Here is a 56440-nt window from a genome sequence, read left to right as displayed (position 1 = left end):
CCGCATCGTCGAACGCATTGTCGAGGCTCATCATCCGCACCTCGTGCGTCACCTTCGACAGCGGCGAGGCGGCGATCTCGTGCCCGACCTTCCTCGACGGGGAATCGTCGCGAACCAGATGCGGAAACGCCTCCTCCAGCGCCGCATTGCGCCGGACCAGCGCATCGTATTCCTGGTCAGTGATTTCGGGCGCGTCGTCGGCGTGGTAGAGCCGGTCGTGCTTGGCGATCGCGCGGGCCAAACGCATCAGTTCATTGGCTGCGTCGGCTTCGGTCATGTCCACAGGCGCTGTCGCCGAAATTTGATCCTGTCCCATTCGCCTCGCTATGCCTCAGCCACGGCACCGGGGAAAGTGCCGCAAACGAGACCAAGGGGGGAAACATGACCGACCGGATCATCAAGGCCGTGGTGGTAGCATCCATCGCGCTGTTCGCGCTGCTTTACGTCGCGCACAATATCGCCAACCTGCCGCAGGCATACGATTTCTTCGTCTACACCACGAGCCATGTCGACCAGGAAGCCTATCCGGTCACCTTGCTGCCGGTGCCGCCGGCCTTCCTGATCGTGATCGCGATCGTGGTGGTCTTCACGCTCGAGGCGATCGCCGGGATCCTCGGGTTCTACGGTGCCTGGCACCTCTGGACGCTGCGCAAGGCGGACGCCGCAACCTTCGAAGCCGGTAAGAAATGGGCCAAGATCGCGCTCGCCTGCGCGGTGTTCAACTGGTGGGGCCTGTTCCAGGGCATCGCGGTCGCGGGCTACCAATTGTGGCAGATGCCGCTCGGCGAAGGTCCGTTCTACGGCTCGTTCTTCTACGGCGCGATGGCGATGATGGCGCTGATCTATGTCAGCCTGCAAGACGTCGAAGCCTAAACCCCCTCCAGCAAGCGATCCGCCTGCGCGCGCGCCTCGGGCGTCACCTCGGCCCCGCTGAGCATGCGCGCGATCTCTTCCTGTCGACCGTTCTCGTCGAGCCGCGCGACGCTGGTCTTCGTGACGGTGCCGGTGGAGGACTTGGCGATCAAATAATGCGTGGTGCCGCGCGCGGCGACTTGGGGGCTGTGGGTCACGGCGAGCAATTGCCCGTCGCTCGCCAGCCGCGCCAATCGCTCGCCGATCGCGCTGGCGACCGCGCCGCCGACGCCGCGGTCGATTTCGTCGAAGATCACCGTCGCCGCGCCGCCCTCTTCCGCCAAGGCCACCTTCAGCGCGAGGATGAAGCGCGACAATTCGCCTCCGCTCGCGATCTTGTTGAGGGGGGCGAAATCGGCGCCCGGATTGGTCGCGATCAGGAATTCGACCGCGTCCATGCCGTGCGCACCCCAGCGCTCCTCGGGCAGCGCCTCGACCTTCGTGTGGAACCGTGCGGCATCGAGCTTCAACGGCGCGAGTTCGCCCGCCACCGCCGTGTCGAGCTTCGCCGCCGCCTTGCTGCGCGCCTCGTGCAGCGCCTGTGCCTTGGTGCGGTATGCATCGCCCGCGTCTCGTGCCGCCTTCTCCAGCGCGCCGATCTCGGCCTCGCCTCCCTCGATCGCGTCGAGCTTGCCGCGTAGCTCGGCCATCTTGGCGGGCAATTCGTCGGCCTCGCAATCGTGCTTTCGGGCCAGCGCGCGCAGTTCGAACAGGCGGGTTTCGGCGCGGTCGAGTTCGGCGGGGTCGTGGACCAGCGCCTCGGCGGCGCGCGCCAGCGCTTCCTCGGCCTCGCCCGCCTCGATCACCGCGCGGTCAAGCGCGTCGAGCGCGGCCTGCAACTGGTCGTGCTCCCCCGCGATCCGGTCGAGCCGCCGCGCCGCGCCGCGCAAGGTCGCCAGCGCGCCGTCCGAGCCTTCCCACAGCTGGCGCAATTCCTCGAGATCGCCCGACAGCCGCTCGCCCTTCTGCATGTTGGCGCGCATCGCGGCGAGCTCGGCCTCCTCGCCTTCCTCCGGGGCAAGGTTGGTCAGTTCCTCGAGCCACGACAGCAGCAGGTCGCGATCGGCACTCGCCTGCGCGATCTCGGCCCTGGCCGCGGCGAGTTTCTCTTCCGCCGCGCGCCATTCCGCCCACGCCGTGGACACTGCCGCCACATCGCTGCCCGCAAACCGATCGAGCAGCGCCCGGTGGCCACGCGGATTGACGAGCCCGCGATCGTCGTGCTGGCCGTGGATCTCGACCAGCGCGCCCGCGATCTGGCGCAGCAGCGCGACGCCGACCGGCTGGTCGTTGACGAAGGCCTTCGAGCCGCCGTCCGCCTTCAATTGCCGCCGGATGATCAGCGGTTCGCCCGGCTCCAATTCGAGATCGGCATCGTCGAGCGCCTCGGCCACCGGTGCTGGCAGCGCGTCGAACTCGAACGATCCGGTCACGCTCGCTTTCGCCTCACCGCTGCGCACCAGCCCGCTATCGGCACGGTTGCCGAGCACGAGGCCGAGCGCGTCGAGCAGGATCGACTTGCCCGCGCCGGTCTCGCCGGTGAGCACGCCGAGCCCGCGCGAAAAGTCGAGGTCGAGCGCCTCGATCAGCACGATATTGCGGATGGAAAGGCGGGTGAGCATCGCGGGATCGTTCCTAACGCGTTCCCCCTCGGCTTGGTAGCGTTGTCGGCCCGCGCACGAACAGCTTTCTCGCCCGCGCGGAATTGTCCCCAGAAAAGGGGACAGGCTTTAGTCAATATTAGAGGTTTTCTCCTAGCACCCGCCGTAATGGAACCGATCAAGTCCAGCTGGGTCGTCGAACCCACCGTGCCCAAGGAAGTGCGCGCCGACTATGCGATCGTCGCGGCGCAGCACGTGCGCGCGCAGGAGCCGCTGCTTCTGGCCGGCTTCACCTTCGGCGTTCCCTGCGCGATGCTGATGGGCGAGTCGCTCCCTGTCCTGTTGCGCTTCGGTCTCCCGACCGCGATCTTCGTGCTTTGCCTGCTCGGCGTGGTGTTCCGCCCGCGCTTGCCGACCACCGAGCGCGAAGCCACCCGCTCGCTGACCATGGCGACGGCGCGAACGGGGGGCATCATTGCGCTCGGATCGGTGTGGTCGATCCTCTCGTGGCAAGGCGCGGACGAAGCCACACGCTTCGGATTCCCGTTCTTCATGGCGTTGGGCGTGATCGTGACCGGCTATGCCTTCGCCAAGGTCCGCCGCCTGGCCGGCGCCTGCCTGATCGTCGGGATATTGCCGATCGCCACGGTCGTGCTGGTGCAAGGAAACCTGGTTGAAAAGGCCTGCGGCGCGGCGATGGTCGTGGCGGCCGTCTTCCTCTTCATCATGGCGAGCAACAATCGTCGCTTCCTCGTCGAACTGCTCGAGAAGCGCCAGGCGCTGCACCAATTGTCGCGCTGCGATTCGCTCACCGGTCTACCCAACCGCCGCGCCTTCCTCGACGACGCCTACGAACTCGGGCGGACGGCCGATCACCTCCGACTCATCCTGCTCGATCTCGACCGGTTCAAGGCGATCAACGACAGCTACGGTCACGAAATGGGCGACCGGGTGCTGTGCGCGGTGTCGCGGATCATCGAGAAATTCGCGCTGCCGGGCGTCGCGGTCGCGCGGGTCGGCGGCGAGGAATTCGCGCTGGTCGGACGGATCGACGACCTCTCGGCGGTGGCCGGGCTGCACCTGCTCACCACGCTCCGCCAGGCGGACATGCCGCACGGCACCCGCGTCACCGCGAGCATCGGCATGGCGAGCGGTCCGCTCAAGTCGGACGACGACTGGAAGCTGCTCTATTCGCTGGCCGACCAGGCGCTCTACGAAGCCAAGGCCGAGGGCCGCGACTGCGCCGTCGCCGGGGCTACCGAAGAATATCCCGACGAGCTCGGGGACATGCCGCGCCGGCAGGCGCGCGACGGCCGGGCCGCCTGAGGCGGCCGATCGGGGCGGCGGCCTTCACCGCCAGCCCCGATACGAATGGGTGCGATCGTTCGCAGGATCGTCAGGCACCTTCGGGCAGGTCGAAGAAGTCGACCTCGCCGGTTCCCAGGCTGTAATAGGCGCCGACCACCCACAGTTTGCCCGCCTCCTGCGGCTCCAGCATGATGGGATCGCTGTGCTCGCGCATCTGCCTGACCACCCGGCGCACATTGGAACGCACCGAATTCTCGAGCAGGTCGCCGGCTTCATCGCGCGCCTGCAACACCGCCGGGATGATCGGCTCGATCATCGGGCCGATCGATCCGGGGAAGGTCGCATTGTCCGTCACGACTTCGGTCGCGGCCTTCACCGCGCCGCAGCTTTCATGACCCATGACCACCACCAGCGGCGTCTGGAGCACCGCCACCGCGTATTCGACCGAGCCGAGTGCAACAGTATCGACCGTATTGCCGGCATTGCGGATGATGAACAGCTCGCCGAGGCCCCGGCCGAACAGCAATTCGGGCGGAACGCGGCTGTCGGAGCACGTGACATAGGCCGCGAACGGTTTCTGCCCACTTGCCAGCTCGAGGCGGCGCTGCGCGCTGGTCAGCACGCTGGTCCGTTCGCCGCGGAGGAAGGCGGCATTGCCCTGGCGCAGGAGGTCGAGGGCCTGGCGCGGGGTGAGATCGGCCCCGGCGGGTGCCGGCTGGAGCCCGGAGCTATCCTGCCCGGCCACTGCCGGACTGCCGGACATGACCGCTGCAGCACCGAGCGCGCCGACGCCGCCGAGAACTTGTCGTCTGGTATTCACTGCTTCTCTCCTTCTACGTGATGACTATGTGACAGGCGCGGTGACACGATCGTCGTCCGCACCCACTTCTTCTGCGGGTGGGTGATTCCCGAGCGTCGATTTCAACATCCAATAGCCAGCGATCGCCGCGATCGTGCTGCCCGAGAGGACGCCGATCTTCACCGCGTCGACCTGCGCCGCTTCGGCGAAGGCGAGGTTGCCGATGAACAGGCTCATCGTGAATCCGATCGCCGCCAGCAGCGAAACGGCATGGACCTGTTTCCACCCGACATTGGCCGGCAGCGCGGCGATACCCGCCTTCACCGCCAGCCAGGCAAACCCCAATATGCCGAGCTGCTTGCCGATCAGCAGCCCGAGTGCGATTCCCAGCGGAAGCGGCTCCAGCAGCGCGCCGGGCGACAGGCCCGCCACCGAAACGCCCGCATTGGCGAAGCCGAAGATCGGGATCACGAGAAAGGCGACCCACGGGTGCAGTCCGTGTTCCATCCGCTCTAGCGGGCCGTGGTCGCTCTTCGCGTCGAGCGGAACGCACAGCGCGGCGGCGACCCCCGCCAGCGTCGCATGGACGCCCGATTTGAGCACGAACACCCACATCAGGATCGCCAGCAGGACGTAGGGTATGGTCGAGTCGATCCTGCCCCGCCCGACCGCGGCCATCACCACCAGCACGATCGCCGCGGCACCCAGCATATGCGTGTCGAGTTCGCCCGAATAGAACAGCGCGATGATGGCGATGGCGCCGATATCGTCGATCACCGCGATCGCGAGCAGCAGCGCCTTCAGCGCCACCGGAACACGCGGCCCGAGCAGCGACAGGATCCCCAGCGCGAAGGCGATGTCGGTCGCGGCGGGGATTGCCCAGCCGCGATTATTGTCGGGGCTGTCGGCATTGAGGCCGAGGAAGACGAGCGCCGGAACGGCCATCCCGCCGATCGCCGCGGCGAGCGGCAGCGAGGCCTTGTTCCAGCTCGACAGCTGGCCTTCGAGCACTTCGCGCTTCACTTCGAGGCCGACGAGGAAGAAGAAGACTGCCATCAATCCGTCGTTGATCCACAGCAGCAGCGGCTTGTTGATCGCGAAATCGCCGATCGCGGCGACCACCGGGATCGCAAGCCAGTCGTAATAGGTCGCCGCCAGCGGCGAGTTCGCCACCGCCAGCGCAAGCGCGGCGGCAACGATCAGCACGATCCCGCCGGCGCTCTCCTTTTGCAGGAAGTCGCGCAGCATGGGTGCGATGGCGAACGTGCGTCCGTCGGGCATGGGTTATCTCTTGGGGAAAGTGGCGCGTGCGACCGTCGCCGCACGAAGGGCGACGATCGCTCGCCGAATCGCGATCAGGAGCGACGCGGCCCGGCGGCAAGCCGGGCCAGCATATCCTTGATCCGCAGCTTGGCGCGTTTCAGTCGCGACAATTCCGCCCAATCGGGCGCAGGCCGTCGCTGTGCGGCGCGCAGGCGCGCGTCGATCCGCTGATGCATTTCGGTTAGCTTGAACGTTCGGGCCGTCATCGGCAGTCTCCTTGACAAGGGTGGCTGTCGATCGGAGTGCCGAGCGCGAAGATGCGTCCTAGGGAAGGGAGGGGGATATTCGGGACCCATCTCCGGCGCATCGGCAATCCGATGCGGTCCGACATCACGAGCGCAGATACGCTCGCCAGAGGGGCCCGGCCCGCATTGATTGAATACCACCAAAGCGGTCCGGTTCCAAGCGAAACCGATAATTTGCTCGATTTGCGCCGAGTCGTCGGCGCGTCAGCTCGCGGCGCTGGCGACCGTCTCGGGGGCGTGGCGCTGCATCAGCTCGTAGGCGCGTTCGTACCATTCCGAGCCCTGGTAGTTGCGGCCGAGCACCGCGGCGGCCTTCTTCGCCTCGGCCGGGATACCGAGCGCGAGGTAGCTTTCGACCAGCCGGAACAGCGCCTCGGGCGCATGGCTGGTGGTCTGGTAGTTCTCGACCACCTGCCGGAAGCGCAGCGCGCTCGCCAGCCACTTGCCGCTGTTCTGGTAATAGCGGCCGATTTCCATTTCCTTGCCCGCGAGGTGATCGTTGACGAGGTCGATCTTGAGCCGCGCGTCGGTGGCATAGTCGGTCGCCGGGTAGCGGCGCACGATCTCGCGCAGCGCGGTCAGGGCCTGTTCGGTCACCTTCTGGTCGCGCGTCACATCGCTGATCTGCTCGTAATAGCTGAGCGCGATCAGGTAATAGGCGTAGGGTGCATCCTTGTTGCCCGGGTGGATCGAGAGGAAGCGCTGCGCGCTCTGGATCGCCTTGTTGTAGTCGCGCGCGGTGTAATAGCTGAAAGCGCTCATCAGCTGGGCGCGGCGGGCCCAGGGCGAATAGGGATGCTGCCGCTCGACCTCGTCGAACAGCACTGCGGCATCGCGCGACGCCCCGCGATCGAGCCGTTCCTTGGCCGCCATGTAGAGCGTTTCGACGTCGCGCGCGACATAGGCAGTGTCCGACGGACCGCCCCCGGCACCGCCGCCGCAAGCGGCAATCGAAAGGGTGCCCGTGGCGAGGATGGCGGCGCGCAGGGCCCGCGAAATCGGGCGGCGCGGCGAAACAGGGGTGATCGTCATGGCAGCGCGTATAACCAGCCGCGCGCTGAACGCCAAGTGAAGTCAGCGTGCCAATGCCGCGTAAATTGACGCCGGGTCAGATGGCGGGGTCGGAGGCGCCGTCGGGCAGGTCCCAGCGCAGGTGGCGCTTGACCAGCGAAACGAGGTTCTTCGAGCGCACGATCTCGCCCTTCGTCTTGTAACCGAGCAGCTGCTCGGCATCGAGATGCGGGTTGACCGCGAGCACGCGCAATTCCTCCGAGGTGAAATCGGACAGGCCGCGCGCCCGCTCGATCCCGTCCTCGTCGTAGATGTGGAGCACGTCGCCCCGCGTGAATTCGCCGTCGATCCCCTTGATGTCGGCGCGCATCACCGCGCGATCGCCGTCGATGAGTTCCTCCGCGACCTCGTTCGAAACGCGCAGGCTGCCGGCCATCTGGAGCCGGTTGGCGATCCAGCTTTCCCACCCGGACGCGGCGTCTTCATGCGCGACGAAGCGCGTACAACGTCGCTCGCCGTCGAGGATCGAGGTCAGCGGGTGGTCGACCTCGCCATGCGCGATATAGGTGGTGACCCCGGCTTCCTGCGCGATGTTCGCGGCCATCAGCTTGGTCGTCATCCCGCCGGTGCCCAGCGTGCTCTTGCCCTTGGTCGCTTCCATGAACGGGGCGACGTCGGTCACTTCCTCGATGAACTTGGCGCCCTCTTCGTCGGGGTGGCGATCGTAGAGTCCGTCGACCTCGGTGAGGATGATGAAGTCGCGCGCATCGACCATCTGCGCGACCTTGGCCGCGAGCCGGTCGTTGTCGCCGACGCGGATCTCCTCGGTGGTGATCGAATCGTTCTCGTTGACGATCGGCATCACGCCCGCTTCCATCAGGCGGAACACGGTGTTGCGGGTGTTGAGGAAGCGGCGATGGTCCTCGAAATCGCCCAGCGTCAGCAGGACCTGCGCGATCTCGATGCCGTATTCGTGTCCGATCTGCTTGTAGGCGTTGGTGAGCAGCGGCATCCCGCAGGCGGCGGCGGCCTGCTTGTCGCTGATCCCGGCGCTCTCGGGGGTTTCCCCCACGGTCTTGAGCCCGAGCGCGACCGCGCCCGAGCTGCACAGGATCACGTTGGTCCCGCGATCGCGCAGACGCGCGATATCGTCGAGCAGGCGCTGCATGAAGCCGAAGCGCGGTGTGAGGCGATCGGAGTTCGCGACGAGGGTCGAGCCGATCTTGACGACGACGGTATTGCTTCTGGACATCAGGAAATATCGGTTTTGTGCGGCATGCCCCTTCACCTAGGGGCTGGCCGCGAATTAGACAACCGCGTGCAATTCTTGCTGGAGTGTGTTATAAAGTAACCACTTCGCCGCAGTTCCGCCTGCCGGCGCACTCATTATCCGACGATCCGCGTCTTGATCGCGCCCTGCGCGAGCAGCCGGGGCCCCCGGGAACGCAATGCCCGTTCCGCTCGTCGTTAGAACAGAAACAGAGGACCCACATGACCGACCAGAAACTCGATCCGCAACTCCACGTCCACGAACTCGGCCAGCGCGCCCGCAAGGCAGCGCGCGGCCTCCTCACCGCCTCGACCGAGGCCAAGAACACCGCGCTCACCGAAGCCGCCAAGGCGCTGCGCGCCTCGATGGCCGAACTGCTCGAGGCCAACGCCAAGGACGTCGAGAGCGTCCGCGGCAAGAAGCCCGACAGCTTCATCGACCGCCTCGCGCTCGACGAGGAACGGGTCGAAGGCATGGCCAGCGCGCTCGAACAGATCGCCGAACTGCCCGATCCCGTCGGCCGTCAGCTCGCGCAGTTCGATCGCCCCAACGGCCTCAAGATCGAGCGCGTCGCGGTACCCATCGGCGTCATCGGCATGATCTACGAAAGCCGACCCAATGTCGGCGCCGATGCCAGCGCGCTATGCCTCAAATCGGGCAATGCCGTGATCCTGCGCGGGGGCAGCGAAAGCCGCCATTCGACCCGCGTGATCGTCGAGTGCATGCAGAAGGGACTCGAAGCCGCGGGCCTTCCGGCCGATGCCGTCCAGACCGTGCGCACCACCGATCGTGCCGCCGTCGCCGCGCTGTTGAAGGCCGACGAGTTCGTCGACCTCGTGATCCCGCGCGGAGGGCGCGGGCTGGTCGAACTGGTGCGCGACCAGGCCAGCGTCCCCACGCTGCTCCACCTCGACGGCAACTGCCACTCCTATGTCCACGAAGCCGCCGATCTCGACAAGGCGGCCGAGGTGATCCGCAACGCCAAGCTGCGCCGCACCGGCGTCTGCGGCGCGACCGAGAGCATCGTGATCGATCGCGCGGTGGCCGAGCAGGCGGTGCCCAAGATCGTCGACGCGATGGGGACCGATTGCGAACTGCGCGGCGACAAGGCCGCGGTCTCGATCGACAACCGCATCAAGCCCGCCGGTGACGAGGACTGGGACACCGAATATCTCGACCAGATCGCCTCGGTGAAGATCGTCGACGGGCTCGACGAGGCGATCGAGTGGGTCGACACCCATTCCTCGCACCACACCGACGCGATCATGACCGAGGACGACGAGGCGGCGCGCAAGTTCATGACCAGCATCGACAGCGCGATCCTGATGCGCAACGCCTCGACCCAGTTTGCCGATGGCGGCGAATTCGGGATGGGTGCCGAGATCGGCATCGCCACCGGCAAGATGCACGCGCGCGGACCGGTCGGGCTCGAACAGCTCACCAGCTTCAAGTACCTCGTCCACGGCAGCGGACAGACACGTCCGTGAGCCGAACGAGGCCCGGACCTTGATCGGTCCGAAGTGCATCGGGCCTCCCGTTCACGCCATGATATCGAGCGAATGAAAGGGGCCGGGATCCAACGCGATCCCGGCCCCTTTCCCTTCAGGCGAGCCCAAGAGACCCTTAATCAAGAACCTCCCGAACGCGTTGCGCGATACGTCTTAAACTGCTCAAATTGCGGAAGGAAAACGCACCTTTCGACTTTTTCCATGCGCGGCTAGGGGATTGTACCTAGCTCGCGTGTTAGACAGTCTACTTAACCATTGGCTAGAACCCGATGCTGAACACGGGGACTTCGATGAGACGGGAAACGAGCAAGATATTGGCTGCCGGAGCAGCCTTCTTCTTGATCACCAGCCTGACGATTGCCTGGTCCCGCTTCAGCGGGGGGCTGGCCCTGATCTGGCCGGGGTCCGCGATTCTCGCCGCGCTCCTGGTCGTCCTGCCCACCCAGCGCTGGTTCGGCGCAATCGCCTTCTTCGCCCTGCTGAGCACGATCGCCACCGCATTCTTCGGCTTCGGTCCGCGCGTCGCGGCCCCGCTCGCCGTGGTCAATGTCTTCGAGGGCTTCGCGATCGCCGCCTTGCTGCGCCACTTCCGCCCGGAGCGCGACTGGCTCAAGAGCGTCGCCGGGCTCGAACGGATGCTGCTGAGCGTGGTGCTGGGTACCTGCCTCGCGGCGTTCCCCGGCGGCATGCTCGCGGCATGGGCGGTGGCGGGCGACGTCCAGACCCACGTGATCGAATGGATCACCGGCCACACGCTCGGCTCGCTGCTCTGCTTCCCGATCGCGTATTTCCTCACTTCGGGCATCATGCACCGCAAGGTCGCGCAGGGAACGTCGTCCTATGTGGTCGAATGCGCGATCCATTGCGTGCTGATCGCGGGGGTCAGCTGGCTGGCCTTCTTCGAAAGCTCGCTCGCGCTGCTGTTCCTGCCCGTGGCGCCGCTGATGTATGCCTCGTTCCGCTGCGGCCGCATCGCCACGCTGCTCGGCCTCGTGATCATCGCGGGCGTCGGCGCGACCGCGCTCCAGATGCAGCAGGGCGACCTGAGCGATACCCAGTTCGCGCTCGCCAACGATGTGCAGTTCCTCCAATTCTACCTCGCGGTCCTGCTGCTGCTGTCGCTGCCCGCCTCGGTCGCGCTCAAGCAGCACAAGCTCGTCCTGCTCGAGCTCGACGAGAAACGCGCGCTCGAAGGCCTCGTTGCCGATCATTCGGACGACGCGCTGCTCAACCTCGATGTCAACGGCAACGTCCGCTACCACTCTCCCTCGAGCGAGGAGCTCTGCGGGTCGGACCAGCTGGTGGGCGCTTCGCTGATCGAGTTCTTCGATCCCGACGACGAACCGCTGGTGCGCCGCGAACTGGTGCTCGCCGCCGACAACCCCGACGTCACGCGGACGCTCGAACGCGCCGTGGTGCGCGAAGGCGAAGTGCGCTGGCTCGAGACCAAGCTGCGCGCCGTCCCCAATCCCGAGGGCCCGGGCGTGACCGGCTATGCCGTCACCATCCGCGACGTCACCGCGCGCAAGCGCGCCGAGCTGAGCGCGGTGCGCGACGCCGAGACCGATGCGCTCACCGGCCTGCCCAACCGCCGCGCCTTCCTCCGCCATGTCGAACCCCGGCTCGAGCGTGCCGGCGAGCAGTCGATGGCGCTCGCGATCATCGACCTCGACCACTTCAAGGAAGTCAACGACACGCACGGCCACACCGCGGGCGACGCCGCGCTGGCGCAGGTCGCGGGCGTGTTCCGCCAGCTCACCGGCCCGGGCCGCTATTTCGCGCGTCTCGGCGGCGAGGAATTCGTGCTCGTCGCAGAGCGGATCTCGCTCACCGGGATGATCGAACTGTGCGAGGAACTGCGCCGCACGATCGAGGACCTCGACCTCGAAAGCCATCACGGCGTCCGCTTCAACGTCACCGCCAGCGTCGGGGTCGCGCGGATCGCCGAGCCGATGACCCCGGCCGAGGCGCTGAGCACCGCCGACACCCCGCTCTACGAGGCCAAGAAGGCCGGCCGCAACCGCGTCGAGATCGCCCCCGTCACGCTGCGCGAACGCCGCAAGCTCCGCAACTTCCGCGCCGCCTGACACGACGGCAGATCAGGGCACCAGACCGACGCCGACCAGGCGGAGGCAAGCGCGACCGCGCGCCCGCAGCGGCCTCGTAGCGAAGCGGAGAGAATAGCCGCGAGGATGGACCCGCGGATGCGGGTCCGTAACCGCAAAGACTCCTCCCCCCCATTTTCCTACTCCGCGCTTTTCTGCTCCAAGCTGGCGGATGCCCGAACAGCCGCCAGAAACCGCGCCCGACACCCCGCCCGAGCTCCCCGCCACCGAGCAGCGCCCGCACTCCCCGCGCGGCACCCTCCCCGCCTTCATCAGCGTGCCGCGGCAGAAGGACCGCGCGAACGGCTGGAAGCCCGACGTGCAGCGCAGTTTCATCGAGGCGCTGGCCGATACCGGCAGCGTCAAGGCCGCCTGCCGCAAGGTCGGCCGCGCCGAGGTCGGCGCCTACATCCTGCGCCGCCACCCCGAGGCGGCGAGCTTCCGCGCCGCGTGGCAGGCCGCGCTCGATCTCGGCATGCAGCGCATCGAGGACGTCGCGATGGACCGCGCGCTGAACGGGGTCGAGGTGCCGGTCTATTCCTACGGCAAGCTCGTCGGCGCGCGCACCGTCTACAACGACCGCCTGCTGATGTTCATGCTGAGGAACCGCGCGCCCGAGCGCTTCGGCGCCCAGATCAACGGGGGCAAACCGAAAGGCCGGGGCGCCATCGGCAAGATGGAAAAGCGCCGGCTGAAAAGGAAATGGCGCGCCGAGTGGGAGGCGGAGAAGAAGAACGTCTCCCCCGGCGAGGTCTACGCCAGCATCGAGCGCAAGGTGGAGAAACTGCGCGAGCAGGTCCTCGACAACCGCCGCCGCGACTGGGCCCGCCTCTCCGACGAGGCCCGCCAGGCCTTCGTGCGCTACACCCGGCTGCGCGCCCGCGACCTGGGCGAAGAACCCGACATCCCCTTCTTCCTCCTGCCGCATGAGGGCGATCCGACCCGCGAAAACTGGTGGGACGCCCCCGAGGACTGGCTCCTCACCCGCCGCGACCGCTGGCAACGCGAGGCCGCCGAGCGCGCGGCGGAGGGAGAGGAAGGGAGTGCCGCGCTACCGCCGCCGGACTGGCGGAGAGGCGAGGAGCCGGAGGTGGAGGATCAGGACGAGCGCGCGGCAGTTGTCAGGCGGCTCAAAGACCGACGCTGGCGCTAACTTGTCGAACAGGCAGCCCCCTACGCCGCAGGCGCAGGCAAGGCCGACCGGCCGCCCGAGCTTATGCGAGGAAGCCAAGCGAGCCGGATGGCTCGCGCCCGGCGTTTGAGGGATTTAACAAATAAATCACCCCGCGAACGCGTGATGCTCTCGATGCCACGCGAGAAACTGCGGGTGCGGTCGATCAGAATCGCGCTGAGCCGACAGCAATTTGCCAGTGGGGTTGATGATTGCAGCAACCCCATCTCGGTCATTGACCTTCCGATGGATCATGATGTCCAAATCGTCGGACATTCCGATCAGGCCCCTGTCGAACATCCAATGAGCAGTGCCTGATAGGGCCAAGCCGTTGCGCACGCTGTGGGGGCCACCATGCTCGACTGACTTGATATGCGCCGCCTGCGCTTCAAGCCGCCCACCACCATTGACAAGTTTCCATCCCGTCACGGCACAGCGCCCATCATAAGCTGACATCACGGCACGCCGAAACGCACGGTCACGGAATTTCTTTGATACCAGTGACTGAATGATGGGATGCTCGATCTCGAACGGCGTTTGCACCTCGCGAACTCGGTTTTCAGCTTCCTCGCCATCCTCCCGCGGCAAGAATTCTTCGTCCGGCAAACCGAGCGAAACGATGCGACGAAAGTCGGAATTGGACAGCGGCCGTACCGCAGCTTGAGCATTAGCCAAATCGCGCTCAACTGGCTCACCGTCGATCTTATGCGGAACAGTCGGCTCAAAAGGGAGATAGCTACCTTGCTCAATAATTGCGCGAAAACGGTCGGACACATTGGGATCGGGAATGATCTGCTCGACCTTCGCCACCGCGAAAAAACCCTTTGAGTTCGGAATCTTGACCGGCTCGCGATAGACGATCCAGTCACCGACCATCCGCTTTGCGCGGCTGAGATAGCTTTTCGGGAACTGGTAATGCACCTCGGGGATGTCGTCGTAGATCGACCCATCCTTGTGCATGAAAACGCCGAAAGTCATCCTATAAACCCACCGCCAACCAAGCGCGAATGCGATCCAAATCGAGTTTGTGTCGCCGCCGTTTCAGAAATTCGTGAACCTCCCCGGACCTGATAGAATCGAACACTTTGATCCTCGCATCAAGCAGACTTTCAAAGCGTTGTTTGCCTGGAATATAATTCATTGCAATGCCGAACCCGTCGTCGTGTTCGCGAACTTCGACATGAACTCCTTTTTGCGTGATATAGTGCGTCCCGTCGGCGCTAACCTTCCAACGCTTAGAAGCGACAAAACGCTTTCTAGCGTCGATCATTCTTATGTATTTTTCGTGATGCTCGCTAGCTTCGCGCGTTTGCGTCAACTTATCGCAGCAATCGGTGCCAACGGCCATCGCACCCCACGCCGCGTTTTCGATCGCATAAACATAACGAATTTCGGTGCCGCACAACTCACAGTTGCCAGCAAGGTCGCCTAAGTCGTCAACTCCAACCCAATTCCAACCGTGGCGAGGCATGACATGGCCGTGTTCGGCAGCATGACATCCTTTGCAAAGTGCCTCGCAGTCGGTCGTTGCATATTCCCAAGGCAGATGCCCACGAATGTATCGCTTATGATGAACTTGAAGCACAACGTCGTCGCGCGCCGCCGATCGCAGGCATCGGGCACAGCAACCTCGATGCAGCTTGATAACGTCCTCTCGAAACCTAACCCAATTGGCGTGTCGATACTGTTTCAAATTGGCCGCCCCGCGTCACAGCTCTACCATGACATTCAGTCAAACCTTTGTTCTAAAGCTTGATCGCATCGATTAGCGAGCACAAGATCGAACAAATGGCTGATGCACTAGAAAACGCGCGTAAGTTCCTCGAGAGCCTTCAGCGGCTCGAGCTATCGACGCTGTTGGCCGAATGCTCGATTGCAATCCAGGAAACTGAGGGCGGATTTTCCGACAACGATTGGTACCCTACAATGCCGGTAGAATATGCCGTTGTCGTCGCGCCCAAACCGATCGACGAAGCACTTCGTAAGCTTGATGAAACCGATCGTAAGCGCGTCGCGGACGCGATCGCTAATGGATGGGGGCGTGACGGTTCGCTCGATCTGGACGTGCAAACTGTCAAACATGAAGTCGAAGGCGTGCCGGCGTTGGTCGCCGACTTACTCATTCATCGCGAAATGATGATCGACGTATCAACCGGCGGGCAACGCATTCAGGAAGTGAATGACTATTACCGGGCGCGCGAGGTCCGCATTCGCGAGAGAATGCCTGCCGACGTCCAATACGATAATCCACACGACGACTTGTGGGCATGGTATCGTCATTGGAGCAACGACCTTCCCCAGTATAAGGACCGGCGAATTTACGCTCGCCAGCTTTTTGAACCCGCTATCCAAAATTTAGCGAAGCGGTCTTCGGTCCCATTGCCGGAACGGGAAGTTTCAGGATGGGAACGCGTCGATCGGGCTTTGTCGAAGGCGCGGGCGCAACTCGGCCTAGCCTCAGCCGAAGAAGACTATCAACAAATCGGCTTACTCTGCCGCGAAGTGCTCATATCGCTAGGGCAAGCGGTCTACGACCCACTTCTTCATTCATCGCCTGATGGCGTCGAACCTAGCGAAACCGACGCCAATCGGATGATTGGCGCATACATCGCCTTCGCCTTTGGCGGTTCAAGCAATGAGGAAGTGCGCGCCCATGCTAAGGCATCGCTTCGGCTGGCACTCGCGCTACAGCATCGACGTACCGCAAGCGATAAACTTGCAGCACTTTGTCTCGAAGCGACTTCATCTACTGTCGCTGTAATCTCGATTATTGCGCGACCAGTTTAGCCACCGCCACGCGCCGTTCCGCGTTTGCTGACGCAACCGCTCCATGCGTCACGTGACGTCGAACGGGTTCCGCTGCGCGGACCCGCCGGCCCGGGTTACAGCCTCTCGTTTCTAGCTTGCCGTTTGCCGTGCAAACGCCTGCGCTAGGCGCGGGGCCTTCGCCATCGTGGCCCGGCTCCGCATTTTGCCGTAGCCAAAATGCTCCGATGGCCCACGCCGTCGATCCTCGACGCTGCGCGCCGAGGTCGGCCGATACTCCCGCTGGCCTGTCGGCCACCGGCTTCTAAGCTGCGGATTGCTTCGCACTCCTTGCTTAGGCGCCTGCGGTCGTCATTCCTCCCCCATCCGCAGCGCAGCGATGAACGCCTCCTGCGGGATCGAGACGTTGCCGTACTCCCGCATCCGCGCCTTGCCCTTCTTCTGCTTCTCCAGCAGCTTCTTCTTGCGCGTGATGTCGCCGCCATAGCACTTGGCGGTGACGTCCTTGCGCAGGGCGGCGATCGTCTCTCGGGCGATGATCTTGCCGCCGATCGCGGCCTGGATCGGGATCTTGAAGAGGTGGCGGGGGATGAGGTCCTTCAGGCGCTCGCACATGCCGCGGCCGCGTTCCTCCGCGACGGTGCGGTGGACGATCAGCGAGAGCGCGTCGACCGGCTCGGCATTGACGAGGATGTTCATCTTGACGAGGTCGCCTTCGCGCAGGCCGATCTGCTCGTAATCGAAGCTGGCATAGCCGCGCGATATGGATTTCAGGCGGTCGTAGAAGTCGAACACGACCTCGTTGAGCGGGAGCTCGTAGGTCACCTGGGCGCGACCGCCGACATAGGTGAGGTTGGTCTGGACGCCGCGGCGGTCCTGGCACAGCTTGAGGATCGGGCCGAGATACTCGTCCGGCGTGTAGATCGTCGCCTTGATCCACGGCTCCTCGATCGCGTCGATGCGGTTGACGTCGGGCCAGTCGGCGGGGTTGTGGATGTCGATCACCTTCGCGTCCTCGTTCTTCGTCTTGCCGAGGTGGACGCGGTAGACGACGCTGGGCGCGGTCGTGATGAGGTCGAGATCGTATTCGCGGGAGAGCCGCTCCTGGATGATCTCGAGGTGCAGCAGGCCCAGGAAGCCGGCGCGGAAGCCGAAGCCGAGCGCGGCGGAGCTTTCCATCTCGTAGGTGAAGCTCGCATCGTTGAGGCGCAGCTTGCCGATGCTTTCGCGCAGCTTCTCGAAATCGGCGGCGTCGACCGGGAACAGCCCGCAGAACACCACCGGTTGCGGCTCGCGATAGCCGGGCAGCGGCTTGTCCGCCCCGCCCTTGACCGTGGTGATCGTGTCGCCGACGCGGGCCTGGTCGACCTCCTTGATCTGCGCGGTGATGAAGCCGATCTCGCCGGGGCCGATCTCGGCCAGGTCGGTGCGCTTGGGCCGGAAGCAGCCGACGCGGTCGACGAGGTGCTGGGTGCCGCCTTGCATGAAGCGGACGTTGAGGCCCTTCTTGAGGACGCCGTCGATCACGCGGACGAGGATGACCACGCCGAGATAGGGATCGTACCAGCTGTCGACGAGGCTGGCCTTCAAGGGCGCGTCGCGATCGCCTTGCGGCGGGGGGATGCGCGCGACCAGCGCCTCGAGCACGTCCTCGACGCCGAGGCCGGATTTCGCGCTGGCGAGGACGGCGCCGCCCTCAGCCCAGGGCCCGGTCGCCTGGATGCCGACGATCTCCTCGATCTCCTCCGCGACCCGCTCGGGCTCGGCGGCGGGGAGGTCGATCTTGTTGATGACGGGGACGATCTCGTGGTCGTGCTCGATCGACTGGTAGACGTTGGCGAGGGTCTGGGCTTCCACGCCTTGGGCCGCGTCGACCACCAGCAGCGCGCCTTCGCAGGCGGCGAGGGAACGCGAGACCTCGTAGGCGAAGTCGACATGGCCGGGCGTGTCCATGAGGTTGAGCTCGTAGGTCTCGCCGTCCTTCGCGGTGTAGGAAAGGCGCACGGTCTGGGCCTTGATGGTGATCCCGCGCTCCTTCTCGATGTCCATGTTATCAAGCACTTGCTCGGACATCTCGCGCTCGGTCAGCCCGCCGCAGGCCTGGATCAGCCGGTCCGCCAGCGTGGACTTGCCATGGTCGATATGCGCGATGATGCTGAAATTGCGGATCTTGGAAAGGTCGGTCATTGAACGCTTCTAATGGGCAGATGCGCGGGGGTGCGCGTGTGCTGCGCCCTTTAGCGGGGGAGTTGCGGCAAGGCCAGCGCTCCCGGCACCGGCGCGCACCGAGCGTCGATCAGTCGGACCCGCGCCTCGTCGCCGTGTCGGCGAAGGTGCGGGTTTCGAAGCTCGGGCGGGACTCGGTCGTCGCCGGGACGTTTTCGGCGAGCGGATAGGCACCGGGCGGGAGCGCCTGGAGCGGCATGCCCGCGGCAGCGAGCGCATAGGGGCTGATCCGGAAGCGGGTGCACAACCCGTCGGCGCCGTCATTGACGAGGCCGGTCTCGAACTCGACCCCCTGCACGTCCCCCTCCGATCGGCGCACGGTCGCCACGGCGAGCTGGCCTTCGCCGAGGTCGAGAACCAGCTCCGTGCCCACCGGAACGTCGGAGACCCCCTCGATCATCGCCCCGGTTCGCGAGAGGTTCCTCATGCGCACCTCATAGCGGTAATCGCCGTGGATCACGCCGATCTTACGGAGCACGCTCAAGCGCTGGGCGCGATTGCGTGAGGGCCCCTTGGCCTCGAGCACCCATTCCCCCAATCCCTGCTTTTCGAGGATCTTGTCCTGCGTCAGCGGCTTGGAGAAGAGATAGCCCTGAATGTAGTCGACGCCCTTCTCGCGCACCAACGCCAGCTCGTCGAGCGCCTCGACGCCTTCGACCGTGGTGCGCATGCCAAGCGCTCCAGCGACGCTCACGATCGCGGAAATGATCGCTGGATTGCGCGACCCCTCTTCGGTCGAGCCGACCACGAAACTGCGGTCGATCTTGACCTTGTCGAACGGAGCGCGACCGAGATAGCTGAGCGAGGAGAAGCCGGTCCCGAAATCATCGAGCGACAGCCGCACCCCGAGCTTTTTCAGGTCACGGAACAGCTTGTCGGTACGCTCCATGTCGCTGATGAAGACGCTTTCGGTGATTTCCATCTCGAGTCTTGCCGGATCGATTGCGGAGGCGGCGAGCGCGCCGCCAATGATCGCGGCGAGTCCCTCCTGCTGAAACTGTGCCGCCGACACATTGATCGCGACCGAAACGTCGTTCGGCCACTTCGCCGCGTCCCTGCAGGCCTGGCGGATCGCCCACTCTCCCAGCGAGGTGATCAGATTGGTCTCTTCGGCGATCGGGATAAACTTCGACGGCTCGATCCAGCCCATCTTCGGATGCTGCCACCGCATCAGCGCCTCGTAGCCCGCCACCTTGCCGTTCTCCTGGTGGACGAAGGGCTGGTAATGCAGCGACAATTCCTCGTTCTGGAGCGCATCGCGCAGCGCTTCCTCGATATCGTTGCGTTCGCGAGCCTTGTCGTGGAGCTCGGACGAATAGAAGCGGAATTGCCCGCGCCCGCTGCCCTTGGCGGCGTAGAGTGCGAGGTCGGCACCGCGCACCAGTTCCTCACTGGTTATGCCGTCATAGGGCGCCACCGCGATCCCCACCGATGCACCGATGACGCAGCGATTGCCGTCGACCGAATAGGGTTGCGAGAGGTGGGTGACAATCGAATGCCCGAGATCGGCGAGGCGACCGCGATCGTCGATATCGGGCAGGATGATCTGGAACTCGTCACCCCCGAGCCGGCCGAGCTCGAACTCGTCCTTTATCAGATTGCGCAATCGCTGCGCGACCTGTTTGAGCAGTTCGTCGCCGGCCTGGTGGCCGAGCGTATCGTTGACCGCCTTGAACCGGTCGAGATCGAGCATCATCACCGCGCAAGATCGTTTGGCTGCGACACAGACCTTCATTTCGCGATCGAGCTGGCTGGTCAGGCGATGGCGGTTGGAAAGTCCGGTCAGCGAATCGAACATGGCGAGACGCGAAGCTTCGGATTCCGAACGATATTGCTCGGTCACGTCGACCGCGTGCCCGCGATAACCGGCAAACCGTCCATCGTTGTCGCGTTGGGGATGCCCGCTCAATGCCCAGCGCTGGTCGAACTTCCCGCATTGCGTGTGGATCACGATGTTCGAGAACGCCTTGCGGCCTGCAAGGTAGATCTTGAGCCCCCGGGCTCGGCCGTCATCGTCCTCGGCGCGTTCGATCTCGCGATCCTCGACGAACACCCGGCCGAGGGTGCGCCCGATCAGCTGCCCATCCTCGAACCCTATCTGGGCGGCGAGACGCGGCGAAATATAGGTGATGCGGCCATGGCTGTCGGTCGACCAGAACCAGCCGTGCCCGCTGGATTCGTACTCGCGCATCAGCAGGACGCTTTGCGCGATTTCCTCGCGGCTCAGCGGGTCGAGGAGAGCTGAATACTTTCCCCAGTCGCCGCCGGAATTCCTGCGCAATATTTCGAGCAAGACGACTCCCTTCCGCGGCGCATCGACCCCGTGCGCAACTCCCCCACACACGCGTAGCGCGCGAGGGCTTAGGGGGTGGTATGATATAATGGTTAATTCCGGCTTTAGGTTCGCCCAACTGCGCCGCCTGCTTGCCAATGGGTTCGGAGGCGGGCATCCTCGATCGCAAGCCCGGTCGAGGTCTTAAGAAACCGGGGGAGACAGGAGAGGCGATGCGGCATATCGCGGTGATCGGCTCCGGCCCGGCGGGATATTACACGGCCGAGGCGGCGCAGAAGAAATGGGGCGGCGATGTGCGGGTCGACGTGTTCGACAGCCTGCCGGTGCCCTACGGATTGATCCGGACGGGGGTCGCGCCCGATCATCAATCGATCAAGGCCGTCTCGCGACGCTATGAAAAGACCGCGTTTACCGACCATGTCCGGTTCGTGGGCAACGTCACGATCGGCAGCGATGTCTCGATCACCGAATTGCAATCGCTTTACGACGCGGTCGTGCTGGCGACTGGCGCGCCGCACGACCGGACGCTCTCGATCGAGGGTGCCGATCTCGCCGGGGTTCACGGGAGCGCGCAATTCGTCGGCTGGTACAACGGCCATCCACAGTTCGCCGGGCTCGACCCCGACCTCTCGAGCGAGACGGCGGTGGTCATCGGGATGGGCAATGTCGCGCTCGACATCGCGCGAATCCTCGCCAAGACGACCGCCGAATTCGAGGGCAGCGACATCGTGCTGCACGCGCTCGACGCGCTCGAGAGCTCCGCGATCTGCCGCATCGTCATCCTCGGTCGGCGCGGGCCGCACCAGATCATGATGACGCCCAAGGAACTGGGCGAGTTGATGCACCTGGAACGGGCGGCCCCGCGGGTCGATGCAGACGACCTACCCGACGGGGAAGAGGACGCGCTGCTCGAACCCGGGCTCCGCAAATCGGTCGCGCATCTGCGCAGTTTCGCCGCCATTCCGGAGAGCGAGCGCGCTGACAAGACGATCGAGATCGAATTCGATTTCTTCGCCAGCCCGAAAGCCATCATCGGCGAAGAGGGCAGGGTTTCCGGCATCGAGGTCGAGCGCACCAAGGTCGAGGCCGGCCGCGCCGTCGGTACCGGCGAAACCTATACCATCCCCTGCGGGATCGTGCTCACCGCGATCGGATACCGTACCGCCCCGATCGAGGGTGTGCCGTTCGACGAGCGCGCCGGTCGCTTCGCCAATGACGAGGGCCGGATCATGCCTGGTCTCTATGCGGTCGGTTGGGCCAAGCGCGGCCCCTCGGGCACGATCGGAACCAACAAGCCCGACGGGTTCGGTATCGTCGACCTGATCGAGGAAGACATCGCCAGCGGAGCACTCGGCAATGGCGGCAAGAAGGGGCGCGAGGGGTTCGACGCACTCGCGGCCGAACGCGGGCTCGACATCGTCACCTTCCAGGACTGGAAAAGGATCGAGGATGCCGAGAATGCCGCTGCCCGCGAGGGCAGCCCGCGCGAGAAATTCGTCGATATCGACGCCATGATTGCCGCGAGGGGAGCGGATTGATGCCTGACCTAGAAGACGAAGCCGCACAGCACACTTCGGCGCTCGGCCCGCTGATCGGCCTGACGCGCGAGGATATCTTCGGCGCGGTCGCGGTATTGCTGCGCGAAACGGCGTCCGATCCTGCGCGGCTGATGCGTCACAGCCAGGCGATGGGTTCGGAAATGGTCAAGATCATGACCGGCCAGTCCGAACTCGCCCCGCATCCCAAGGATCGGCGCTTCATGGACCCGGCCTGGCAGTACAACCCGTTCATGCGCGCCGGGGCGCAATATTACCTTGCCGTGCAGAAGGGCATGGCCGAGTGGCTCGACGAGCTTGAGCTCGACGACCTCGAGCGCGATCGGGCGCGGTTCATCTCGAACATCATCATCGATTCGATTGCGCCGACCAACACGCTGGCGGGCAACCCGACCGCGCAGAAGCGCGCGATCGACAGCGGCGGGCTCAGCCTGATCAAGGGCTTGAAGAACGCCTACACCGACATGACCGAGAACAAGGGCATGGTCAGCCAGGTCGACAAACGCCCGTTCGAACTGGGCCGGAACATCGCGACCAGCCCCGGCGCGGTCGTCCACCGGACCGAGATGTTCGAACTGGTCCATTACGCGCCGAGCACCGAAAAGGTCCACGAAGTGCCGGCGCTCACGATTCCGCCGCAGATCAACAAGATGTATATCAACGACCTCTCGCCCGAGAAATCGGTGGTGAAATACCTCGTCGACAACGGCATCCAGACTTTCGTCATCAGCTGGAAGAACCCGACCTCCGAACAGGGCAGCTGGGACATGGCCGATTACGTCCGCTCGTGCCGCGAGGCGATGGAAGTGACCGCGGCGATCACTGGTTCGGACAAGGTCAACGTCTCGGCCGGCTGCTCGGGCGGACAGACCGCCGCGATGCTCGCGAGCAAGATGGCGGCCGATGGGGACAATTTGCTCGGCGCGCTCACGCTGATGGTCTGCGTGCTGCATCCCAAGCAGAACGATATCGAGGCCGGGTCGCTTATCAGCGAGAACGGGCTCGCCCTCGCCCGCCGCCGCGCGGACAAGGCGGGCGTGATTAAGGGCGACGATCTTGCGCGCGGCTTCGCATGGCTGCGACCCAACGACCTGATCTGGAACTACGTCGTCAACAACTACCTGCTGGGCGAAGACCCACCAGCCTTCGACGTGCTCTACTGGAATGCCGATGCGACCAATCTATCGGCCAGCTTGATGGGCGATTTCCTCACCATCTATGAAACGCTTGCCTTCACGAAGAAGGGCGAGGTCGCCATGCTCGACCACAAGGTCGACCTCTCGAAGGTGAAGAGCGACCTTTTCATTCTCGGCGGGGTGACCGACCACATCACCCCGTGGCGTGCGACCTATCGCTCGACGCAATTGTTCGGATCGAAGGACGTGACCTACGTACTCAGCCAGTCGGGTCACATGCAGGCGATCCTCAACCCGCCGACCAATCCCAAGGCAAAGTATTTCGTCCAGAAAAAGAAGGGCAAGCTCCCCGCCACGGCCGAGAAGTGGATCGAGGGCGCAGAAGAAGTCGCGGGTAGCTGGTGGCCGTTCTGGATGGAGTGGCTGCAGGCGCGATCGGGTGATCTTGTCGACGCACCGAAGGAGGTCGGAAGCAAGGAATACCCGGCGAGCGATCCGGCCCCGGGGCTTTACGTGCGCGAGGCATGCTGACACACGTTGCGGCGCACAATGAAAAGGCCGATTGCATGGGCGATCCGATGAATTCCGCTACCGTGTCGCTCGAAGAGGTCGGCGGTCGCACGTTGCGCGTTGCGCACTGGCGGCTCGACGAACCGTCGGACCACCCGCCGATCCTGTTCTTCAATGGCATCGGTGCCAATATCGAGGCGGTCGCGCCGCTGGCCGAGGCCATGCCGGAGCGGGGTTTCATCATTTTCGACATGCCGGGAGTGGGAGAATCGCCCGAGCCGGTGCTGCCCTACAATCCCTTCACCATGTGCTGGACGGCGGCGCAGCTGCTCGACTCGCTCGGCAGCGAGGAAGTCGATGTGATGGGCGTGTCCTGGGGCGGCGCGATGGCGCAGCATTTCGCGCTCCAGCACGGCGGTCGTACGCGCAAGCTGGTGCTTGCCGCGACCACCCCGGGCATGCTGATGGTGCCCGGCAAGTGGTCGGCGCTGTCGAAGATGGTCGACCCGCGCCGCTACGTCGATCCGAACTACATGAACGAGCATTTCGCCACGCTCTATGGCGGCATGACGCGCGACACGAAGGCGACCGCCAGGCGCGATCACATCGGGCGGATCAAGCCCCCTTCCCCGCGCGGTTACCTCTACCAGCTGATTGCCATGCTCGGCTGGACCAGCGCCCCCGCGCTGCCGTTCCTGAAGAAGGACACGCTGGTGATGATGGGTGGCGACGATCGCATCGTCGTGCCGGCCAACGGCAAGATCCTCGCGGGGTTGATCCCGAATGCCAAACTCGTCGAATTCGAGGATGGCGGCCACCTCTTCCTGCTGACCCACAGCGAAGAAGCGGTCGCCGAAATCAGGGCGTTTCTCGACGAAGGCGAGGCTCTGCCCGAGGCAGCCTAGTTCATCGTCCAGAACCTTGCGGTGGCGCTACACCCGCATCGGCATAAGGACGTAGAGCGCGGGGCTGTCCTGGTCCTTGCGGATCAGCGTCGGCGCGCCCGGATCGGCGAGATGCAGTTCGACATTGTCGCTGTCGATCTGGCCGAGGATGTCCTTGAGGTAATTGGCGTTGAAGCCAATCTCGAGGCCTTCGCTCGAATAGCTCGCGGGCACTTCTTCTGCCGCGGTGCCGTTGTCGGGGCTGGTGACCGAGAGCGTGACCTTGTCGTTTTCGAGCGCCATCTTGACCGCGCGGGTCTTCTCGGTGGCAATGGTCGCGACGCGGTCGACGCCGGCGTAGAAGGTCTTCGGGTCGATCTTGAGCAGCTTGTCATTCCCGGTCGGGATGACGCGGCTGTAATCGGGGAAGGTCCCGTCGATCAGCTTGCTGGTGAGGATCGTTCCGCCCTCTCCGCCCATCGAGAATCGCACCTTGCTCGCCGAAAGGTCGATCTGCACATCGCCGTCGAGCGATTCCTCTAGCAACTTGCGCAGTTCGCCGATCGCCTTTCGCGGGACGATCACGTCGGGCATGCCCTCGGCGCCATCGGGGCGCGGGAGGGTGAAGCGCGCGAGGCGATGGCCATCGGTCGCGGCGGCCTTGAGCACGGGGCCGTCATCGTCGGCGACGTGGAAGAAGATACCGTTGAGGTAGTAGCGCGTCTCTTCGGTCGAGATCGCGAAACGCGTGCGGTCGATCAGTTCGGCGAGCGTCTTCGCAGGCATCGCGAAGCTGGTCGGCAGGTCGCCTTCGGCGATGATCGGGAAATCGTCGCGCGGCAGCGTCGGCAGCTTGAAGCGGCTCCGCCCGGCCTTGACCGTCATCCGGCCGTCGGCGGCTTCGAGGCTGACCTGGCTGCCGTCGGGCAGCTTACGCGCGATATCGAACAGCAGGTGCGCCGAGACGGTGATCGCGCCCGGGCTCTCCACCGAGACGGCCTGCTGGCTTTCGACCACCTGCAGGTCGAGGTCGGTCGCGGTCACCTTGATCGCGCCGTCGCCCGAGGCCTCGAGCAGGACGTTGGCGAGGATCGGGATGGTATTGCGCCGCTCGACCACCGACTGGACGTGGCTGAGGCACCGCAGAAGCGTGGCGCGTTCGATCGTGGCTTTCATGGCTAGTGCCTTACCCCTCTGGGCGCGGACAGGGCCGGAATCGCCTGCCAGCGCCGGAAAACATGGATATTACCCTTAACGGGTGAGGCCAAGCGGGCAAGTTCCCGCACCGGTTTTACGGGGAGAATTGGGGATAAAAACCCTCAACTCATCATCGCCATGCCGCCATTCACATGCAGCGTCTGGCCGGTGATGTAGTCCGCTTCCCTTGACGAGAGGAACGCCACCGCGCTGCCGATATCCTCGCCCTCGCCCATTCGGCCCATCGGGATGCGCTGGTTGAGCGCTTCCTTTTGGGCGTCGGGCAGAACGTCGGTCATGGGCGTGCGGATGAAGCCCGGCGCCACGCAATTGGCGGTGATCCCGCGGCTGGCGACTTCCTGCGCGAAACTCTTGGTCATGCCGGTGACCCCGGCCTTGGCCGCGGCGTAATTCATCTGCCCCGGATTGCCGGTCGCGCCGACCACGCTGGTGATCGTGACGATCCGTCCGAACCGGGCCTTCATCATCGGCCGCGCGGCGGCGCGCATCAGGCGAAAGGTCGATTCGAGGTTGATCGTCATCACCTGCTCCCACTCCTCGTCCTTCATCCGCATCGCGAGGTTGTCGCGCGTGATGCCGGCATTGTTGACGAGGATGTCGAGCTTGCCGAGCGTGTCGATCGTCGCCGGGATCAGTTCCTCGACGCTCTCGCTGTTCGACAGGTCGCAGGTGATCTCGACATGGTCGCCGCCGATCTCGTCATTGAGTTCCTCGCGGAAGCTGCGCAGCTTGCCGCCGTTCGAGCCCGACAATGCGAGCCGCGCGCCCTGTCGCGCCAGTGCCTTGGCGATTTCGGAGCCGATCCCGCCGGACGCTCCGGTCACGAGCGCGGTCATTCCTTCGAGCGAAAACATTATCCGATCTCCTTCGCGAGGGCTTCGATATCGTCCATCGTCACCACCGAGGTGACGGTCACGTCGTCGACCGTGCGGCCGATCATCGGGCCGAGCACCTTGCCGCCCAGTTCGACGAAATGGGTGACGCCCGCTTCCTTCATCGCGATCACGCTTTCGCGCCAGCGGACGCGGCCGGTGACTTGGTCGACCAGCAGCTTGGCAATGCGCGGCGGATCGCTTTCGAGCGCCGCGGTGACGTTGGCGTAGAGCGGTACGCGCGGCGCACCGGGCGGGGTCAGCTCGAGTGCAACGGCCATCGCGTCGGCGGCGGGCTGCATCAGCGAACTGTGGAACGGTGCAGAAACAGGCAGCTTTACGCCGCGCTTGATCCCGTGATCCTTCGCCATGGCGATCGCGCGCTCGATCGCCTCTGCATGGCCGGAGAGCACGACCTGGCCCGGATCGTTGTCGTTGGCGAGTTCGCATACCTGGCCTTCGGCGGCGGCCTCGGCGAGCTTTTCGCCCTTCTCCATGTCGGCGCCGAGCAGCGCGCACATTGCGCCCTCGCCCACCGGCACCGCTTCCTGCATCGACTGCCCGCGCAGGCGGAGCAGCCGCGCCGTTTCGTCGAGCCGGAACGCGCCCGCGCCCGCTAGTGCCGAATATTCGCCGAGCGAATGACCCGCGACGCAATTGGCCTTGTCGGCGAGCTTGACCCCGCCATCCTCGAGCACGCGCAGCACGGCGATCGAGTGCGCCATGATCGCAGGCTGGGCGTTGGCGGTCAGCGTCAGGTCGTCGGCCGGACCGTTCGTCATCAGTGCGAACAGCTTCTGGCTCAACGCGTCGTCGACTTCCTCGAAGGTCTGGCGCGCCACGGCGCTGGCTTCGGCCAGTTCGGCGCCCATGCCGACCTTCTGGCTGCCCTGGCCGGGAAATACGAATGCAATCATGGTAACTCCTCTCGCCGCGCCGCCTATGCCTGCACGTCGCGCCCCGCAAGTCCGAAGGGCACGATCCTGTTGGCGGCATCGTGGCCGATATCGGCCCGCCCGAGATAGGTGATGCCGGTGCGTTCGCACCAGTCACGCGCGATATCCTCCTCGCCGCTGCCGAACGGACGGTCGTTTTCGGGCACTTGCGAAATGCGACCGAGCCGCAGCCCCGCAATCCCGCGAAGGTGCTCGGTAACGTGGAACATCAGCCGGTCGACCGCATAGAGATGCTCGCCGACCTCTTCGACCATCACCACGTGATCGGTCAGGTCGGGCGTGAACTCGGTGCCGACCAGCATTGCCAGCGTCATCAGGTTGAACGCGGCGACCGGGCGCTCGTCGAGCGACGGTTCGAGATCGCCGGCGCGCCCCGTTCCGGTCAGGTAACGAAGCACACGGCGCACTGCCTCCTCGCCGCCCTCGCGCTTGATATCGCCCACCAACGGGCCGTGCACCGGCACGCCGATCCCGGCTTTGTAAAGCGCACCCAGCAAGGTGCCGGTGTCGGAATAGCCCAGGAATTTCTTGTGCTTCGCCGCCGCGCCAAGCCCGGCAATCGCGTCGCGCGCAATCCGGTTCGCGCCATAGCCGCCCATGCCGAACCACACCGCGTCGATCTGCGGATCGTTCGCCACTTGGAGAAACGCTTCGAGACGTGTGTCGTCGTCGCCGGCAAAGTGCCCCTCTTCGTGAAAGCACTGTTCGGCGAAGACGAGCTCCACGTCCGAAAATTCGGCCTTCGCGAGCGCGGCGACTTTTTCCGCGCGCTCGCGGCGCAGGCGCTTGCCGGGACAGCAGATGGCGATCCGCGTGGTCATGCCCAAGCCTCTAACATCCGCTTCACAAAGCGCCACTCCCCGCATAGGCGTTTTGCCCATGACCGATTTCCCCTCCCCCGACGAACTGTTCGCCCGCCCGTTCTTTTTTTGCGGAATCGGCGGATCGGGCATGCTGCCGCTGGCGCAGATCCTGAAAGGCCGCGGGTGCGTGGTGGGCGGCTCGGATCGCAGTTTCGACCAGGGCCGCACGCCGGAGAAATTCGCCGCACTCGAGCGGCAGGGTTTCGATCTCCGCCCGCAGGACGGCAGCGGTATCGTGAGCGCGGACCAGGTGCTGGTCGCCTCCGCCGCGATCGAGGACACGGTTCCCGAAATTCGGCGCGCCACCGAGCTCGACCTGCTGCGGCTGACCCGCGCCGAACTCAACTCGATCCTGTTCAACACCAGCGGTGCCGGGATCGGGATTGCCGGGACCAGCGGCAAGTCGACCGTCACCGCGATGCTGGGCTGGATCCTCCACGCGGTGGGGCGCGACCCGACCATCATGAACGGCGCGGTGATGAAGAACTTCGTTTCCGAGGAACGCCCCTACGCCAGCGCGGCGGTCGGCGGCCAGGCGCTCTATGTCAGCGAAGTCGACGAGAGCGACGGCTCGATCGCGCTTTATCGCCCGGCGGTGGGGGTGCTGCTCAACGTCTCGCTCGACCACAAGTCGATGGACGAATTGCGCGCATTGTTCGGCGACTATCTCGAGCGCAGCCGGATCGCGGTGATCAACGCCGACGACCAGGAAGCGCTCGCCTTGCTGCCGCGCGCGTCAGAGGCGATCACGTTCGGCATCGATCAGACGCGGGCGCAGATCGGCATCGATGCCGGATCGCGGGCTGAAAGCCCGACCCGCCAGGCGGCGATGGTCGTGGATCGCCACGATGGCAGCACGCATGCCCTGCGACTCGCCATGCCCGGGCGTCACAACCTGTCGAATGCGCTGGCCGCGATCGCGGGCGCGGCGGCGACCGGGGTGCCGGTCGCTGCTTCGGTCGAGGCGCTGGGCGATTTCACCGGCCTCGCGCGACGTTTCGATATCGTCGGCACCAGCGAATCGGGTGTGATCGTGATCGACGATTTCGGCCACAATCCGGAGAAATGCGCGGCCACATTGCGCACGCTCAAGGCCCATCCGGGGCGCGTGATCGCGTTCTTCCAGCCCCATGGCTACGGGCCGCTCAGGCAGATGGGGCACGAGCTCGCCGAGACTTTCGCCCGCGAACTGGACAGCGACGACGTCGCGATCTTCTCCGACCCGGTCTATTTCGGCGGCACGACCGACCGCAGCGAAGGCAGCGAACGGATCGTCGCGATGATCGAGCAAGTCGGCGGTTCGGCCGAACACATCGCGAGCCGCGAGCAATGCGGCGAACGGATCGTCGAACTCGCCCGTCCCGGCGACCGGGTGGTGGTGATGGGCGCGCGCGACGATACGCTCAGCGAATTCGCGAAAGGTGTGCTTGCGCGGCTCTGACGACCGTCAATGCGCCCCGTCGCTGCCGACCTTGAACACCTTGTGCAGCACCACGGCCACCACCGCCCCCACGCCCAGCGCCGCCAGCGCCGAATAGGCGGCATAAGTCGCCCATCCGAGGATGCCCGACAGCGCGCCGGTCATGTCCTCAACAGCATGCTGGATACCATGACCGATCTCGGCCGGGGCATGCCAGCCCAACTCCTCGAGCCCGTGGAGCAGGATTCCGCCGCCGACCCACAGCATCGCGATGGTGCCGATGAAGGAAAGCGCGGTCAGCAATTTGGGCATCGCATGAACGAGGAAATCGCCGAATTTCTGAGCACCGGCGCCGGGCTTTTCCGCGAGGTGCAGACCGATATCGTCCATCTTCACGATCAGTGCGACCGTGCCGTAAACCGCCACCGTCACCGCGATCCCGACGAGCGCCAGGACGACAGCGCGGGTGAAGAGCGTATCGGCGGCGACCTCGTTGAGCGTGATCGCCATGATCTCCGCCGAAAGGATCAAGTCGGTTCGGATGGCCCCCGCAGTCCTTTCCTTCTCGAACTTGGCCAGGTCCTCGATCGGGTCTTCGAGCGTGTCGCCGTGCTTCTTCCCGCCGAGCTTCTCCATCACCTTCTCGGCACCTTCGTAGGACAGGTACAGACCGCCAAGCATCAGGATCGGGATGATCGCCCAGGGCAGGAACTCGCTCAGCAACAATGCGCCGGGCAGCAGGAAGATCAGCTTGTTCTTGAAACTGCCCTTGGTGATGTTCCAGATCAGCGGGAGTTCGCGATCGGGGGTGAGGCCGGTGACGTAGGACGGAGTCACCGCCGCGTCGTCGATCACCACGCCCGCGGTCTTCGAGCCTGCACGTCCCGCCGCCACCGCGACATCGTCCACCGAAGCCGCCGCCGCGCGCGCGATCACCGCGACATCGTCGAGCAGGGCCGTCAAACCACCGGGCATTCGTTTCTCCCTCTTTGCGCGATCGCATTGCTGTCTCGCGCTGCCGCTGGCAAGCCCGCTTCGCGCTTGCATTATTCGCCGATCGCGCTATGTGCGCCGCTTCCCAGCACAGCCGGGAAATCCAAGAAAGCCGGAGGGGCCCCGCAATCCCGCGGATCAGCCAGCGATCGGCATTGAAGTGAAAGGAAGATGCATGGCTCTTTACGAGCACGTGTTTCTTGCGCGCCAGGACCTGAGTCAGTCTCAGGTCGACGCCTTGGCCGCGCAAGCCACCGAAATCGTCGAGAAGAACGACGGCAAGGTCACCAAGACGGAGACCTGGGGCCTCAAGAATCTCGCCTACAAGATCGACCGCAACCGCAAGGCGCATTTCGTCATGCTCAACATCGACGGACCGGGTTCGGTCGTCGCCGAGCTCGAGCGCCAGACCCGCATCAACGAAGACGTCCTGCGCTTCCTGACCATCCGCGTCGAAGAGCACGAAGAAGGCCCGTCGGTCATGATGCGCAAGAACGACCGCGATCGCAAACGCCGGGGAGACAGCTGATGGCCCGTCCGTTTTTCCGCCGCCGCAAGTCGTGCCCTTTCTCGGGCAAGGATGCACCCGCCATCGATTACAAGGACGTGCGCCTGCTCCAGGGCTTCATGTCCGAACGCGGCAAGATCGTGCCTTCGCGCATCACCGCCGTTTCCGCCAAGAAGCAGCGTGAACTCGCCAAGGCGATCAAGCGTGCGCGTCACCTGGGCCTGCTGCCCTACATCGTGAAGTAAGGAGAGAGCACATGGATATCATTCTCCTCCAGCGGATCGAGAAGCTCGGCACCATCGGCGACGTCGTGACCGTCAAGGACGGCTACGCGCGCAACTACCTGCTGCCGAACAAGAAGGCGCTGCGCGCCAACGAGGCCAACAAGAAGGTCTTCGAAGCCAACCGCGAGCGTCTCGAGAAAGAGAACGCCGAGCGTCGTACCGAAGCCGAGAAGGCGGGCGAAAAGATCGACGGTACCGAGATCGTCCTGATCCGTGCCTCGTCGAACTCGGGCCAGCTCTACGGTTCGGTCAATGTGCGCGATATCGTCGCCGGCCTCGAGGAAAAGGGCCACGAGATCGACAAGAAGCAGGTCATCATGGGCAACCCGATCAAGACGATCGGCATGCATGACGTGCGCATCGACCTCCACCCCGAAGTCTCGATCACGGTCAAGGCCAACGTCGCCCGTTCGGACGACGAAGCCGAACTCCAGGCGCAGGGCGTCGACGTGATGGCTCAGATGTTCGAAGAGGACAACGTTCCGTCGGACTTCACCGAGGAACGCGATCCCAACGCCGAACCCGGCGAGATCCCGGCCGAAATGCTCGAAGAGGGCGTGGATTCGGCCGAGGGCGAAGAAGCCGAAGCCACGGACGAAACGACCGAAGGCTGATCGCTTTCGATCAAGCAACGACAAGGGGGCGCGGTTCGCTAGGGACCGCGCCCCTTTTTCATGGTGCTCGCGAAAGCAACCAATCGGTCCTCACCAGGTCGAGAAAGATCGGGCCGGCCTCGTCCAGCTGGCGGCGGGCGACCGCGTCGAATTCCGGCGCCGACGCCAGGCGCTCCCGCGTGCTGTCCGACGCATCGACCAGCAGGTCGCGCGCCTCTTCCAATTGCCCCAGCCTCATCAGCACGCTGGCCGCTTAGCCCATGGTCCGGATACCGACCTGCGATTGCGGATCGTTGTGACGGACCAGCAACAGGGCCCCGCGGTACCAGCCGAGACCTCGATCGCATTCCCACCTTGTAATCCGAATATCGGGTGCGGCAATCGGTCGGATTCGGACAGTGACCAGATGCCGCCCGGACTTGGGAAAGCGACCGGAAGGCATGCCCTCCCTTTGCTTTGTAACATTGCTATGGCTATCAGCCCGCGATGCAAAAGACGAAAAAGATCATCGAAGACCTGCAGCGGCTCTACGACGAAGCCGTCGCCACCCTTCAGGCCGATATTGCCGCGTTCGCCAAGGACGGCACGATCCCGCCCGATAGCCGGCGGCAGGAAAACGCCTGGTGTTATCCCGAATTGCGTCTGCGCTATCGCGGGGGCGAGGCCGCCGGCGGGTTCGGACGCAGCTTCGGGCGGCTCAACGAGGCCGGTATCTATGCCACCACGATCACCAAGCCGACGCTGTTCGCAGCCTATCTCGAAGAGCAGCTGAGCCTGCTGAGCGGCGATTACGACGTCGAGATCTCGGTGGGACGGTCTACCCAGGAGATTCCCTTCCCCTACGTGCTCGACGGTGCGGCAGGCGCGGCGATGGCTTCGGTCAGCCCGAACGACCTCGCGCGCCATTTCCCCTCGACCGAGCTCGCCGACATCGGCGACGAACTGGCCGACGGCTACGACCTGCAGGATCCCGAATTTCCCAAGCCGCTCTCGCTGTTCGACGGACTGCGGACCGATTTCAGCCTCGCGCGGCTGGCCCATTATACCGGCACCAGCACAGAGCACTTCCAGCGCTTCATCCTGTTCACCAACTACCACCGCTACGTCGACGAATTCGTGGACTGGGCGGGCGCCCAGCTCGGGAAGGACGGTTATCAGGCGCTCCACGGCGCGGGCGGGCTGCACCTGTCCGAACCGGTCGAGCATGCACGGAACCGCCTGTCGGACACCGCTTGGCGGCGCCACCAGATGCCTGCCTACCACCTCGTCGGCGAGGACCGCGGCGGGATCACGCTGGTCAATATCGGTGTCGGCCCGTCCAACGCGAAGACGATCTGCGACCACCTCGCCGTGCTGCGCCCCGAAGCTTGGCTCATGATCGGCCATTGCGGCGGCCTGCGCCCGAGCCAGAAGATCGGCGACTACGTGCTCGCCCACGCCTATCTGCGCGACGACCATGTTCTCGACCCGGTGTTGCCGCCCGAAATCCCCCTCCCCGCGATCGCCGAGGTGCAACAGGCGCTGGCCGGCGCGGCGGAGGAAGTCTCGGGCGAGCATGGCAGCGATTTGAAGAAGCGAATGCGCACCGGCACCGTCGTCACCACCGACGATCGCAACTGGGAGCTGCGCTACACCAGTTCGGCGCGTCGCCTGTCACTCAGCCGCGCAGTCGGGATCGACATGGAAAGTGCCACGATCAGCGCGCAGGGCTATCGCTTCCGCGTCCCCTACGGCACGCTGCTATGCGTCAGTGACAAGCCGCTCCACGGTGAGATCAAGCTGCCGGGCCAGGCCAACAAGTTCTACGAGGAGGCGATCGCAGCGCACCTCCAGATCGGGGTCCGCACCTGCCAGCTACTTCGCGCCGAGGGCCCGCGACTGCATTCGCGCAAGCTGCGCGCGTTCAACGAACCGCCCTTCCGCTGACCCGCACGGCACGGTCATACGCATTGTCGAACCTGCCTGTCCCTTGACCGGTTTACGCGTTAGCACCTAGTTGTTCGGGGCTGTCGCATAGGGGAAACTGCAGGTCTTGGGTAACCCGTCAGGTCGCAATTACATGCAAGTACACGTCATCGATCCCGATGCTGCAAGGCGCGCGGAAATCTCGCGCCTGATACTGCAGAACGGACAACACGTCGAAATCTATGAAAATACCGATGAGTTCCTCTCCTGGCGCGCGCGCAGCGGGTACGTACTCGCGTTCGAGGGCGGGGAATTCCGACCGCTTGCGCGATTGAACGAGGCAGGCGATTCGGCATATGCAACGCTGCCGGTGGCGATGTATTCGGACGAACCCGAGGTCGAACGCGTGATCGAGGCAATGCTGTCGGGTGCGGTCGGCTACCTCGAATGGCCGCAAAGTTCTGACAGCTTCGAGCGGGCGCTACGAGATATCACGAAGCGCGCCGAAGTGCGCCGCGCCAAGTTCGAACGGATCGAGAAAGCCCAGTCTCTGGTTCGCGGGCTGTCGAGCCGCGAATCCGAGGTGCTGGCAAGCCTGACCAACGGCCTGTCGAACAAGGAAATCGCACGCAATCTCGGCATCAGCCCGCGCACGGTCGAGATCCACCGCGCCAACATGTTCTCCAAGATCAATGCGAACTCGACGGCGGATGCGGTTCGGACCGGCGTGTATGCCGGTCTAGACGGCTGACATCGGTTTCGATTTCATCGGCCCGATCCGCCATCGCCATCACGCATCGCGTCCAGCCAAGCACGATGGCACGGGGAAACACGTCGTTCGCCGCCCCGACGGCATCGAAAACGGGCGCGTGGACCTCCAGCTTGAGCGTCCCGTCGGGTTTGGCAATCACCAGCTTTAGCGACGGGTTCAGCAGTTCGATCGAGGCCTTGTAGAGGTCGCTCGCGCGCAGGAATTCGTCATATTCCGCCTCGGACGCCTCGGATGCGAATATATCTCCGAGCGCAGCCGGGGCGAGGCGCGACAGCGTATGGGCGCTGCGCAGGTAGCGCTCTTGATGCGTCGGCTCGTCATCCGCTGCGGCGCGATCATGCAGGCGCGCGATTGCCGCGATCCAGCTTTGCGGGTCGAGCGGCTCCTCCAATTGATCCATCGGCAACTCGTAATCCGAGCAGTGAAGCCGGACCCCTCCCGGTAATGGCCAATGCTGCCATCCGTCGCCCTGCGAACCTGTTGATCGTTCTATGAGGGACAGCGCGACCAATTCATGAAGTTCCCCCGGAAATTGGAGTTAGCATCGGGATTTACGGTTGTCGAACCCAATTGTTCGGTTCCTTAGGGCGAACCATTTGTAATCGAGAGGGAAACCAGCCCGGTCGACATCCTGAGCGAGTGGTACGAGGTCAGCCCTGCCCCTTCGTCTTCGTCTTCCCGATCTTCGCGTTCTTCTCGATATAGTCGATGATCATGCCCGCCACGTCCTTGCCGGTGGCGTTCTCGATCCCTTCGAGGCCCGGCGAGGAATTCACCTCCATGATCACCGGGCCATGGTTGCTGCGCAGCATGTCCACGCCGCAAACGTTGAGGCCCATGCGTTTCGCCGCGCGGACTGCGGTGCTGCGTTCCTCGGGCGTGATCTTGATCAGTTGCGCGCTGCCGCCGCGGTGGAGGTTGGAGCGGAAGTCGTCGGGTGCGCCCGTGCGCTTCATCGCGGCAACGACCTTCCCGCCGATCACCAGCGCGCGGATATCGGTGCCGCCCGCTTCCTTGATGAATTCCTGCACGAGGATATTGACGTTGGCGCCGCGGAACGCCTCGATCACAGACTTGGCCGACGACATCGTCTCCGCAAGCACCACGCCGATGCCCTGCGTGCCTTCGAGCAGCTTGATCACCACCGGCGGCCCCTTGACCGCCTTGATGATCTCCTCGGCCTGCTTGGGATCGTTGGCATAGGCGGTAAGCGGCAGGCCGAGTCCGTATTTGGCGAGGATCTGCATGCTGCGCAGCTTGTCGCGGCTACGCCCGATCGCGACGCTTTCATTGAGCGGCCAGCAGCCGCGCATCTCGAACTGGCGCAGGATCGCGAGGCCGTAATTGGTCACCGACGCGCCGATGCGCGGGATGATCGCATCATAGCCGATGCACGGCTCGCCGTTGTAATAGACCTCGGGTCGATGGCTCGCGATGTGCACCGTGCAGCGGGTCGTATTGAGGATATCGAGCGAATGTCCACGCGCTTCCGCCGCCTCGACGAGGCGTTGGTGCGAATAGAGCTTGGGATTCCGGGCAAGCATCGCAATCTTCATGGTTTATGCCCTTTCACCGCTTCGCGGCCGTCTGTCTGCAACCAGGAATGCCCACTGTCGACGACGAAGCGCCGACGCAAGGAGGATCGCCCGATCAGCATCGGAAATTTCATGTCCGAGCGATCGGCGAGGCTGATCTCTGCCCGGAATTCGAGATCGCCGATCCGTAACGGCGACTTGATCACGTAGCGCCGCTGTTTCTCGCCGTTCGAACTGGTGATGCCGCGAATGTCGACATGCACCGCCTCGCAAATCTGGCGCACTTTTTGCTCGGGAAATTCGACGCTGAAACGAACGTATTTTTCTCCGTTCCGTTCGAATTCCTCGACCACTTGGCCGTGGAGCGAGGAAGTTCGCGCGCCGGTGTCGATCTTGGCGGGAACCTCGTGCAGGCCGAGTTCGGGCAGGTGCACCAGCTCGCGCCAGCCCACCACGGGCAGCTCCTTGCGGCGTTTGCTCATTCGACGATCGCGATCCCATCGCCACCGCCCTCGCCCGGAAGCCGGCGCAGCACGTCGCCGCTGGCGAAATCGATCTCGGCGATCGTGTTGCTCATCGTTTCGGCGGCATAGACGCGCTCCCCGTCGGGCGACCACAGCACGGTGACCTGCGTGCGCGCCTCGGCCTCGGCCGGGCTCGACACCGGGATGGTGCGGACCGGTTCGAAAGTGTCGAGGTCGATTACGGTCAGCGATCCGTCCATCAGGTTCGAAGTCACCGCGTAGTCGCCCTGCGGCCGGGTGACGATGCGGAGCGCGAACCGTCCGGTCGGGATGGTCTTGCGCACTTCGAGCGTCTGCGGGTCGATCGCATAGGCCTCGTTCGAACCGCGCGCCGAGACGTAGAGCGTCGCTCCGTCCCTCGACAGCGCGATGCCTTCCGGCTCCTCGCCGACCTCGACCGACAGGGGCGCGCGGCGCGTACGCAAATCGATTCGCGTGACCGTCTTCGAACCCAGGTCGGTGGTCCAGGCATGGCGCCCATCGGGCGCGACGGCGAGCATGTGCGTGCCGCGCTGGCCGCTGGCATATTCGAACGTCTCCGCCGCTCCCAGCGGGTCCTTGATCCAATAGATCGACTGGCGGCCCTCGGCGGTCGCATAGAGATCGCCATTGGCGTGCCAGACGATCCCGTGCGGACGCGCGCCCTCGCCCAGTTCGATGCTCTTCACCTTGCCGAGATCGGAAGTGCGGAAGATATCGACCGTGCGCCCGCCATAGCAGGCGAGCGCGACATACCGCTCGTCCGGCGAGGTCGCGAGCTCGTGCGGGTTGACACAGCTGGCCACTCGCGCGGTCTCCTCGCCGGAGGCAAGGTCGATCCGCGCGAGCGTGTTGCCGAACTTGCCCGCGACGAACAGCGCGCCGCCTACATCCGAGGCGCCGGACGCGCGCGTCTCTTCCCCGGCGATGGGCGCGCAGCCCAAGAGGGCGAGCACGGCGAGCGGCAGGAGCGACCTCACCATCCGGTCGGCTTGCCTTCGTTCTGCTCGTCGAGCCATGCCTTGAGCGGGGCGAAATACTCCATCATCGCCTTGCCGCTCATCTGGCGTTCGCCGGTGAACTCCTCGAGCGCGTCTGCCCAAGGCTTCGATCCGCCGAGTTCGAGCATGGCGTTCAATTTCTCGCCCACTTCCTCGTTGCCGTAGAACGAGCAGCGATGGAGCGGCCCGTCCCAGCCCGCCTGGTCGCAGGCGGCCTTGTAGAACTGGAACTGCAGCAACCGTGCGAGGAAGTAGCGGGTGTAGGAGACGTTGCCCGGGATGTGGTACTTCGCACCCGGATCGAAGGCATCGGCGGGGCGATCGACCGGCGGGGTGATGCCTTGGTATTCGCGCTTCAGACCGTGCCACGCCGAATTGTATTCGGCCGGCGTGATCGAGCCGTCGAACACGCCCCAGCGCCAGCGATCGACCAGCAGGCCGAACGGCAGGAACGCGACCTTGTCCATCGCCTGACGCAGCAGCAGGCCGATATCCTTGTCGGCACTGGGCACCTGGTCACGATCGAGCATCCCGATCTGGACGAGGTATTCGGGCGTGATCGAAAGCGCGATCATGTCGCCGATCGCCTCGTGAAACCCGTCGTTCGCGCCGGACAGGTAAAGGTAGGACTGGTCCTTGTAGGCGCGCTGGTAATAATTGTGGCCGAGCTCGTGGTGGATGGTGATGAAGTCGTCCGCATTGCGCTTGATGCACATCTTGATGCGGATGTCGTCCTTGTTGTCGAGGTCCCAGGCCGAAGCATGGCACACGACCTCGCGGTCTTCGGGCTTGGTGAACTGGCTGCGCTCCCAGAAGGTCCCGGGCAGCGGGTCGAAGCCGAGCGAGGAGAAGAAGTCCTCACCCACCTTCACCATCCCGCGTTCGTCGAGGCCCTTCTCTGCAATCAGTTCGGTCAGGTCGTAGCCCAGATCTCCCGATCCCTCGGGCGCGACCAGCGGGTAGATATTGCCCCATTCCTGCGCCCACATATTGCCGAGCAGGTCGGCACGGATCGGCCCGGTCTTGGGCTGGATCGCATCGCCATAGTGCTCGTTCAGTTTCCAGCGGACATAGGTGTGCAGGCTTTCATAGAGCGGCTTCACTTCCTGCCACATCCGCTCGGTCTCGGCGGCGAATTCCTCGGGTGTCATGTCATAGCCCGAGCGCCACATAGCGCCGACGTCGCTGAAGCCGAGTTCCTGCGCGCCGGCATTCGAGATCCCGACCAGTTCGCGATATTCATCCTTCATCGGCGCGCCGACATTGGTGTGCCAGCTGGCCCACATTTCGGCATATTCAGCGGGTGTGCGATCGAGATTGCCCATTTCGGCCTCGATGTCCGAGCCGCTGATCGGTTCGCCGTTGAGCGTGCCCTTGCCCGCGCCGTATTGCGAGTTGAGGCTGACGGCGAGCTGCGCCGCCCGTTCCGCCGCACCCGGGGTGGTGGGCGCCGGCAGGTTCACCGAGGTACGCAGGATATCGAGCTTGCGAGCGACGTCGGGCGCGAGTCCGGCCACTTCGGCATATTTCGCCGCTTCGAGGGCGTAGCGCACGGTCTTCTCGGTGCTCACCGCACCGATCTTGGCGGCCAGTTCGTTGGTGTCGTGGGTGATGTAGGTCGCGTTGATCCAGTCGATCCGCGCGGCCTCCACCGAATGGTCGAACAGGTCCGCCTCGACCATCGCGACCCACTTCGCCGCGCCTTCGGGCGTCAGCGGGTACTCGCGCGCCTCATCCTGCGCGGCCACCGGCGCGCTGGCAGGGGCTTCGGCATTGGCGGTACTACAGGCGGCAAGCCCCAGCGCGAGCGGCGCGATGGCGGCGGCGGTACGGAATTTCATGAAACGGCATCCTCTCGATTTTGCGTTGCGCGAAGTCTGGACTTCGCGCCGCGCCAAATCAAGCGGATAGGAAATCGGCGATCGCCTGTCCAAGCTCGGGCTTCACCACGCACGACATATGCGTGCCCGGCACCTCGACGTGCTCGGCATCGGGGATCGCCTCGGCGAGGCGTTCGGGCGAACCGTTGTCCCGATCCTCGTCGCCGCATACGATCGCGGTGGGCATCGAGATCGCTTCGAGTGCTTCGGGTGCGGTGTCCCCCACGCTTTGCAGCAGGTGGCGCGCGGCCACCCGGTCGGTCTTCATCGTCTTCATGAAATTCTTGGCGAAATAGGCCGGATCGCCGCGTTCGACTTCGTGGTAGCGATCGATCGCGTCGATGAAGAAGGCGGCACGTTTGTCCCATCCGGCGAGCCCTTCGAGCCCCATTCCCGCGAGCACCAGCCTGCGCGGGGTCAAGCCGGACAGCACTGCCCGAGCCGCCGTTCGCGCACCGAGAGAGAAACCGACCAGATCGTAGTCGACCAGATCGAGCGCCTGCACCAGCGCTGCGGTGTCGCTCACCAGCACGTCGTGCGGATAGGCCGAGGCCGTGTGCGGCTTGGCGCTTTCGCCGTGCGCACGCAGATCGGGCATGATGCATTCGAACCCGGCCTCGGCGAGCTTTGCCGCATGGCCGTACTTGATCCAGTTCATCTCGGCGCTCGAAAAGAGGCCGTGTAGGAGCAACACCGGGCGTCCCTCGCCCATGCGATGAACGGCGATCTCCTGCCCGTCGAAACTGGCGATCCGTTCGCTCATCGTGCCTGCAATCCCTTCTGCTCCATGCGCCACCTGGCAATGTCGATACGGTCTTGTCCGAAGAACGGCTCGCCGTCGAACACCAGCGTCGGGACGCCCCAGTGCCCAGCATCTTCGAGCGCCTGCTGGTTGGCGGCGATCTCAATGTCGAGGGCATCCGCGTCGTCTCGCGCTTCGGCTTCGAGGTCGGTAAAGTCTAGACCCGCGGCCGACGCAGCCTGTGCGAGATGATCGCCCTCGTGCCAGTTCGCCGCGCCGCCCCAGATCAGTCCGGCGGCTTCATGCGCGAAGGCGAGGCCGTGGCCGCGCCGCGCAGCGGCCTGGCCCAGCCGAGTGATGCGGTGGATATAGGGCTGCTTGTCGGCAATCTTGCGCGTGTGGAGGTCCTGCACGATCGGATCCGGCCGCGGGATGCCGAAGGGGATGCCGTGATATTCGGCAAGGCGCGGCACATCGCGCAGCAGGTAGCCGAGCCAGGCCGGATTGCTATGTTCGAAGAAATCAGGCTTGCGGATCGCGAGCGGGTAGACCGGGCGCAGCGCGATATCGACCGTATGGCTTTCCGCCAATGCACGATAGCGCCCGATCGCGAGATAGCTGTAGGGCGAACGAAAGCTGAAAAAGAGATCGGCGGGCAGGATCGGGTTGGCGCCGGTCATGTCAGCGGAAGAAGCACTGCGTGCCGGCGTAGAGCATCGTGACCGTGTCGCCCTGCTCGTCGAGGAATCCGCCGATCCCGCCGCTGCGAAACTCCATGCCGAGCGTGCTTTCCTGCATCGCCAGCGTGCGCGACTGCTCAAGCACCGCGCGGTTGCTTCCGACGCCCATGCCGTCGATCGTCGTCAGGCCGAGCGTGCCGTCGATGTTCCAGCCGACGAACTTCCCGTCCTGGAAATTGAGCGTCAGCCCGTCGATCGTCGAGAATTCCATCGGGCCGGCACCGCACTCGCGATTGCTGCTGCGCGTACCGCCCTTGCCGAGCGATCGGCCGAGCGCGTTCTCGACCACCTGCCGCCCGCTGCCGAAGGCGATCAGCCGGGTCGCGCCCGACGGAATGACCATCCGCAGCCCCTCGCCGTCGAGCGCCGCGATCGGTCGCGCATCGAACACGACCGTTTCGCCTTCCTGGAGAGGCTCGGGCTCGGCGATCGCTTCGGAAGGCAGCTCTACCTGCGACTGGTCGGATGTGCTCTCGTCGGAGGCGGGCTCGCCGCAGGCGGCCAGCAAAAGGACAGCAAGAACCGGTAGCGCCCGCATCGCGATCATCCCTTCTTCAGGCACTCCCGCCCGAGCAGTTCCGCGATCTGGACCGCATTGAGCGCCGCGCCCTTGCGGAGGTTGTCCGAGACGCACCACAGCGCGATGCCATTCTCGACCGTGGGATCGTCGCGCACACGGCTGATGAAGGTCGCACTGTCGCCGACGCATTCGACCGGGGTGACGTATCCGGCGTCTTCGCGCTTGTCGACAAGCATGATGCCGGGCGCCTCGCGCAGGATATCCTGGGCCTGCTCCGCCGACATCTCGTCCTCGAATTCGATCGCGATGCTTTCGGAGTGGCCCACGAACACCGGCACGCGCACGCAGGTCGCCTGGACCTTGATCTTCGCGCTCAAAATCTTCTTTGTTTCGACGACCATCTTCCATTCTTCCTTGGTCGATCCGTCATCGAGGAAGACGTCGATCTGGGGGATGACGTTGAAGGCGATCTGCTTCTGAAACTTTGCCGGCTCGGGGCTGTCGCCGACGAAGATCGCGCGGCTCTGCTCGAACAGTTCGTCCATCCCGGCCTTCCCGGCGCCCGAGACCGATTGGTAGGTCGAGACGACCACGCGCTTGATCGTGGCGGCATCGTGCAGAGGCTTCAATGCGACGACCATCTGCGCGGTCGAACAGTTCGGGTTGGCGATGATGTTGCGCTTGGAATATTCTGAAATCGCGTCCGGATTTACCTCCGGCACGATCAGCGGAACGTCCGGGTCCATCCGGTAGAGCGAAGAATTGTCGATCACCACGCATCCCGCCTTCGCGGCTTTGGGCGCATAGGTCTTGGATACGTCGGACCCGGCCGCGAACAACGCGATGTCCCAGCCGGTGAAATCGAAGTGCTCGATATTCTTGCATTTGAGCATCTTGCCGGTGTCGCCGAATTCGACCTCGCTCCCCTGCGAGCGTGAGGATGCGACCGCAGCGACCTCGTCGCACGGGAACTCGCGCTCGGCGAGCACCTGCATCACTTCGCGCCCGACATTCCCGGTCGCACCGACGACGACTACCCTGTAACCCAAATCCATGTCTCCACTGTGAGAGTGTGCCGCCGAGATAGCGATTACCTGCCCACCCGCAAGCGCACATTCGCTTGACCGACCCTGCGGTCAGATGATTCCCGCCAGATGCAGCGCAAGCAGCAGGATGGCCGCGACAGCGCCGAGGGCGCCGGTATAGGCGATCGCCGGATGGGCCACGCCATGCCGCACCGCAACGACGTTGACGACGGCGAAGACCGCGAGGAACACGAAGCTCGCGCCTTGCACGAGCTGGCTGAGACCACCGAAGACCGCGAGCACCGCCGCCACGACCGCGACGATCAATACACCCGCCCAGGGCACGCCCTCACTGTCGGTCTTGCCGAAGATCGCGGGGAGCTCACCTTCGGCCTCGGCTTCCTTCCCGAGGCGCGCGGTGGAGAAAATCGTCGCGTTGATCGCCGAGGCAGTCGAGAACACCGCGGCGATCGTGACCGCGATCAAGCCAGCGGTTCCGGCCGCAGCACGACCCGCATCCGCCAGGGCGACTTCCTTCTTCGCAATGATCGCATCGGCCCCGACCAGCATGGCAGTGCCCAAGGTGACGAGCACGTAGACCGAGATCGTGGCAACGATCGCCCACAGCATGGCCTTGCCGATCAAGGCCTTGCCGTCTTCCATGTCGTCGTAATCGTAGGCCAGCAGCTGGAAGCCTTCATAGGCCATGAACACGGTCGCAGCGCCGACGATAGCCCCGCTGATCCCGCTGCCGCTGCTGTCCGCCGCCGCCATCCGTTCCGGTGCCCAGCGGGGGAGGCCGATGAACGCCAGCCCGAACAGGATCGCCAGCTTGCCCCAAACGGCGACGATCTCGACGGTCGCACTTTCGCCGACCCCCTTCAGGTTGACTCCGGCCAGCACGAAGATCGCCAAGAGAGCCGCCACCTGCGGTAGCCACGAAGGCCCGCCGACGGCATGCGCGAGATAGGCCCCGAAGGTGAAGGCATAGACCGATACGGTCAGCGTATAGCCGAGCATCAGCGCCCAGACCGTGACGCGCGCGGCCCGTTCGGCCCCGACGCGGCGTAGGAAGGCGAAGGCGCCCCCGGCGCAGTCGAAATCCTGCGTCAGCCGCGCATAGCTGTATCCGGTCGCCAGCGCGATCAGGCCACCGATCACGAAGCTCAACCAGGCGAGCTTGCCCGCGACGGCGATGACCACGCCCAAAGTGGCGAAGATGCCGCCGCCGATCATGCCCCCGACCGCCATCGACCAGGCGGCATTGAAGCCCAGTTTGCCGCCGCGCTTCGTCACTCGGGTGCGGTCACCCCGTTCTGCTCGAGGAAACGGAAATAGGTGTTCCACAGGTGCGGCGAGATATTCTCGCCGGCCACGCGGTGGGTGTAGCCGGGATAGAGCATCATATCGAACGGGACGTTGGCCTCCTGCATCGCGGCGATCAGCTCGGTGGCGTTTTCGAATACCACGTTGTCGTCGGCCATGCCGTGCACCAGCAGTAGCGGGTCCTCGATCTTGTCGGCGTTCACGATCGCATTGCCGATCTCATAGGCTTCGGCATCGTCCTGCGGGGTGCCCATGTAGCGCTCGGTGTAGTGGGTGTCGTAAAGCTCCCACTTGGTCACCGGGGCACCCGCGATCGCGGCGGCATACAGGCCCGGATCAGCTTGCAGCATCAGGATCGACATATAGCCGCCATACGACCAGCCATAGGTCGCGATCTTGTCGGGATCGACGAAATCCAGCGTCTTGAGCCACTGGGCCCCGGTCGCCTGGTCCTCGACTTCGATCGTCCCCATCGCGCGGTAGATCTGGCTGAGGAAATCGACCCCCCGATTGGGGGTGCCGCGATTGTCGAGCGCGAACCAGATATAGCCCTTGTCGACCACTGCCTGCCGCAGCGCGCCACCCCAGCCCTTGTCGACGACCTGGCTGGTCGGACCGCCATAATGGTAGAAGAAGACCGGGTATTTCTTGCCTTCTTCGAGCTCGGGCGTGACCATCTCGTAATAGAGTTCGCTACCGTCGACGGCGGGAATCGTGCCGTAACGCGCCAGCGCGTGGCTCGCGAGATAGGGCGCGTACGGGTGGTCCCCTTCGACGCGGTTCTCCTCGATCCAGGCGAGGCGATTGCCCTCGGCATCGGCGATGTAGCTCTGCGTGGGCTGCGTATCGTTCGAACGCGAAACCAGCAGCGTCTGGCCCTTGCGGTCCATTGAGGCGCCGTTGACGTAGTCAGGGTCGGTCAGCAGCTGCGGTTCGCCCGACCAGTTGTCGATCGCATAGATCTGCGGGGCAAGCACATCGTCCTTGTTCGCGCGAAAGGTGATGCGTCCGCGCGCCTCGTCGATGCCGACCAGGTCCATCACCTGCCAGTCACCGTCGGTCAGCTGGGTCCATTCGCCGTCCGCGAACCGGTAGAAATGCCCCCACCCATCGCGCTCGGACCACCAGATCAGCGAACCGTCCTTAAGGAACCGGTAGTTGTCGCTGATCTCGACCCAATATCCGTCGCGCGCCCGTTCGGTGAACAACACTTCGCTGTCACCGGTGGCGGGATCGACCTTGAGCATGTCGATCCTGGTCTGCCCGCGATCCTGCCGCTGGACGTAAAGCGCGCTGCCATCGGGCGCCCAGTCGACACGCGCGAGGTAGATATCGGCTTCTTCGCCCAGATCGACCTTCACCCGGTCGCTGCCGTCGGGATCCATGACGAAAAGTTCGACCACGGCATTGGCGCTGCCCGCGACCGGATAGCGCTGGTCGAAAACCTTGGTCCCGGTCGCACCGATCGCGGCGCGGGTCACGATCCCGACCCCGCTTTCGTCGAAGCGCTGGACCGCGATGCGGCGGTCGTCGGGGCTCCACCAGAAGCCGGTCAGCCTGCCCATTTCCTCCTGCGCGACGAATTCGGCCTCGCCCCAGCGAATATCCTCGCCTTCCTTCGGTGTTACCGGCTGTGCGGCTTCGCCCACCGCGCCGACCCACAACTGCCGATCGCGCACGAAGGAAACGAAACCGCCTTCTTCGCTGAGCGTCGGGTTGAGTTCGCTTTCCTCGGTATCGGTCAGCCGCGTGACGCTGCCATCGAGCCGCGCGAGGTAGAGATCGCCATCGAGCGGGACGAGCAGTCCCTCGCCGTCGGGCGCCCATTGATAGGTGATGATGCCCTTCAAATTACCGACGCGCGCGCGTTCGCGCTGCATCTTCTCGTCCTCGGACAGTTCGCGGCCCGATCCTACCGTCTCGCTATCGACCAGCATCGTCCATTCGCGCGCCTCGCGGTCGAACGCCCACAGATCGTAGCGATCGCGATCGTTCTCGCGGTTACGTAGCAGGGTGAGATAACGGCCGTCGGGCGAAATCTTCACCCCGCGCGGGCTCGATCCGTCGAGCGACGGCGAGGCGAAGACGCGTTCGAACGTCAACTGCTTGGCTTCGGCGGGCTCAGTCATCGAAGCCTCCTGCGCGGCGGCAGGAACGGTCGAAGCGCTTAGCATCAGGGCGGCAAGAAACAGTCGCATGGTGTGTCATTCTCTCCCAAACTCGTCATTGCGAGGCGACGCAGTCGCCACGGCAATCCAGTGAAGAAGCGAGTCGGCGCCCTGGATTGCTTCGCTACGCTCGCAATGACGAAATCGGGGCCGGAATGCAAAAGGGGCGCTCCCTTGCCGGAAGCGCCCCTCATTTATTCGTCGGCTCGAAAGCCTGAAAGCTTACTTGGCGTCCTTCGCCGGGCGCGTGTCGCGGCGTTCGGCGATACGCGCGCTCTTGCCGGTGCGGCCGCGCAGGTAATACAGCTTCGCGCGACGCACGGCGCCGCGACGGATCACGGTGACGGTGTCGACGTTCGGCGAATAGAGCGGGAAGACGCGCTCGACGCCCTCGCCGAAGCTCATCTTGCGCACGGTGAAGTTCGAACCCATGCCGCGGTTCGAACGCGCGATGCACACGCCTTCGAAGTTCTGGATACGCTCGCGCTCGCCTTCCTTGACGCGCACGCCGACGCGGACGGTGTCGCCCGCGCGGAATTCGGGAATGTCCTTACCGAGGTTTTCGATCGCCTCGGCTTCGAGTGTCTGGATCAGGTTCATGCCTAATCGTCCTTCGTTTCGTGCCGCGCGCCAGAGGCAGACTGGTCCCGAGCGTCCGTATGACGCTCCCAAAGGTCCGGCCTGCGTAACCGTGTGTCTTCCTCGCTGCGTGCCTTGCGCCACGCCGCGATCTTCGCATGATCCCCCGATCGCAGCACTTCAGGGATCGTGCGCCCTTCCCATTCCTGAGGTCGGGTGAATTGCGGATATTCGAGGAGGCCGTTCTCGAACGATTCCTCGACCCCGCTATCGGGGGCGCCCATTACGCCGGGAAGCAGGCGAATGCAAGCGTCGAGTATCGCCAGCGCCGCGGGTTCTCCGCCCGACAGCACGATGTCGCCGAGCGAGACTTCCTCGACGTCGCGGCCTTCGAAGATGCGCTCGTCGAACCCCTCGAACCGGCCGCACAGCAGCGTAACCCCCGGCCCCGCCGCCAGCTCGCGAATGCGCGACTGCGAGATCGGCTTGCCGCGCGGGGTCATCGCCAGCACCGGCGCCTCGGGCGACAGCCTGCGCGCATGATCGATCGCCGCGCCGAGCACGTCGGGTTTGAGCACCATGCCTGCCCCGCCCCCGGCCGGCGTATCGTCGACCGTGCGGTGCTTGTCCTCCGCGAAATCGCGCAGCTGCACGGTGTCGAGCGACCATTTCTGCTCCTCGAGCGCCCGCCCCGCGAGCGACAGCCGAAGCGGCCCGGGAAACATCTCGGGATAGAGCGTAATGATGGTGGCGGCGAAGGTCATGGCCGGACGCCTAGCCTCTCGGGGAGCGCATATCCATCCCGTGCGTTGCCCCCTCATGGACGATTGCATCATCGTGGGCGCGGGGCCCGCCGGGCTGACTGCGGCGATCTATCTCGCGCGCTATCACCTCGATATCCGGCTGTTCGACGACGGTGGGAGCCGCGCGGCGTGGATCCCGACCAGCCACAACCATGCAGGCTTTCCCGACGGCATCAACGGCAAGGAACTACTCGCCCGCATGCTCGAACAGGCCGAGAAATACGGTGCGCATCGTGAGCAGAAGCGCGTGATCCACCTCCAGCGAACCGAGGACGGCTTCACCGTCGGCACCGAGGGTGCGACCTATCGCGCGCGCTCGGTCCTGCTCGCCACCGGGGTGGTCAACCGCCGCCCCGAGGGGATGGAGGACGACCTCCACGACGAGGCGCTGGCGCGAGGGCTGCTGCGCTATTGCCCGGTCTGCGACGGCTACGAGGTCACTGACAAGCGCGTCGGCGTGATCGGAACCGGCGCGCACGGCTGCGCCGAGGCGGAGTTCGTGCGCACCTACACCAGGGACGTCACTTTGGTCTCGCCGCTGCCCAGGCACGATTTCTCGGATAGCTGCGACCGCCGGCTCCGCGCCGCCGGGATCGACGCCGTCGACGGACCGGTCGCCAACTTCGCGATCGAGGGCGATTGCCTCGCCTTCGACACCGCCGAGGGGCGGATGAAATTCGCCAGCGTCTATCCCGCGCTCGGCTCGGATATCCGCTCCGAACTCGCCGCGCAGGCGGGGGCCGAGCTCAGCGACGAAGGCTGCGTCGCGACCGACGACCATCTCGAAACCAGCGTCCCCGGCCTGTTCGCGGCGGGCGACGTGGTGATCGGGCTCGACCAGATCAGCCATGCGATGGGCCAGGCAGGCGTCGCCGCGACGACGATCCGCAATCACCTGGCCGAGGACGAACCGTTGCGGCGCTAGGCCCTCAATTTCCGCATTTGACGAACACAACGCCGTCGCCGACGATTCGGTGTCCGCCGATCGAGACCGGATCGTAGGCGGCATCGGTAGCGGGGCGAAGGATCGCCATACCATCGGGTCCGCGACTCTCCAGCGGAAGGTCGGGCAGCGGATCGTCGAGCACGAGGCGCGGATAGTCCCCCAGCACGACCATGCTGTCGGTCGGTACGCCGTTGACGCTCGATTCGAGCACCAGCGCGCCGGGGCTGCGGCTGATCTGGAAATCGGGCTTTGCGCAGTTCGCATCGACACCCTTCGCGGTCCAGCTGCCCATGACATAGTCTTCGGTCAGCGCGACGCCGCCGGCGCGGGCCGGATCGCGATCGCGCGCAGGAGCATCCGCGCTCTCGATCGAATCCATCACGAGCGTGCCCTCGCCCTCTTGACAGAAGCTCGCATCGGCCAGCTCGCCGGTAATGCGGACGTAATCACCGGAGGCGAATTCATCCCCGCCGTTGAAGGCGTAGCGCTTGCCATCGGGTGTGTGCAGTACGCGGCATTCGACGCCGCTTTCGATGCGGCCTTCGACGGTCAGCAGCGAAGGGCTCCCCGAGGGGCGCGTCGCTGCTGGATCGTCGCTGGAGGGATCGCCCGGCGGTTCGGTCGATTGTTGGCATGCGCCGAGCGACAGGAGCGGCGCGAAGAGGATGGCGGAGAGGAGCGTCTTCGTATCGGTCATACCGATTCAAAGCGTCGTGAGCGCGACCGTTCCTAGTCTTCGGCGAAGGCCGCGTTGACCACCAGGCGCTCGTCATTCCACTCGGGCACGGCCTGTTCGGTCAGCGGAACCATGAACTTCTTGCCGTTTGCGCGCTCGATCTCGACGAGGTCGGTCGCACCGTAATTCATCACGTCGGCGACGGTGCCGATCGCCTCGCCTTGCTCGGTGACTACCGGGAGCCCGATCAGGTCGGCGTGGTAGTATTCGCCCTCTTCGAGCGGGGGCAGCGCGCCGCGCGGAACGGTGAGCGCGGTGCCGCGCAGCGCCTCGGCCTCATTGCGGTTCGAAACGCCCTCAAAACGGGCAATCGCGCCGCCCTTGTTGTCCGAACGGACCTTGGCGAGCTTCAGCGCGCCGTCATTGAAAGAGGGGTGGACGCGCAATTGCTCCCACCCTTCTCCGAACAGCTTGAGCCGGACTTCGCCCGCCACGCCGTGCGCGCCGGTGATGGCGGCGAGGGTGACGGGCTTGTCCGACATAAAGGCTTAGCCTTCCGACTTCTCTTCGTCGGCGGCTTCGTCCTTCTTCTCTTCTTCGGCCGGAGCTTCTTCCTTGGCTTCCTCGGCCGGAGCTTCTTCCGCAGCCGCTTCCTCGGCGGGAGCGTCTTCGGCCTTGGCTTCTTCTTCCTTCGGCGCTTCGGCTTCGGCCTTGGCCGCTTCTTCGGCTTCCTTGGCTTCGGCTTCCTTCGCGGCCTTCTCTTCGGCGCGTTCCTTGGCCTTCTCGCCCGGCTCGGCCTTCTGCGGGTTGTTGCGCGCTTCACGCTCGACGATGCCGGCGGCATCGAGGAAACGGGAGACGCGATCGCTCGGCTGCGCGCCGACGCCGACCCAGTAACGGGCGCGGTCTTCGTTCAGCTGGACGCGCTTTTCGTCGTCCTTGGCGAGCAGCGGGTTGTACACGCCGATCTGCTCGAGATACTTGCCGTCGCGCGGGCTGCGCGCGTCGGCGACGACGATGCGGTAGTAGGGACGCTTCTTGGCGCCACCACGCGAAAGACGGATTGCAACTGCCATTTGATATTACCTTTCAGTCCTAAACTCTTGAAATCACTTTTTCTTGTTCATCATGTCCTGGATTTCGGGAGGAATGTCGCCGCCCCCTGAGCCGCCGAGACCGGGGAGCGAAGGGGCGCCCCCGCCACCGCCGCCCATGCCGGGCATCCCGCCGCCGCCGAACAGCTTCCCGAGGCCACCGAGGCCGCCCATCTTCCTGATCTGCTTCATCGCCTTGGACATCTCCTGGTGCATCTTCAGGAGTTTGTTGACGTCCTGCACCTGGGTGCCCGAACCGGCGGCGACGCGCTTCTTGCGCTTGGCGTTCATCAGGCCCGGCTTGGCGCGTTCCTTCGCGGTCATCGAGCCGATGATCGCGTCCATGTGGAGCAGCACCTTGTCGTCCATGTTCGAGGCGGCCATCGCGGCCTTGGCCTTCTTCATCCCGGGCAGCATGCCCGCGAGCATGCCGAGCCCGCCCATGTTCTGCATCTGCTTCAGCTGGGTCCGAAGGTCGTTCAAGTCGAACTCGCCCTTCGACATGCGCTTGGCGAGGCGTTCGGCGTCTTCGGCATCGACCGTCGCGGCAGCCTTCTCGACCAGGCTGACGACGTCGCCCATGCCGAGGATGCGGCCCGCGACGCGCTTCGGATGAAACGCTTCGAGCGCATCGAGCTTCTCGCCGGTACCGGCGAACTTGATCGGCTTGCCCGTTACGGCGCGCATCGAGAGCGCCGCACCACCGCGCGCATCGCCGTCCATCCGAGTGAGGACCACGCCGGTCAGCGGGACCTCGTCGGTGAAGCTCTTGGCGACGTTGACCGCGTCCTGGCCGGTGAGCGAGTCGACCACCAGCAAGACTTCGGCCGGATCGGCCGCGCCGGCGACCGCCTTCATCTCGGCCATCAGCGCATCGTCGACATGCAGGCGGCCCGCTGTGTCGAGCATCAGCACGTCGAAATTCTGCAGCCGCGCCGATTCGAGCGCGCGCCTGGCGATGTCGACCGGCTGCTGGCCCGGGACGATCGGCAGCGTGGCGATATCGGCCTGCTGGCCAAGCACCGCGAGCTGTTCCTGCGCCGCCGGGCGCGCGACGTCGAGCGACGCCATCATCGCCTTCTTGCCGTGCTTTTCGCGGATATAGCGCGCGATCTTGGCGGTGCTGGTGGTCTTGCCCGAGCCCTGCAGGCCGACCATCATCACGACGGCGGGCGGCTTGACCTCGAGCTTGAGGCGCGATTCCTCGGGCGCGGGCGCGCCTTCCTCTTCGTCGGGATCGCCGCCCAGCGTGCGCACAAGCTCGTCATTGACGATCTTGATGACCTGCTGGCCGGGCGAAACCGCGCGCAGCACGTCCTGGCCGATGGCCTTTTCGGTGACGGCATCGATGAAGCGGCGGACGACCGGCAGCGCGACGTCGGCTTCGAGCAGCGCGATCCGCACCTCGCGCATCGCATCGCGCACGTCCTGCTCCTTGAGCGCACCGCGCCCCCGCAGCTTGTCGAACGTGGCACCGAGGCGATCGGACAGGTTGTCGAACACGCTTTGCCGTACTCCTTTTCAGCGGAAAACCCGCCAAACGCGAAAAACGCCGGCGGACGAAACCTCGTCGGCCAGCGTGCGAGGCGCATGCCCCGACTAGATGTAAAACCGTTCGTCCCGAATATTGGTCAGGACGGATGAATGGTGGAGCCTAGCGGGATCGAACCGCTGACCTCAACACTGCCAGTGTTGCGCTCTCCCAGCTGAGCTAAGGCCCCAATCATTCATTTTCGCCGCCTGCCGGAGAGACCCGGATGGTGGCGAGGACGCGCCCTTTATGACCGCGCCCCGGGTTTGGCAACCCTTATCAGAAAACGAATTAGCTGTCGTCTTCCTTGTCGTCGTCGCCCTTGCCCTTGGTCACGCCAAGGTCGTCGTCACCACCGAGGTCGACTTCGTTGTCGGGCGAATCGTCGTCCTCGTCGATATCGTCCAGATCGTCATCGGCCAGATCCGAATCGGAGTCGCTGTCCTTTTCCTTCTTCTCGTCCTCGAAGGGGATCGGCTGCTTGGGCTTCAGCACGGGCTCGGGGTCCCACTCGTTCCCGCATTCGATGCAGGTGACGGGGTGCTCTTCGCCCAGGTCGTAGAAGCGGGTGCCGCATTTCGGGCAGGTCCGCTTGGTGCCCCATTCCGGTTTGGCCATGGTCTTCCTCAAACGCTTGCCCCGCGAAAATCGCGGGAGAAAATTCAGTGATGCAGGTGGCGGCGGGGCGGGATGGAATCAAGCCCTTTCGCATTGGCGGCGCGCCTTGCCATAGGGTGCGGTCGCTGTCAAAGCGCGGCTTCTCATGAACGGCCCTTCCCGCACCTTTACGCCCGGCGGCCCGCTGCGCGGCACGATCGCGGTGCCGGGCGACAAGTCGATCAGCCACCGCGCGCTGATGCTCGGCGCCAGCGCGCTGGGCGAGACGCGGATTTCCGGCCTGCTCGAGAGCGATGACGTGCGCGCCACCGCCGCCGCGCTGCGCGCAATGGGCGTCGCCATCGAACGCGACGGCGCAGACTGGGTGGTCCAGGGCCTCGGCACGGGCGGGCTGATGTCGCCGCGCGCGCCGCTCGACATGGGCAATAGCGGGACCAGCGCCCGGCTTCTGTCCGGACTGGTCGCGAGCCAGGACATAGCAGTCACGCTGACCGGCGATGCCAGCCTGTCGCGCCGCCCGATGGGGCGCGTGATCGAGCCGCTCTCCCGCATGGGCGCGGAGTTCCGGTCGCGCGATGGCTGCCTGCCGATGACGGTCACGGGCTCAAAGCGCGCAATCCCGATTGCCTACCGCCTCCCCGTCGCCAGCGCGCAGGTGAAGAGCGCGGTGCTGCTCGCCGCGCTCAATACGGCGGGCACGACCACCGTGGTCGAGCCCGAGCCGACCCGCGACCATACCGAACGCATGTTGCGTGCCTTCGGCGCGGAAATCGATTGCGGCGAAGAGAACGGGGCGAACGCCATCCGCCTGCACGGCGAGGCCGATCTGCGCGGCCAGCGCGTCACGGTCCCCGGCGACCCATCCTCGGCCGCGTTCTTCATCGTCGCCGCGCTGCTCGTGGAAGGCAGCGACCTGACCATTCGCAACGTCGGGATGAACCCGAGCCGCGCCGGGCTGCTCGCTATATTGCGCGAGATGGGCGGTGCGATCGAGATCGCCGCCGAGCGCGAGGCGGGTGGTGAGCCGGTCGCCGACCTGCGGGTGCGGCAATCGACGCTTGCCGGACTCGACATCGATCCGGCCCTCGCACCCTCGATGATCGACGAATTCCCGATCCTCTTTGTCGCCGCCGCACTGGCGGAAGGGACGACTCGCACGACCGGCCTCGGCGAATTGCGGGTGAAGGAAAGCGATCGCCTGGCCGCCATGGCCGCCGCACTGGGCGCGATCGGCGCGCAGGTGGAAGAACACTCCGACGGCCTGACCATTCACGGCACCGGCGGCGCGCCGCTGGCCGGAGGCGGTCCCGTCCCCACTCGTCTCGATCACCGCATCGCGATGAGCATGGCGGTGGCCGGCCTCGCCAGCACGCGGGGGGTGACGATCGACGACGCTTCGCCTATCGGCACCAGCTTTCCGACCTTCATCGATACGCTGGAGCGCACTCGCGCATGATTCCCATTTCGTCCCAGACCGCGAACCTGATCGGCTTTGCCGGCAGCTTCTGCATCGTCGCCGCTTTCGCCTACGCCAATCGCGCGAAGCGGATGGACAAGCTCGTCTACAATCTCGTCAACCTGCTCGGGGCGGCGCTGCTGACCGTGTCGCTGCTGGTCAACTTCAACCTGCCGACGCTCGTGCTCGAAATCGTGTGGATGATGATCGCCACCTACGGCATCATCGTCGCGCTGCGTGAACGGTCGGCAGCACGACAGGAGGCAGGCGCATGATCATCGCCGTCGACGGACCGACTGCCTCGGGCAAGGGCACCATCGCCCGCGCCCTCGCCGAACATTACGGGCTCCCGCATCTCGACACCGGCCTGCTTTACCGCGCGGTCGGGCGTCAGGCGCTTATTTCCGATTTCGATCCCGACAGCCCGGTCGAGGCGCTCTGCGCCTGCGGTTTCCACGACAAGCTGCTCGAGGATCCAGAACTTCGCAGCGAGGAAACCGGCGGATTGGCGAGCCGCGTCTCGATCCACCCCGGCGTGCGCCAGGCGCTGTTCGAGCGCCAGCGCGCCTTCGCACTGCAGGATGGCGGCGCGGTGCTCGACGGGCGCGACATCGGGACGGTGATCGTGCCCGAAGAGGCCGACGCCAAGCTGTTCGTCACCGCCAGCGCCGCCGCGCGCGCCTCGCGCCGCTTTCGCGAAATGCAGGAGAACGGCGTCGACACGACGCTCGAGGAGATCACCGAGCAGATCGAGGCGCGCGACAAGCGCGACCAGGAGCGCGAGGATTCGCCGCTCAAGCCGGCGCCCGATGCCTATGTCCTCGACACCACGCTGATGAAGAAGGAAGAGGCGATTGCGGCTGCGATCCGTGCGGTCGAGCGGGCGCTGAAAGGCGAAAACTGACCCCTCCCTCCGCCGTTCCCCCGGCACGAATCACCCTTGCCTTACGCGCGTTTTTCGCCTAGGCGCGCGCCGGTCCGACGGTGTGGAACCGTTCGGCGGCAGGCTATCCCAAGCACGGCTGGGTTGACTGAAGGGCGCAGAGCCGCCCTCCCCCGTGCTTTTGGCACCTGCCGACGAACCCCGCACCCGAAGGCTCCCGCGACGGCATTCGGCCCCGCGGGACGTTCGGCCTCCTAAGTCCCCGGGCTTTCCCGGTGGCCGGCAATTCAGTCCAGGAATTTCACCTTATGGCAACCAGTGCCACCCCCTCGCGCGACGATTTCGAAGCGCTTCTCAACGAACAACTCGGCGACGAGATCGACGGCGGCTTCGAAGGCCGCGTCGTCAAGGGTACCGTGACCGGTATCGAGAACGACAAGGCGATCATCGATGTCGGCCTCAAGAGCGAAGGCCGCGTCGACCTCAAGGAATTCATGCGCGGCGAAGACGAGCACGGTCTCGAAGTCGGCAGCGAAGTCGAAGTCTATGTCGACCGCGTCGAAAACGCCGACGGCGAAGCCATGCTCAGCCGCGATCGCGCCCGCCGCGAAGCCGCCTGGGACAAGCTCGAAAGCGAATTCGGCGAAGGCAAGCGCGTCGAAGGCCGCATCTTCGGCCGCGTCAAGGGCGGCTTTACCGTCGACCTCGACGGCGCCGTGGCTTTCCTGCCCGGTTCGCAGGTCGACATCCGCCCCGTGCGCGACGTCACCCCGCTGATGGACACGCCGCAGCCGTTCCAGATCCTCAAGATGGACCGTCGCCGCGGCAATATCGTCGTCTCGCGTCGCGCCGTCCTCGAAGAAACCCGCGCCGAACAGCGCAGCGAACTGATCGATCAGCTGGCCGAAGGCCAGGTCATCGAAGGTGTGGTCAAGAACATCACCGATTACGGTGCGTTCGTCGACCTCGGCGGCATCGACGGCCTGCTCCACGTCACCGACATGAGCTACAAGCGCGTCAACCACCCGAGCGAAGTGGTCGAGATCGGCCAGACCGTTACGGTGCAGATCGTCCGCATCAATGCGGAAACGCAGCGCATCAGCCTCGGCATGAAGCAGCTCGAAAGCGATCCGTGGGACGGCGTTTCGGCCAAGTACCCGGTCGGCGCGAAGCTCGACGGCCAGGTCACGAACATCACCGAATATGGTGCATTCGTCGAAATCGAGCCGGGCATCGAAGGCCTGGTCCACGTTTCGGAAATGAGCTGGACCAAGAAGAACGTCCACCCGGGCAAGATCGTCTCGACCTCGCAGGAAGTCGAAGTCGTGGTGCTCGAGGTCGACAGCGAGAAGCGTCGCATCTCGCTCGGCCTCAAGCAGGCTCAG

Annotated in this window: 55 protein-coding genes and 1 tRNA gene (2 of these 56 cut by a window edge); 20 read left to right on the top strand and 36 right to left on the bottom strand. The window is 64.9% G+C overall.

Translation table 11 applies throughout. The features are described from left to right. Positions 1-277: the beginning of an NAD-dependent DNA ligase LigA gene (ligA, locus tag T8S45_RS03230; protein ID WP_322294659.1), read on the bottom strand. 1772 nt of this gene lie to the left of the window's left edge; only the first 277 of its 2049 coding nucleotides appear in the window; it begins with the start codon at positions 275-277; its stop codon lies off the left edge, out of view. Between the two features lie 104 nt (positions 278-381). On the opposite strand from ligA, the gene T8S45_RS03225 reads away from it, so the two are divergent. Next, positions 382-873, top strand: a complete 492-nt coding sequence (locus tag T8S45_RS03225) for a DUF2165 family protein (protein WP_322294658.1) — start codon at positions 382-384, stop codon at positions 871-873. Here the strand turns inward: T8S45_RS03225 and recN are convergent. After that, the gene (gene recN / locus T8S45_RS03220; RefSeq protein WP_322294657.1) at positions 870-2534 is read right to left on the bottom strand and encodes a DNA repair protein RecN; all 1665 of its coding nucleotides are present in this window, start codon (positions 2532-2534) and stop codon (positions 870-872) included. The two genes, T8S45_RS03225 and recN, sit on opposite strands and share 4 nt — an antisense overlap. A gap of 147 nt (positions 2535-2681) precedes the next feature. On the opposite strand from recN, the gene T8S45_RS03215 reads away from it, so the two are divergent. Continuing rightward, entirely contained in the window at positions 2682-3839 is a 1158-nt protein-coding gene (locus T8S45_RS03215) for a GGDEF domain-containing protein (protein ID WP_322294656.1), read from the top strand. A 70-nt stretch (positions 3840-3909) separates the two neighbouring features. On the opposite strand, the gene T8S45_RS03210 is transcribed toward T8S45_RS03215, so the two are convergent. The 5 genes from T8S45_RS03210 to proB all read right to left on the bottom strand — a co-directional run bounded on the left by T8S45_RS03210 (position 3910) and on the right by proB (position 8451). After that, a complete protein-coding gene (locus T8S45_RS03210) occupies positions 3910-4641 on the bottom strand; it encodes a carbonic anhydrase (RefSeq protein ID WP_322294655.1) in 732 nt (243 codons plus the stop codon). A gap of 24 nt (positions 4642-4665) precedes the next feature. After that, on the bottom strand, positions 4666-5901 hold the full coding sequence (gene nhaA, locus T8S45_RS03205) for a Na+/H+ antiporter NhaA (RefSeq protein WP_322294654.1): 1236 nt from the start codon (positions 5899-5901) through the stop codon (positions 4666-4668). A gap of 74 nt (positions 5902-5975) precedes the next feature. Beyond that, positions 5976-6149 carry a YdcH family protein gene (locus T8S45_RS03200; RefSeq protein WP_322294653.1) on the bottom strand — a complete coding sequence of 58 codons (174 nt, stop codon included), beginning with the start codon at positions 6147-6149 and terminating at the stop codon, positions 5976-5978. Positions 6150-6392: 243 nt separating this feature from the next. After that, entirely contained in the window at positions 6393-7220 is an 828-nt protein-coding gene (locus T8S45_RS03195; protein ID WP_188641596.1) for an outer membrane protein assembly factor BamD, read from the bottom strand. Positions 7221-7296: 76 nt separating this feature from the next. Continuing rightward, on the bottom strand, positions 7297-8451 hold the full coding sequence (proB, locus tag T8S45_RS03190) for a glutamate 5-kinase (protein WP_322294652.1): 1155 nt from the start codon (positions 8449-8451) through the stop codon (positions 7297-7299). Between the two features lie 239 nt (positions 8452-8690). On the opposite strand from proB, the gene T8S45_RS03185 reads away from it, so the two are divergent. From T8S45_RS03185 to T8S45_RS03175, 3 genes are all read left to right on the top strand, one after another. Next, positions 8691-9956 carry a glutamate-5-semialdehyde dehydrogenase gene (locus T8S45_RS03185; protein ID WP_322294651.1) on the top strand — a complete coding sequence of 422 codons (1266 nt, stop codon included), beginning with the start codon at positions 8691-8693 and terminating at the stop codon, positions 9954-9956. Between the two features lie 311 nt (positions 9957-10267). Then, positions 10268-12064 (top strand): sensor domain-containing diguanylate cyclase, encoded by a 1797-nt coding sequence (locus T8S45_RS03180; RefSeq protein WP_322294650.1) that lies wholly within the window; start codon positions 10268-10270, stop codon positions 12062-12064. A 190-nt stretch (positions 12065-12254) separates the two neighbouring features. Then, positions 12255-13235 (top strand): hypothetical protein, encoded by a 981-nt coding sequence (locus tag T8S45_RS03175; protein WP_322294649.1) that lies wholly within the window; start codon positions 12255-12257, stop codon positions 13233-13235. Positions 13236-13361: 126 nt separating this feature from the next. On the opposite strand, the gene T8S45_RS03170 is transcribed toward T8S45_RS03175, so the two are convergent. Together T8S45_RS03170 and T8S45_RS03165 are read right to left on the bottom strand one after the other, a co-directional pair. Continuing rightward, positions 13362-14231: an HNH endonuclease gene (locus T8S45_RS03170; RefSeq protein ID WP_322294648.1), complete on the bottom strand. Its 870-nt coding sequence runs from the start codon at positions 14229-14231 to the stop codon at positions 13362-13364. A 1-nt stretch (position 14232) separates the two neighbouring features. Next, positions 14233-14724: a hypothetical protein gene (locus tag T8S45_RS03165; protein ID WP_322294647.1), complete on the bottom strand. Its 492-nt coding sequence runs from the start codon at positions 14722-14724 to the stop codon at positions 14233-14235. Between the two features lie 317 nt (positions 14725-15041). Between T8S45_RS03165 and T8S45_RS03160 the strand changes: the two genes are divergently transcribed. Then, positions 15042-16040, top strand: a complete 999-nt coding sequence (locus T8S45_RS03160; protein WP_322294646.1) for a hypothetical protein — start codon at positions 15042-15044, stop codon at positions 16038-16040. 330 nt (positions 16041-16370) lie between these two features. On the opposite strand, the gene lepA is transcribed toward T8S45_RS03160, so the two are convergent. Together lepA and T8S45_RS03150 are read right to left on the bottom strand one after the other, a co-directional pair. Continuing rightward, positions 16371-18206, bottom strand: coding sequence for a translation elongation factor 4 (lepA, locus tag T8S45_RS03155; protein ID WP_188641588.1), 1836 nt, complete (start codon positions 18204-18206; stop codon positions 16371-16373). Positions 18207-18315: 109 nt separating this feature from the next. After that, complete coding sequence (locus T8S45_RS03150) at positions 18316-20538, bottom strand: EAL domain-containing protein (RefSeq protein WP_322294645.1); 2223 nt, start codon at positions 20536-20538, stop codon at positions 18316-18318. A gap of 212 nt (positions 20539-20750) precedes the next feature. Between T8S45_RS03150 and T8S45_RS03145 the strand changes: the two genes are divergently transcribed. Genes T8S45_RS03145 through T8S45_RS03135 form a run of 3 tightly spaced genes read left to right on the top strand, consistent with a single transcriptional unit; the run spans position 20751 to position 24645 of the window. Beyond that, positions 20751-22076 (top strand): FAD-dependent oxidoreductase, encoded by a 1326-nt coding sequence (locus T8S45_RS03145; protein WP_322294644.1) that lies wholly within the window; start codon positions 20751-20753, stop codon positions 22074-22076. Next, entirely contained in the window at positions 22076-23761 is a 1686-nt protein-coding gene (locus T8S45_RS03140; RefSeq protein WP_322294643.1) for a PHA/PHB synthase family protein, read from the top strand. The genes T8S45_RS03145 and T8S45_RS03140 overlap by 1 nt, the downstream gene beginning before the upstream one ends. Beyond that, positions 23755-24645 carry an alpha/beta fold hydrolase gene (locus T8S45_RS03135; RefSeq protein WP_322294642.1) on the top strand — a complete coding sequence of 297 codons (891 nt, stop codon included), beginning with the start codon at positions 23755-23757 and terminating at the stop codon, positions 24643-24645. Before T8S45_RS03140 ends, T8S45_RS03135 begins: the two co-directional genes overlap by 7 nt. 27 nt (positions 24646-24672) lie before the next feature. On the opposite strand, the gene dnaN is transcribed toward T8S45_RS03135, so the two are convergent. The 4 genes from dnaN to T8S45_RS03115 all read right to left on the bottom strand — a co-directional run bounded on the left by dnaN (position 24673) and on the right by T8S45_RS03115 (position 28491). Beyond that, positions 24673-25800 carry a DNA polymerase III subunit beta gene (dnaN, locus tag T8S45_RS03130; RefSeq protein WP_188641584.1) on the bottom strand — a complete coding sequence of 376 codons (1128 nt, stop codon included), beginning with the start codon at positions 25798-25800 and terminating at the stop codon, positions 24673-24675. A gap of 143 nt (positions 25801-25943) precedes the next feature. Continuing rightward, positions 25944-26696, bottom strand: coding sequence for a 3-oxoacyl-[acyl-carrier-protein] reductase (fabG, locus tag T8S45_RS03125; RefSeq protein WP_322294641.1), 753 nt, complete (start codon positions 26694-26696; stop codon positions 25944-25946). After that, positions 26696-27631, bottom strand: coding sequence for an ACP S-malonyltransferase (gene fabD, locus T8S45_RS03120; protein ID WP_322294640.1), 936 nt, complete (start codon positions 27629-27631; stop codon positions 26696-26698). The genes fabG and fabD overlap by 1 nt, the downstream gene beginning before the upstream one ends. A gap of 23 nt (positions 27632-27654) precedes the next feature. Continuing rightward, the gene (locus tag T8S45_RS03115; protein WP_322294639.1) at positions 27655-28491 is read right to left on the bottom strand and encodes an LD-carboxypeptidase; all 837 of its coding nucleotides are present in this window, start codon (positions 28489-28491) and stop codon (positions 27655-27657) included. Between the two features lie 58 nt (positions 28492-28549). Between T8S45_RS03115 and T8S45_RS03110 the strand changes: the two genes are divergently transcribed. Next, entirely contained in the window at positions 28550-29974 is a 1425-nt protein-coding gene (locus T8S45_RS03110; RefSeq protein ID WP_322294638.1) for a glutamate ligase domain-containing protein, read from the top strand. A 6-nt stretch (positions 29975-29980) separates the two neighbouring features. Here the strand turns inward: T8S45_RS03110 and T8S45_RS03105 are convergent, their stop codons facing one another. After that, positions 29981-30928 (bottom strand): DUF808 domain-containing protein, encoded by a 948-nt coding sequence (locus T8S45_RS03105; RefSeq protein WP_322294637.1) that lies wholly within the window; start codon positions 30926-30928, stop codon positions 29981-29983. Between the two features lie 193 nt (positions 30929-31121). Here T8S45_RS03105 and rpsF point away from each other — a divergent pair, with 193 nt between their 5' ends. The 3 genes from rpsF to rplI are packed head-to-tail and all read left to right on the top strand — an operon-like array spanning position 31122 to position 32352. After that, positions 31122-31475: a 30S ribosomal protein S6 gene (rpsF, locus tag T8S45_RS03100; RefSeq protein WP_188641578.1), complete on the top strand. Its 354-nt coding sequence runs from the start codon at positions 31122-31124 to the stop codon at positions 31473-31475. Next, on the top strand, positions 31475-31699 hold the full coding sequence (gene rpsR / locus T8S45_RS03095; protein WP_188641577.1) for a 30S ribosomal protein S18: 225 nt from the start codon (positions 31475-31477) through the stop codon (positions 31697-31699). Before rpsF ends, rpsR begins: the two co-directional genes overlap by 1 nt. Before the next feature lie 11 nt (positions 31700-31710). Next, a complete protein-coding gene (rplI, locus tag T8S45_RS03090) occupies positions 31711-32352 on the top strand; it encodes a 50S ribosomal protein L9 (RefSeq protein WP_188641576.1) in 642 nt (213 codons plus the stop codon). 58 nt (positions 32353-32410) lie between these two features. Here the strand turns inward: rplI and T8S45_RS03085 are convergent, their stop codons facing one another. Further along, positions 32411-32596 carry a hypothetical protein gene (locus T8S45_RS03085; RefSeq protein WP_322294636.1) on the bottom strand — a complete coding sequence of 62 codons (186 nt, stop codon included), beginning with the start codon at positions 32594-32596 and terminating at the stop codon, positions 32411-32413. A gap of 242 nt (positions 32597-32838) precedes the next feature. Between T8S45_RS03085 and T8S45_RS03080 the strand changes: the two genes are divergently transcribed. Then, positions 32839-34278, top strand: a complete 1440-nt coding sequence (locus T8S45_RS03080) for an AMP nucleosidase (protein WP_322294635.1) — start codon at positions 32839-32841, stop codon at positions 34276-34278. A gap of 133 nt (positions 34279-34411) precedes the next feature. Beyond that, on the top strand, positions 34412-35008 hold the full coding sequence (locus tag T8S45_RS03075; RefSeq protein ID WP_188641573.1) for a response regulator transcription factor: 597 nt from the start codon (positions 34412-34414) through the stop codon (positions 35006-35008). On the opposite strand, the gene T8S45_RS03070 is transcribed toward T8S45_RS03075, so the two are convergent. The 13 genes from T8S45_RS03070 to trmD form a co-directional block, all read right to left on the bottom strand. Next, a complete protein-coding gene (locus tag T8S45_RS03070; protein WP_322294634.1) occupies positions 34947-35429 on the bottom strand; it encodes a hypothetical protein in 483 nt (160 codons plus the stop codon). The two genes, T8S45_RS03075 and T8S45_RS03070, sit on opposite strands and share 62 nt — an antisense overlap. 250 nt (positions 35430-35679) lie before the next feature. After that, a complete protein-coding gene (gene rimK, locus T8S45_RS03065; protein ID WP_188641571.1) occupies positions 35680-36585 on the bottom strand; it encodes a 30S ribosomal protein S6--L-glutamate ligase in 906 nt (301 codons plus the stop codon). Next, a complete protein-coding gene (locus tag T8S45_RS03060) occupies positions 36582-37046 on the bottom strand; it encodes an ATP-dependent zinc protease family protein (protein ID WP_322294633.1) in 465 nt (154 codons plus the stop codon). The genes rimK and T8S45_RS03060 overlap by 4 nt, the downstream gene beginning before the upstream one ends. After that, entirely contained in the window at positions 37043-38050 is a 1008-nt protein-coding gene (locus T8S45_RS03055) for a YncE family protein (RefSeq protein WP_322294632.1), read from the bottom strand. Before T8S45_RS03055 ends, T8S45_RS03060 begins: the two co-directional genes overlap by 4 nt. Next, positions 38044-39909 (bottom strand): M2 family metallopeptidase, encoded by a 1866-nt coding sequence (locus tag T8S45_RS03050; protein WP_322294631.1) that lies wholly within the window; start codon positions 39907-39909, stop codon positions 38044-38046. Before T8S45_RS03050 ends, T8S45_RS03055 begins: the two co-directional genes overlap by 7 nt. A gap of 58 nt (positions 39910-39967) precedes the next feature. After that, positions 39968-40711, bottom strand: coding sequence for an alpha/beta fold hydrolase (locus tag T8S45_RS03045; protein ID WP_322294630.1), 744 nt, complete (start codon positions 40709-40711; stop codon positions 39968-39970). Continuing rightward, positions 40708-41370 (bottom strand): 2-hydroxychromene-2-carboxylate isomerase, encoded by a 663-nt coding sequence (locus tag T8S45_RS03040; RefSeq protein WP_322294629.1) that lies wholly within the window; start codon positions 41368-41370, stop codon positions 40708-40710. Before T8S45_RS03040 ends, T8S45_RS03045 begins: the two co-directional genes overlap by 4 nt. Position 41371: 1 nt before the next feature. Beyond that, on the bottom strand, positions 41372-41968 hold the full coding sequence (locus T8S45_RS03035) for an aspartate-semialdehyde dehydrogenase (protein ID WP_322294628.1): 597 nt from the start codon (positions 41966-41968) through the stop codon (positions 41372-41374). 5 nt (positions 41969-41973) lie between these two features. Then, positions 41974-42999, bottom strand: coding sequence for an aspartate-semialdehyde dehydrogenase (locus T8S45_RS03030; protein WP_322294627.1), 1026 nt, complete (start codon positions 42997-42999; stop codon positions 41974-41976). Positions 43000-43086: 87 nt separating this feature from the next. Further along, positions 43087-44271 carry an APC family permease gene (locus tag T8S45_RS03025; RefSeq protein ID WP_322294626.1) on the bottom strand — a complete coding sequence of 395 codons (1185 nt, stop codon included), beginning with the start codon at positions 44269-44271 and terminating at the stop codon, positions 43087-43089. Next, positions 44268-46499, bottom strand: coding sequence for a S9 family peptidase (locus T8S45_RS03020; RefSeq protein ID WP_322294625.1), 2232 nt, complete (start codon positions 46497-46499; stop codon positions 44268-44270). The genes T8S45_RS03025 and T8S45_RS03020 overlap by 4 nt, the downstream gene beginning before the upstream one ends. A gap of 192 nt (positions 46500-46691) precedes the next feature. Continuing rightward, complete coding sequence (gene rplS, locus T8S45_RS03015) at positions 46692-47069, bottom strand: 50S ribosomal protein L19 (RefSeq protein ID WP_188641563.1); 378 nt, start codon at positions 47067-47069, stop codon at positions 46692-46694. A gap of 2 nt (positions 47070-47071) precedes the next feature. Next, complete coding sequence (gene trmD / locus T8S45_RS03010; protein ID WP_322294624.1) at positions 47072-47812, bottom strand: tRNA (guanosine(37)-N1)-methyltransferase TrmD; 741 nt, start codon at positions 47810-47812, stop codon at positions 47072-47074. A gap of 55 nt (positions 47813-47867) precedes the next feature. On the opposite strand from trmD, the gene T8S45_RS03005 reads away from it, so the two are divergent. Then, positions 47868-48776, top strand: a complete 909-nt coding sequence (locus tag T8S45_RS03005) for an NAD(P)/FAD-dependent oxidoreductase (RefSeq protein WP_322295182.1) — start codon at positions 47868-47870, stop codon at positions 48774-48776. A gap of 4 nt (positions 48777-48780) precedes the next feature. On the opposite strand, the gene T8S45_RS03000 is transcribed toward T8S45_RS03005, so the two are convergent. From T8S45_RS03000 to T8S45_RS02975, 6 genes are all read right to left on the bottom strand, one after another. Beyond that, positions 48781-49494 (bottom strand): DUF5818 domain-containing protein, encoded by a 714-nt coding sequence (locus T8S45_RS03000; RefSeq protein WP_322294623.1) that lies wholly within the window; start codon positions 49492-49494, stop codon positions 48781-48783. Positions 49495-49526: 32 nt separating this feature from the next. Then, positions 49527-50015, bottom strand: coding sequence for a ribosome maturation factor RimM (rimM, locus tag T8S45_RS02995; protein WP_322294622.1), 489 nt, complete (start codon positions 50013-50015; stop codon positions 49527-49529). Between the two features lie 6 nt (positions 50016-50021). Then, positions 50022-50549 (bottom strand): 30S ribosomal protein S16, encoded by a 528-nt coding sequence (gene rpsP / locus T8S45_RS02990; protein WP_322294621.1) that lies wholly within the window; start codon positions 50547-50549, stop codon positions 50022-50024. Between the two features lie 33 nt (positions 50550-50582). Beyond that, positions 50583-52070 (bottom strand): signal recognition particle protein, encoded by a 1488-nt coding sequence (gene ffh, locus T8S45_RS02985; RefSeq protein ID WP_322294620.1) that lies wholly within the window; start codon positions 52068-52070, stop codon positions 50583-50585. Positions 52071-52212: 142 nt separating this feature from the next. After that, positions 52213-52288 (bottom strand) — tRNA-Ala (locus T8S45_RS02980). A 101-nt stretch (positions 52289-52389) separates the two neighbouring features. Next, the gene (locus T8S45_RS02975; protein ID WP_188641556.1) at positions 52390-52716 is read right to left on the bottom strand and encodes a TIGR02300 family protein; all 327 of its coding nucleotides are present in this window, start codon (positions 52714-52716) and stop codon (positions 52390-52392) included. A gap of 145 nt (positions 52717-52861) precedes the next feature. On the opposite strand from T8S45_RS02975, the gene aroA reads away from it, so the two are divergent. From aroA to rpsA, 4 genes are all read left to right on the top strand, one after another. After that, on the top strand, positions 52862-54172 hold the full coding sequence (aroA, locus tag T8S45_RS02970; protein WP_322294619.1) for a 3-phosphoshikimate 1-carboxyvinyltransferase: 1311 nt from the start codon (positions 52862-52864) through the stop codon (positions 54170-54172). Further along, complete coding sequence (locus T8S45_RS02965) at positions 54169-54447, top strand: CBU_0592 family membrane protein (RefSeq protein WP_322294618.1); 279 nt, start codon at positions 54169-54171, stop codon at positions 54445-54447. Before aroA ends, T8S45_RS02965 begins: the two co-directional genes overlap by 4 nt. Further along, entirely contained in the window at positions 54444-55076 is a 633-nt protein-coding gene (locus T8S45_RS02960) for a (d)CMP kinase (protein WP_322294617.1), read from the top strand. The genes T8S45_RS02965 and T8S45_RS02960 overlap by 4 nt, the downstream gene beginning before the upstream one ends. A gap of 287 nt (positions 55077-55363) precedes the next feature. After that, positions 55364-56440, top strand: the 5' portion of a protein-coding gene (gene rpsA / locus T8S45_RS02955; protein ID WP_188641552.1) for a 30S ribosomal protein S1. It continues 627 nt past the right edge of the window; only the first 1077 of its 1704 coding nucleotides appear in the window; the start codon lies at positions 55364-55366; the stop codon falls past the right edge of the window.

It is taken from the genome of Pseudoblastomonas marina (assembly GCF_034374265.1).
GTDB lineage: Bacteria > Pseudomonadota > Alphaproteobacteria > Sphingomonadales > Sphingomonadaceae > Alteriqipengyuania_A > Alteriqipengyuania_A marina.
The sequence above is the reverse complement of the archived record's forward strand: the minus strand, read 5'-3'. Positions and strand labels throughout refer to the sequence as shown.

Excerpts from the sequence above, each read along its gene's own strand:
- T8S45_RS03185 (WP_322294651.1), top strand. The coding sequence starts at position 8,691 with ATGACCGACCAGAAACTCGATCCGCAACTCCACGTCCACGAACTCGGC.
- fabD (WP_322294640.1), bottom strand. The coding sequence starts at position 27,631 with ATGATTGCATTCGTATTTCCCGGCCAGGGCAGCCAGAAGGTCGGCATG.
- T8S45_RS03225 (WP_322294658.1), top strand. The coding sequence starts at position 382 with ATGACCGACCGGATCATCAAGGCCGTGGTGGTAGCATCCATCGCGCTG.
- T8S45_RS03070 (WP_322294634.1), bottom strand. The coding sequence starts at position 35,429 with ATGGATCAATTGGAGGAGCCGCTCGACCCGCAAAGCTGGATCGCGGCA.
- T8S45_RS02965 (WP_322294618.1), top strand. The coding sequence starts at position 54,169 with ATGATTCCCATTTCGTCCCAGACCGCGAACCTGATCGGCTTTGCCGGC.
- T8S45_RS03020 (WP_322294625.1), bottom strand. The coding sequence starts at position 46,499 with ATGCGACTGTTTCTTGCCGCCCTGATGCTAAGCGCTTCGACCGTTCCT.
- T8S45_RS03105 (WP_322294637.1), bottom strand. The coding sequence starts at position 30,928 with ATGCCCGGTGGTTTGACGGCCCTGCTCGACGATGTCGCGGTGATCGCG.
- trmD (WP_322294624.1), bottom strand. The coding sequence starts at position 47,812 with ATGACCTTCGCCGCCACCATCATTACGCTCTATCCCGAGATGTTTCCC.
- T8S45_RS03000 (WP_322294623.1), bottom strand. The coding sequence starts at position 49,494 with ATGACCGATACGAAGACGCTCCTCTCCGCCATCCTCTTCGCGCCGCTC.
- T8S45_RS03060 (WP_322294633.1), bottom strand. The coding sequence starts at position 37,046 with ATGAGCAAACGCCGCAAGGAGCTGCCCGTGGTGGGCTGGCGCGAGCTG.
- T8S45_RS02975 (WP_188641556.1), bottom strand. The coding sequence starts at position 52,716 with ATGGCCAAACCGGAATGGGGCACCAAGCGGACCTGCCCGAAATGCGGC.
- nhaA (WP_322294654.1), bottom strand. The coding sequence starts at position 5,901 with ATGCCCGACGGACGCACGTTCGCCATCGCACCCATGCTGCGCGACTTC.
- T8S45_RS03145 (WP_322294644.1), top strand. The coding sequence starts at position 20,751 with ATGCGGCATATCGCGGTGATCGGCTCCGGCCCGGCGGGATATTACACG.
- T8S45_RS03170 (WP_322294648.1), bottom strand. The coding sequence starts at position 14,231 with ATGACTTTCGGCGTTTTCATGCACAAGGATGGGTCGATCTACGACGAC.
- T8S45_RS03045 (WP_322294630.1), bottom strand. The coding sequence starts at position 40,711 with ATGAGCGAACGGATCGCCAGTTTCGACGGGCAGGAGATCGCCGTTCAT.
- T8S45_RS03080 (WP_322294635.1), top strand. The coding sequence starts at position 32,839 with ATGCAAAAGACGAAAAAGATCATCGAAGACCTGCAGCGGCTCTACGAC.
- T8S45_RS03075 (WP_188641573.1), top strand. The coding sequence starts at position 34,412 with ATGCAAGTACACGTCATCGATCCCGATGCTGCAAGGCGCGCGGAAATC.
- aroA (WP_322294619.1), top strand. The coding sequence starts at position 52,862 with ATGAACGGCCCTTCCCGCACCTTTACGCCCGGCGGCCCGCTGCGCGGC.
- rplS (WP_188641563.1), bottom strand. The coding sequence starts at position 47,069 with ATGAACCTGATCCAGACACTCGAAGCCGAGGCGATCGAAAACCTCGGT.
- proB (WP_322294652.1), bottom strand. The coding sequence starts at position 8,451 with ATGTCCAGAAGCAATACCGTCGTCGTCAAGATCGGCTCGACCCTCGTC.
- T8S45_RS03135 (WP_322294642.1), top strand. The coding sequence starts at position 23,755 with ATGCTGACACACGTTGCGGCGCACAATGAAAAGGCCGATTGCATGGGC.
- rpsR (WP_188641577.1), top strand. The coding sequence starts at position 31,475 with ATGGCCCGTCCGTTTTTCCGCCGCCGCAAGTCGTGCCCTTTCTCGGGC.
- T8S45_RS03195 (WP_188641596.1), bottom strand. The coding sequence starts at position 7,220 with ATGACGATCACCCCTGTTTCGCCGCGCCGCCCGATTTCGCGGGCCCTG.
- rplI (WP_188641576.1), top strand. The coding sequence starts at position 31,711 with ATGGATATCATTCTCCTCCAGCGGATCGAGAAGCTCGGCACCATCGGC.
- T8S45_RS03110 (WP_322294638.1), top strand. The coding sequence starts at position 28,550 with ATGACCGATTTCCCCTCCCCCGACGAACTGTTCGCCCGCCCGTTCTTT.
- T8S45_RS03005 (WP_322295182.1), top strand. The coding sequence starts at position 47,868 with ATGGACGATTGCATCATCGTGGGCGCGGGGCCCGCCGGGCTGACTGCG.
- T8S45_RS03040 (WP_322294629.1), bottom strand. The coding sequence starts at position 41,370 with ATGACCGGCGCCAACCCGATCCTGCCCGCCGATCTCTTTTTCAGCTTT.
- T8S45_RS03055 (WP_322294632.1), bottom strand. The coding sequence starts at position 38,050 with ATGGTGAGGTCGCTCCTGCCGCTCGCCGTGCTCGCCCTCTTGGGCTGC.
- rpsF (WP_188641578.1), top strand. The coding sequence starts at position 31,122 with ATGGCTCTTTACGAGCACGTGTTTCTTGCGCGCCAGGACCTGAGTCAG.
- T8S45_RS03200 (WP_322294653.1), bottom strand. The coding sequence starts at position 6,149 with ATGACGGCCCGAACGTTCAAGCTAACCGAAATGCATCAGCGGATCGAC.
- rimM (WP_322294622.1), bottom strand. The coding sequence starts at position 50,015 with ATGTCGGACAAGCCCGTCACCCTCGCCGCCATCACCGGCGCGCACGGC.
- rimK (WP_188641571.1), bottom strand. The coding sequence starts at position 36,585 with ATGAAGATTGCGATGCTTGCCCGGAATCCCAAGCTCTATTCGCACCAA.
- lepA (WP_188641588.1), bottom strand. The coding sequence starts at position 18,206 with ATGACCGACCTTTCCAAGATCCGCAATTTCAGCATCATCGCGCATATC.
- T8S45_RS03160 (WP_322294646.1), top strand. The coding sequence starts at position 15,042 with ATGGCTGATGCACTAGAAAACGCGCGTAAGTTCCTCGAGAGCCTTCAG.
- T8S45_RS03165 (WP_322294647.1), bottom strand. The coding sequence starts at position 14,724 with ATGCCTCGCCACGGTTGGAATTGGGTTGGAGTTGACGACTTAGGCGAC.
- recN (WP_322294657.1), bottom strand. The coding sequence starts at position 2,534 with ATGCTCACCCGCCTTTCCATCCGCAATATCGTGCTGATCGAGGCGCTC.
- T8S45_RS03035 (WP_322294628.1), bottom strand. The coding sequence starts at position 41,968 with ATGCGGGCGCTACCGGTTCTTGCTGTCCTTTTGCTGGCCGCCTGCGGC.
- T8S45_RS03050 (WP_322294631.1), bottom strand. The coding sequence starts at position 39,909 with ATGAAATTCCGTACCGCCGCCGCCATCGCGCCGCTCGCGCTGGGGCTT.
- T8S45_RS03140 (WP_322294643.1), top strand. The coding sequence starts at position 22,076 with ATGCCTGACCTAGAAGACGAAGCCGCACAGCACACTTCGGCGCTCGGC.
- T8S45_RS03180 (WP_322294650.1), top strand. The coding sequence starts at position 10,268 with ATGAGACGGGAAACGAGCAAGATATTGGCTGCCGGAGCAGCCTTCTTC.
- dnaN (WP_188641584.1), bottom strand. The coding sequence starts at position 25,800 with ATGAAAGCCACGATCGAACGCGCCACGCTTCTGCGGTGCCTCAGCCAC.
- T8S45_RS03115 (WP_322294639.1), bottom strand. The coding sequence starts at position 28,491 with ATGACCACGCGGATCGCCATCTGCTGTCCCGGCAAGCGCCTGCGCCGC.
- T8S45_RS03175 (WP_322294649.1), top strand. The coding sequence starts at position 12,255 with ATGCCCGAACAGCCGCCAGAAACCGCGCCCGACACCCCGCCCGAGCTC.
- fabG (WP_322294641.1), bottom strand. The coding sequence starts at position 26,696 with ATGTTTTCGCTCGAAGGAATGACCGCGCTCGTGACCGGAGCGTCCGGC.
- T8S45_RS02960 (WP_322294617.1), top strand. The coding sequence starts at position 54,444 with ATGATCATCGCCGTCGACGGACCGACTGCCTCGGGCAAGGGCACCATC.
- T8S45_RS03215 (WP_322294656.1), top strand. The coding sequence starts at position 2,682 with ATGGAACCGATCAAGTCCAGCTGGGTCGTCGAACCCACCGTGCCCAAG.
- rpsP (WP_322294621.1), bottom strand. The coding sequence starts at position 50,549 with ATGGCAGTTGCAATCCGTCTTTCGCGTGGTGGCGCCAAGAAGCGTCCC.